Source organism: Bacillus sp. AG4(2022) (assembly GCF_031844465.1).
In the GTDB taxonomy this organism is placed as follows: domain Bacteria; phylum Bacillota; class Bacilli; order Bacillales; family Cytobacillaceae; genus Bacillus_AB; species Bacillus_AB infantis.
Genome location: NZ_JAUZVH010000002.1, coordinates 55,858 through 112,971, shown reverse-complemented (window position 1 = coordinate 112,971; position 57,114 = coordinate 55,858). Strand labels below are relative to the sequence as shown.

Annotated in this window: 57 protein-coding genes and 1 other RNA gene (2 of these 58 cut by a window edge); 9 read left to right on the top strand and 49 right to left on the bottom strand. The window is 47.2% G+C overall.

Annotation, left to right across the window (positions count from 1 at the left end):
- Positions 1-11, bottom strand: partial view of a methylmalonyl-CoA epimerase gene (gene mce / locus Q9R36_RS06015; RefSeq protein WP_022544170.1) — the start only. The gene continues 406 nt to the left of window position 1, outside the view; the window shows 11 of its 417 coding nt (coding positions 1-11); its start codon is at positions 9-11; its stop codon lies off the left edge, out of view.
- Positions 12-156: 145 nt separating this feature from the next.
- Between mce and prli42 the strand changes: the two genes are divergently transcribed.
- The gene (prli42, locus tag Q9R36_RS06010) at positions 157-252 is read left to right on the top strand and encodes a stressosome-associated protein Prli42 (RefSeq protein ID WP_022544171.1); all 96 of its coding nucleotides are present in this window, start codon (positions 157-159) and stop codon (positions 250-252) included.
- Between the two features lie 360 nt (positions 253-612).
- On the opposite strand, the gene Q9R36_RS06005 is transcribed toward prli42, so the two are convergent.
- From Q9R36_RS06005 to Q9R36_RS05925, 17 genes are all read right to left on the bottom strand, one after another.
- Positions 613-1,155 carry a L,D-transpeptidase gene (locus tag Q9R36_RS06005; RefSeq protein WP_224951477.1) on the bottom strand — a complete coding sequence of 181 codons (543 nt, stop codon included), beginning with the start codon at positions 1,153-1,155 and terminating at the stop codon, positions 613-615.
- A 53-nt stretch (positions 1,156-1,208) separates the two neighbouring features.
- Positions 1,209-2,177: an aromatic acid exporter family protein gene (locus Q9R36_RS06000; RefSeq protein ID WP_009794990.1), complete on the bottom strand. Its 969-nt coding sequence runs from the start codon at positions 2,175-2,177 to the stop codon at positions 1,209-1,211.
- Between the two features lie 155 nt (positions 2,178-2,332).
- A complete protein-coding gene (locus Q9R36_RS05995) occupies positions 2,333-3,055 on the bottom strand; it encodes an amino acid ABC transporter ATP-binding protein (protein WP_009794988.1) in 723 nt (240 codons plus the stop codon).
- Positions 3,048-3,707 carry an amino acid ABC transporter permease gene (locus Q9R36_RS05990; RefSeq protein WP_094767253.1) on the bottom strand — a complete coding sequence of 220 codons (660 nt, stop codon included), beginning with the start codon at positions 3,705-3,707 and terminating at the stop codon, positions 3,048-3,050. The genes Q9R36_RS05995 and Q9R36_RS05990 overlap by 8 nt, the downstream gene beginning before the upstream one ends.
- A 158-nt stretch (positions 3,708-3,865) precedes the next feature.
- Positions 3,866-4,669, bottom strand: a complete 804-nt coding sequence (locus tag Q9R36_RS05985; protein ID WP_022544173.1) for a transporter substrate-binding domain-containing protein — start codon at positions 4,667-4,669, stop codon at positions 3,866-3,868.
- 297 nt (positions 4,670-4,966) lie between these two features.
- Positions 4,967-5,404, bottom strand: a complete 438-nt coding sequence (locus Q9R36_RS05980; RefSeq protein ID WP_009794984.1) for a BrxA/BrxB family bacilliredoxin — start codon at positions 5,402-5,404, stop codon at positions 4,967-4,969.
- Positions 5,405-5,661: 257 nt separating this feature from the next.
- Entirely contained in the window at positions 5,662-6,783 is a 1,122-nt protein-coding gene (gene meaB / locus Q9R36_RS05975) for a methylmalonyl Co-A mutase-associated GTPase MeaB (protein ID WP_311224655.1), read from the bottom strand.
- Positions 6,783-8,978 carry a methylmalonyl-CoA mutase gene (gene scpA / locus Q9R36_RS05970; protein ID WP_009794982.1) on the bottom strand — a complete coding sequence of 732 codons (2,196 nt, stop codon included), beginning with the start codon at positions 8,976-8,978 and terminating at the stop codon, positions 6,783-6,785. Before scpA ends, meaB begins: the two co-directional genes overlap by 1 nt.
- Positions 8,971-10,830 (bottom strand): methylmalonyl-CoA mutase subunit beta, encoded by a 1,860-nt coding sequence (locus tag Q9R36_RS05965; protein WP_311224654.1) that lies wholly within the window; start codon positions 10,828-10,830, stop codon positions 8,971-8,973. Before Q9R36_RS05965 ends, scpA begins: the two co-directional genes overlap by 8 nt.
- A 191-nt stretch (positions 10,831-11,021) precedes the next feature.
- Positions 11,022-12,326 carry a dihydrolipoamide acetyltransferase family protein gene (locus Q9R36_RS05960; RefSeq protein ID WP_311224653.1) on the bottom strand — a complete coding sequence of 435 codons (1,305 nt, stop codon included), beginning with the start codon at positions 12,324-12,326 and terminating at the stop codon, positions 11,022-11,024.
- 378 nt (positions 12,327-12,704) lie between these two features.
- Entirely contained in the window at positions 12,705-13,688 is a 984-nt protein-coding gene (locus Q9R36_RS05955; RefSeq protein WP_009794978.1) for an alpha-ketoacid dehydrogenase subunit beta, read from the bottom strand.
- Between the two features lie 12 nt (positions 13,689-13,700).
- Positions 13,701-14,696: a thiamine pyrophosphate-dependent dehydrogenase E1 component subunit alpha gene (locus Q9R36_RS05950; RefSeq protein ID WP_094767094.1), complete on the bottom strand. Its 996-nt coding sequence runs from the start codon at positions 14,694-14,696 to the stop codon at positions 13,701-13,703.
- 417 nt (positions 14,697-15,113) lie between these two features.
- A complete protein-coding gene (gene lpdA / locus Q9R36_RS05945) occupies positions 15,114-16,535 on the bottom strand; it encodes a dihydrolipoyl dehydrogenase (RefSeq protein ID WP_311224652.1) in 1,422 nt (473 codons plus the stop codon).
- 11 nt (positions 16,536-16,546) lie between these two features.
- Entirely contained in the window at positions 16,547-17,668 is a 1,122-nt protein-coding gene (gene buk / locus Q9R36_RS05940) for a butyrate kinase (protein ID WP_083783123.1), read from the bottom strand.
- Between the two features lie 115 nt (positions 17,669-17,783).
- Positions 17,784-18,878 carry a branched-chain amino acid dehydrogenase gene (bcd, locus tag Q9R36_RS05935; RefSeq protein WP_022544175.1) on the bottom strand — a complete coding sequence of 365 codons (1,095 nt, stop codon included), beginning with the start codon at positions 18,876-18,878 and terminating at the stop codon, positions 17,784-17,786.
- 31 nt (positions 18,879-18,909) lie between these two features.
- Positions 18,910-19,812: a phosphate butyryltransferase gene (gene yqiS / locus Q9R36_RS05930; protein WP_311224651.1), complete on the bottom strand. Its 903-nt coding sequence runs from the start codon at positions 19,810-19,812 to the stop codon at positions 18,910-18,912.
- Positions 19,813-19,946: 134 nt separating this feature from the next.
- A complete protein-coding gene (locus Q9R36_RS05925; RefSeq protein ID WP_311224650.1) occupies positions 19,947-22,025 on the bottom strand; it encodes a sigma-54-dependent Fis family transcriptional regulator in 2,079 nt (692 codons plus the stop codon).
- Between the two features lie 147 nt (positions 22,026-22,172).
- On the opposite strand from Q9R36_RS05925, the gene Q9R36_RS05920 reads away from it, so the two are divergent.
- On the top strand, positions 22,173-22,433 hold the full coding sequence (locus Q9R36_RS05920; RefSeq protein ID WP_009794971.1) for a DUF2627 domain-containing protein: 261 nt from the start codon (positions 22,173-22,175) through the stop codon (positions 22,431-22,433).
- 154 nt (positions 22,434-22,587) lie between these two features.
- Positions 22,588-22,722, top strand: a complete 135-nt coding sequence (locus tag Q9R36_RS05915) for a YycC family protein (protein ID WP_094767251.1) — start codon at positions 22,588-22,590, stop codon at positions 22,720-22,722.
- Positions 22,723-22,729: 7 nt separating this feature from the next.
- Here the strand turns inward: Q9R36_RS05915 and Q9R36_RS05910 are convergent, their stop codons facing one another.
- The 14 genes from Q9R36_RS05910 to accB all read right to left on the bottom strand — a co-directional run bounded on the left by Q9R36_RS05910 (position 22,730) and on the right by accB (position 38,009).
- On the bottom strand, positions 22,730-24,304 hold the full coding sequence (locus Q9R36_RS05910; RefSeq protein WP_311224649.1) for a flagellar assembly protein A: 1,575 nt from the start codon (positions 24,302-24,304) through the stop codon (positions 22,730-22,732).
- 234 nt (positions 24,305-24,538) lie between these two features.
- On the bottom strand, positions 24,539-25,327 hold the full coding sequence (gene spo0A / locus Q9R36_RS05905; protein WP_009794968.1) for a sporulation transcription factor Spo0A: 789 nt from the start codon (positions 25,325-25,327) through the stop codon (positions 24,539-24,541).
- Between the two features lie 267 nt (positions 25,328-25,594).
- Entirely contained in the window at positions 25,595-26,890 is a 1,296-nt protein-coding gene (gene spoIVB, locus Q9R36_RS05900) for a SpoIVB peptidase (protein WP_396137103.1), read from the bottom strand.
- Between the two features lie 112 nt (positions 26,891-27,002).
- A complete protein-coding gene (gene recN / locus Q9R36_RS05895) occupies positions 27,003-28,694 on the bottom strand; it encodes a DNA repair protein RecN (protein ID WP_009794965.1) in 1,692 nt (563 codons plus the stop codon).
- Between the two features lie 16 nt (positions 28,695-28,710).
- Entirely contained in the window at positions 28,711-29,160 is a 450-nt protein-coding gene (ahrC, locus tag Q9R36_RS05890; RefSeq protein WP_009794964.1) for a transcriptional regulator AhrC/ArgR, read from the bottom strand.
- A 157-nt stretch (positions 29,161-29,317) separates the two neighbouring features.
- A complete protein-coding gene (locus Q9R36_RS05885) occupies positions 29,318-30,163 on the bottom strand; it encodes a TlyA family RNA methyltransferase (RefSeq protein ID WP_009794963.1) in 846 nt (281 codons plus the stop codon).
- A 3-nt stretch (positions 30,164-30,166) separates the two neighbouring features.
- Complete coding sequence (gene dxs / locus Q9R36_RS05880; protein ID WP_253617967.1) at positions 30,167-32,059, bottom strand: 1-deoxy-D-xylulose-5-phosphate synthase; 1,893 nt, start codon at positions 32,057-32,059, stop codon at positions 30,167-30,169.
- Positions 32,060-32,422: 363 nt separating this feature from the next.
- Complete coding sequence (locus tag Q9R36_RS05875) at positions 32,423-33,319, bottom strand: polyprenyl synthetase family protein (protein ID WP_009794960.1); 897 nt, start codon at positions 33,317-33,319, stop codon at positions 32,423-32,425.
- A complete protein-coding gene (locus tag Q9R36_RS05870) occupies positions 33,319-33,552 on the bottom strand; it encodes an exodeoxyribonuclease VII small subunit (RefSeq protein ID WP_009794959.1) in 234 nt (77 codons plus the stop codon). The genes Q9R36_RS05875 and Q9R36_RS05870 overlap by 1 nt, the downstream gene beginning before the upstream one ends.
- A gap of 5 nt (positions 33,553-33,557) precedes the next feature.
- On the bottom strand, positions 33,558-34,898 hold the full coding sequence (xseA, locus tag Q9R36_RS05865; protein WP_129612045.1) for an exodeoxyribonuclease VII large subunit: 1,341 nt from the start codon (positions 34,896-34,898) through the stop codon (positions 33,558-33,560).
- Positions 34,899-35,109: 211 nt separating this feature from the next.
- Positions 35,110-35,502, bottom strand: a complete 393-nt coding sequence (gene nusB, locus Q9R36_RS05860; RefSeq protein WP_311224647.1) for a transcription antitermination factor NusB — start codon at positions 35,500-35,502, stop codon at positions 35,110-35,112.
- A gap of 216 nt (positions 35,503-35,718) precedes the next feature.
- Positions 35,719-36,123 (bottom strand): Asp23/Gls24 family envelope stress response protein, encoded by a 405-nt coding sequence (locus Q9R36_RS05855; RefSeq protein WP_009794956.1) that lies wholly within the window; start codon positions 36,121-36,123, stop codon positions 35,719-35,721.
- A gap of 14 nt (positions 36,124-36,137) precedes the next feature.
- Positions 36,138-37,496, bottom strand: a complete 1,359-nt coding sequence (accC, locus tag Q9R36_RS05850) for an acetyl-CoA carboxylase biotin carboxylase subunit (RefSeq protein ID WP_129612047.1) — start codon at positions 37,494-37,496, stop codon at positions 36,138-36,140.
- A 12-nt stretch (positions 37,497-37,508) separates the two neighbouring features.
- Positions 37,509-38,009, bottom strand: a complete 501-nt coding sequence (gene accB / locus Q9R36_RS05845; protein WP_129612048.1) for an acetyl-CoA carboxylase biotin carboxyl carrier protein — start codon at positions 38,007-38,009, stop codon at positions 37,509-37,511.
- Positions 38,010-38,235: 226 nt separating this feature from the next.
- Between accB and Q9R36_RS05840 the strand changes: the two genes are divergently transcribed.
- A complete protein-coding gene (locus Q9R36_RS05840; protein WP_129612049.1) occupies positions 38,236-39,717 on the top strand; it encodes a methyl-accepting chemotaxis protein in 1,482 nt (493 codons plus the stop codon).
- Positions 39,718-40,152: 435 nt separating this feature from the next.
- On the opposite strand, the gene Q9R36_RS05835 is transcribed toward Q9R36_RS05840, so the two are convergent.
- The 8 genes from Q9R36_RS05835 to spoIIIAA are packed head-to-tail and all read right to left on the bottom strand — an operon-like array spanning position 40,153 to position 45,360.
- On the bottom strand, positions 40,153-40,716 hold the full coding sequence (locus Q9R36_RS05835; RefSeq protein WP_009794951.1) for a SpoIIIAH-like family protein: 564 nt from the start codon (positions 40,714-40,716) through the stop codon (positions 40,153-40,155).
- A gap of 1 nt (position 40,717) precedes the next feature.
- The gene (gene spoIIIAG / locus Q9R36_RS05830; RefSeq protein WP_094767083.1) at positions 40,718-41,383 is read right to left on the bottom strand and encodes a stage III sporulation protein AG; all 666 of its coding nucleotides are present in this window, start codon (positions 41,381-41,383) and stop codon (positions 40,718-40,720) included.
- Positions 41,383-42,003 (bottom strand): stage III sporulation protein AF, encoded by a 621-nt coding sequence (spoIIIAF, locus tag Q9R36_RS05825; RefSeq protein ID WP_094767082.1) that lies wholly within the window; start codon positions 42,001-42,003, stop codon positions 41,383-41,385. Before spoIIIAF ends, spoIIIAG begins: the two co-directional genes overlap by 1 nt.
- Before the next feature lie 11 nt (positions 42,004-42,014).
- Complete coding sequence (gene spoIIIAE / locus Q9R36_RS05820; protein ID WP_101550267.1) at positions 42,015-43,214, bottom strand: stage III sporulation protein AE; 1,200 nt, start codon at positions 43,212-43,214, stop codon at positions 42,015-42,017.
- Positions 43,215-43,251: 37 nt separating this feature from the next.
- Positions 43,252-43,641, bottom strand: coding sequence for a stage III sporulation protein AD (spoIIIAD, locus tag Q9R36_RS05815; RefSeq protein WP_087944257.1), 390 nt, complete (start codon positions 43,639-43,641; stop codon positions 43,252-43,254).
- A 14-nt stretch (positions 43,642-43,655) separates the two neighbouring features.
- A complete protein-coding gene (gene spoIIIAC, locus Q9R36_RS05810; RefSeq protein WP_009794945.1) occupies positions 43,656-43,862 on the bottom strand; it encodes a stage III sporulation protein AC in 207 nt (68 codons plus the stop codon).
- Positions 43,863-43,918: 56 nt separating this feature from the next.
- Positions 43,919-44,434, bottom strand: a complete 516-nt coding sequence (spoIIIAB, locus tag Q9R36_RS05805) for a stage III sporulation protein SpoIIIAB (RefSeq protein ID WP_009794944.1) — start codon at positions 44,432-44,434, stop codon at positions 43,919-43,921.
- Positions 44,431-45,360 (bottom strand): stage III sporulation protein AA, encoded by a 930-nt coding sequence (gene spoIIIAA, locus Q9R36_RS05800; RefSeq protein ID WP_022544178.1) that lies wholly within the window; start codon positions 45,358-45,360, stop codon positions 44,431-44,433. Before spoIIIAA ends, spoIIIAB begins: the two co-directional genes overlap by 4 nt.
- A gap of 188 nt (positions 45,361-45,548) precedes the next feature.
- Between spoIIIAA and Q9R36_RS05795 the strand changes: the two genes are divergently transcribed.
- Positions 45,549-46,274, top strand: a complete 726-nt coding sequence (locus Q9R36_RS05795; RefSeq protein ID WP_306009030.1) for a uracil-DNA glycosylase family protein — start codon at positions 45,549-45,551, stop codon at positions 46,272-46,274.
- Between the two features lie 68 nt (positions 46,275-46,342).
- Entirely contained in the window at positions 46,343-47,008 is a 666-nt protein-coding gene (locus Q9R36_RS05790) for an SIMPL domain-containing protein (RefSeq protein ID WP_311224646.1), read from the top strand.
- A 41-nt stretch (positions 47,009-47,049) separates the two neighbouring features.
- Here Q9R36_RS05790 and ssrS read toward each other — a convergent pair.
- Positions 47,050-47,232, bottom strand: a non-coding RNA gene (gene ssrS / locus Q9R36_RS05785) — 6S RNA.
- Between the two features lie 125 nt (positions 47,233-47,357).
- Between ssrS and Q9R36_RS05780 the strand changes: the two genes are divergently transcribed.
- Entirely contained in the window at positions 47,358-47,519 is a 162-nt protein-coding gene (locus Q9R36_RS05780; protein ID WP_165352522.1) for a hypothetical protein, read from the top strand.
- Between the two features lie 63 nt (positions 47,520-47,582).
- Here Q9R36_RS05780 and efp read toward each other — a convergent pair whose 3' ends face one another.
- The 4 genes from efp to Q9R36_RS05760 all read right to left on the bottom strand — a co-directional run bounded on the left by efp (position 47,583) and on the right by Q9R36_RS05760 (position 50,262).
- Positions 47,583-48,140 carry an elongation factor P gene (gene efp / locus Q9R36_RS05775; RefSeq protein WP_009794939.1) on the bottom strand — a complete coding sequence of 186 codons (558 nt, stop codon included), beginning with the start codon at positions 48,138-48,140 and terminating at the stop codon, positions 47,583-47,585.
- A 24-nt stretch (positions 48,141-48,164) separates the two neighbouring features.
- Entirely contained in the window at positions 48,165-49,226 is a 1,062-nt protein-coding gene (locus Q9R36_RS05770; protein WP_101550273.1) for a M24 family metallopeptidase, read from the bottom strand.
- A 1-nt stretch (position 49,227) separates the two neighbouring features.
- Positions 49,228-49,668 (bottom strand): type II 3-dehydroquinate dehydratase, encoded by a 441-nt coding sequence (aroQ, locus tag Q9R36_RS05765; protein ID WP_009794937.1) that lies wholly within the window; start codon positions 49,666-49,668, stop codon positions 49,228-49,230.
- Between the two features lie 78 nt (positions 49,669-49,746).
- A complete protein-coding gene (locus Q9R36_RS05760; protein WP_009794936.1) occupies positions 49,747-50,262 on the bottom strand; it encodes a YqhR family membrane protein in 516 nt (171 codons plus the stop codon).
- A 247-nt stretch (positions 50,263-50,509) separates the two neighbouring features.
- Between Q9R36_RS05760 and Q9R36_RS05755 the strand changes: the two genes are divergently transcribed.
- Both Q9R36_RS05755 and Q9R36_RS05750 read left to right on the top strand, forming a co-directional pair.
- A complete protein-coding gene (locus Q9R36_RS05755; RefSeq protein WP_094767077.1) occupies positions 50,510-51,454 on the top strand; it encodes a DUF1385 domain-containing protein in 945 nt (314 codons plus the stop codon).
- Positions 51,455-51,501: 47 nt separating this feature from the next.
- A complete protein-coding gene (locus Q9R36_RS05750) occupies positions 51,502-51,882 on the top strand; it encodes an SA1362 family protein (RefSeq protein ID WP_009794934.1) in 381 nt (126 codons plus the stop codon).
- An 89-nt stretch (positions 51,883-51,971) separates the two neighbouring features.
- Here Q9R36_RS05750 and Q9R36_RS05745 read toward each other — a convergent pair whose 3' ends face one another.
- The 4 genes from Q9R36_RS05745 to Q9R36_RS05730 all read right to left on the bottom strand — a co-directional run.
- Positions 51,972-52,859: a patatin-like phospholipase family protein gene (locus Q9R36_RS05745; protein ID WP_009794933.1), complete on the bottom strand. Its 888-nt coding sequence runs from the start codon at positions 52,857-52,859 to the stop codon at positions 51,972-51,974.
- Between the two features lie 102 nt (positions 52,860-52,961).
- Entirely contained in the window at positions 52,962-53,987 is a 1,026-nt protein-coding gene (splB, locus tag Q9R36_RS05740; RefSeq protein WP_009794932.1) for a spore photoproduct lyase, read from the bottom strand.
- Positions 53,988-54,126: 139 nt separating this feature from the next.
- On the bottom strand, positions 54,127-56,676 hold the full coding sequence (locus tag Q9R36_RS05735; RefSeq protein WP_148949103.1) for a vitamin B12-dependent ribonucleotide reductase: 2,550 nt from the start codon (positions 56,674-56,676) through the stop codon (positions 54,127-54,129).
- Between the two features lie 356 nt (positions 56,677-57,032).
- On the bottom strand, positions 57,033-57,114 hold the final stretch of the coding sequence (locus Q9R36_RS05730; protein ID WP_009794929.1) for a lipoate--protein ligase family protein. 755 nt of this gene lie beyond the right edge of the window; only the last 82 of its 837 coding nucleotides appear in the window; its start codon lies off the right edge, out of view; its stop codon occupies positions 57,033-57,035.

The window sequence follows — 57,114 nt, the reverse complement described above, 5'->3', positions numbered from 1 at the left end:
TTGTTAATCATTTATGAACCCCCCCGCTTGCATAATACTCTTAATATTCGATAAAAATGTCGAAATTCCTTCAAATATTGAGCGGTTGTTCATTTTGAATTTTCTTAGTAGAATAGAGTAATAATAGATTAGAATGTCAGAAGGAGGGGCTCCTGCTTGTCTAATAAAAAATTCCGCAAGATCATCGTATATTTAATGATTTTTGCCATGCTCGCATCCACCCTTGCTGTTGGAGCAGCCATGTTTTTATAGAAACGAAAAAAAGGATCGCCTTATGGCGGTCCTTTCTAACTATAGATAGATTCAATGAAATTTGAGCTTTACCATGATTTCTTTTGGTAATGAGAATGTTGATTTCCATTCCAGGCACTTCGCTTTCCGCGGGGCGGCGCTGCAATCACGCAGGAGTCTACGTGCCTTCCACTCCAATCGACAGATTTACAAATTTTTATGGCATTATGTGGCCTATTTAAGGGCATCCGATCCTTTAATACAACAACGAATTCAAAGAGGCCGTCTTAGGAAGCGGATCAGAAAGGTTTCTATTGGGCCCGCTTTTAAGCACGATTTTTTTTATTTGGAGATTTGCCTGCTGCTCTTATTTTAAGTATTTTACTGCTTATAAGGCCATACTTTATTTAGTTCACTGATAGCACCGTACTCTTTACCCAGCTCTTCAAAGCTTTGGCCGGTTGATACAACCAGCACTTTGGTCCCGATGGGGATGAGTTCGAACAGGGACTCGATTGCTTCATTCTGCATGCGGACACAGCCGGAGGAGACATATTTGCCGATGGATCCGGGCTCATTTGTCCCGTGTATCCCATATATCCGCCCGTCCGTCTCCTCAGCATCAAAGCCGATCCATCTCGTTCCGAGAGGATTTTCCGGAGAACCGCCAGGAATGTTTTTTCTTCTGTAATAAGGCTCCTTCGCCTTGACTGTGACAGTAAAAAGCCCCTCCGGCGTCAAATCAGCCGTCTTGCCGGTGGCAGCGCTTATGACCGTCTGGACCCTGTTTTCGTCAACAAGCGCAAGCTCATTTGTCTGTTTATTGATGATGACGAAAGGGTCTCCAGGCAGCGGATTGGGCCCGATCGGCCAGATAGGAGAAAATGAAAAAGAAAGCGCAAGGATTGAAAGCATTTTAAGCATCCATTTCACCAGCCTGTATCATTTTTGAATAGCTTCTGCCTGCATGCCCCCGATTATGCGCTTTTCTCTTTTTTCAATCCTTTAAAAGAGCTTTTAATGACCAAATATTGTTCCATTTCTTTAACAAAATGCAGGAGGGCCGCACGCGCTTCAAACTCCTCCCTTGTTCGTGGGAGGTCGCTCTCTTCGAAAGAAAGCTTCATCCGCAGCAGCTTTTCCAGATACACAATCGCTGTATTGCCGGGATGAATATTGTTTGACAGCTCTTCGATGAAATCAGCGACAATCTCTCCCTGCTCCACAGTAAGGCCGATCGATGTAACGGTCGGCAGCACCCTTTCAATGATTTCAAATTGCTTTTCCCTCATTTTAAAATAATGGTAGTAGGAGTTTTCATTGCGCAGGAAGTGATTTTCAACATCCCTGAAGGCAAGGGTCTTGGCTTCCGAGATCAGCCTCTCTGTACCGGTGATCTCCCTGCCGTCCCAGTCGCTTTCATTGGTTCGGAGATAGGTGATGATTTCATCAAATATCCTTTTGAAGTTATCTTCAATCTGAAGCTGATATTTTTCAAGCTTTCTGTCAAGGCTTGGCATATACAGATTCGCCAGCAGCGCCACTCCTATCCCGACAGTTATGATTCCAAGTTCATTCAAAAGCAGGCTGCCAGTAACCTCGCCCGCAGAATAAATATGCAGGGTGATTACACTGCTGGACACCACCCCTTCACTTGCCTTCAGCATCACAGCCGTGGGGATGAAGAATAACAGCAGCAGCCCGATCACAGCCGGATGATATGCAATGCCTTCAAAGAATACGGTGGAAAAGACCATAGAAAGCAGACAGGCCAGGAATCTGGCCCAGGAAGCTGTAAGCGACCTTTTTTTTGTCACTTGGATGCATAAAATCGTCAATATGCCTGCAGATACAAAGTTATTAAGCCCAAGCATTTGTGCAATGATAATGGAAACAGCTGTCCCGGCAGCAGTTTTAATCGTTCGGTATCCTATTCTGAATTTCATATCATGCACTCCTATACATAGCAGCCATTCAGCGGAAATGAATACCCCTGAAGGCTGTAATAAACTTATGTAAAGCCTCCCCGATATGCCGTGGGAAAAGCCGGCCAATTGAAAAAGAAGATGATCTGGGACCATCTTCTTCCTAATTATACGTTTTAAAGCACTTTTTGCAAGAAGTCTCTTGCCCTTGGACTTTTAGGACTCGAGAAAAATTCTTCCGGAGGAGAATCCTCTACAAGAACCCCTCCATCCAGAAAGAGGACCCGGTCTGCCACTTCCTTGGCAAAGCCCATTTCATGGGTCACGATCACCATGGTCATACCGCTGTGGGCAAGGGACTTCATGACGTCCAGCACTTCCTTGACCATTTCGGGATCCAGGGCAGATGTCGGCTCGTCAAACAGCATCATGTCCGGCTGCATAGCCAAAGCCCTGGCAATGGCCACCCTCTGCTTTTGTCCCCCTGACAGGCGGTTCGGGTATTCATTCGCCTTCTCTGAAAGGCCAACCTTCTGCAAAAGCCCGGTGCCGATTTTTTCAGCTTCCTGCTTGGAAACTCCTTTTACTTTCATCGGGGCATATGTGAGATTCTCCAGCGCTGTCATATGCGGGAACAGGTGGAAGTGCTGAAAAACCATGCCTACTTCCTGCCTCACCTTCATAATATCCGTTTTCCGGCCGGTTACTTCCTCTTTGCCGATGAATATCCTGCCATCCGTTGGCTGCTCAAGCAGATTCAGGCACCGCAGAAATGTTGATTTCCCGGAGCCGGAAGGGCCGATGACCGCCACCACTTCACCGTCCTGGACCGTTGTGCTGATCCCTTTCAGCACCTCCAGGCTGCCGAAATTTTTGTGCAGATTCTCTACCTTAATCACTTCGCCTCATCCTCCTTTCAACCGCTTTGCCGATGATCGTCAATGTGATGACCATTACATAATAAATCAGGCCCGCAATCAGAAGAGGCTCAAAGAAGGAATATTTCTCGGCGCCCACCTGATAGGAACGGCGCATAATATCCATGACTCCTATTGTTGTAACGATCGCTGATTCCTTCGTAAGTGTGATAAATTCATTCATGAGGGCTGGAAGGATGTTTTTCAGTGCTTGCGGGAGGATGATATCCCACATCATCCTTTTATAAGGAATCCCAAGGGCCATTGAAGCTTCCCGCTGCCCTTTGTCCACCGCCAGTATCCCGGCTCTGATCACCTCAGATATATAGGCTGCGGAATTGAGCCCGAAAGACAGCACTGCCGCTGCATACGGCTCTATCTGGAAGCCGATGATCTGGGGAGAACCATAATAAATGAGCATCAATTGAAGCACCAGCGGCGTTCCTCTAAAGATGGAAGTATACGCATCCGCCAGCCAGCCAAGATACTTTAAAGAGCTTATCTTAAATAATGCAAGAATAATTCCGAGTGCAAAGCCAAGAAGACCTGCAAGCAGCACAATTTGCAGGGTGACGCCAATCCCTTTTAATATATATGGCATTGACGGGATAAACTGAGCAAAATCCAAATTCATAATCTGTCTCATTCCTCTCTTTCTGAGGCGCATTCAATGGCAGCCTGCTTATCTTCGGCAGCTTGTCCATTCGGTTCGCTAGCCCGGACTGAAAGGCTGTCCATTCCAGCGGATGCAAAATGTCCAGCAGGAATTCCTGCTGAACATCAGCCACAAAATTACTCTTCTCCGCCAAACCATTTCAGTACTAATTCTTCAAGCTCGCCGCTGTCCTTCATTTCCTGAAGGGCTTTGTTGAAATCGTCTGTCAGCTCGCTGTCCTTCGGAAGGGCAATAGCAGATCCAAGCTCCTCTTCATCTTCAATGACAAATCCATTGAGATCTTCATTTGATTCAAAATAGCCTGTTGCTACTGTATCTTCAATGATGGCAGCATCAAAGCGGCCGGTCATCAGCTCCTGAACAATCTCAGGGATACGGTTGCGGTTTTCAACTTTGATATCGATCTCTTCAGCAATGTCGTTTGCTTTCCCTTCCTGGATGGATCCCAGCTGGACGCCGACTGTCTTGCCTTTTAGATCCTCAAGCTTTTCGATCCCGCTGTCCTTCTTTGTCACAATCATATGTCTCGCAGTGTAGTAGATATCTGTAAAGTCAATATTCTTTTTGCGTTCTTCAGTCGGAGACATTCCCGCCAATACAATATCTACCTGGCCGGATTTCAGCGCTTGAACGAGCCCGCTGAATTCAATATCCTCAACCTGAACTTTATAGCCAAGCTTTTCTGCCAATGCATTTGCAAGATCAACATCGAAACCGATAATATCATCGCCTTTTGCAGTATCGATGTACTCGAATGGCGGATAATCAGCCGAAGTACCCATAATCAGCACCTTTTCATCATCTGATCCTGAATCTCCCGCTTCACCGCCGCTTGAAGCCGGCTGTTCACTCGCCCCGCAGGCTGCCAGGATTCCAGCTGCCAATATACTTACCAAAAACAGCAACATACTCTTTTTCATTTTACTTTCCTCCTATAGTTTTTAGAAAATTAATTATTTTCATAATTAGTAGTATTTTATAGTGTTAGATCCTGTTATTTCAAGTAAAAACACTAAGTTAATACTTATTCACTACAATGAATTTTAACACATATTAATATTTATGCAATAATATAATTAAATATAAATATATATTTTAATTATATTATTACTATTTAATAAAAGTTTTATAGCTTTTATCCGGAGAAATCAGGGTTTGCCGGTTTACTGAACGAAAAAAAAACCCCTGCGTTCAGCAGGGGTTTTCTTGTATGATACTTAAACTTCTTCGCAATATTTATCAAAAGCATCCTGAAGCTTTTGGACTACTGCCATTGGTTCGTGCCCTTCAATTTCATGACGCTCCACCATTGTAATAATTTCTCCGTCTTTCATAAGTGCGAAAGATGGTGATGATGGAGGGAATCCGGTAAAATAAGACCGCGCCTTTTCTGTCGCTTCCTTGTCCTGCCCCGCAAAGACCGTCACAAGCTGGTCAGGGCGCTTATCATAATGCAGAGAGTGAGCTGCAGCAGGGCGTGCAATCCCGCCGGCACAGCCGCAGACAGAATTGACCATTACAAGCGTCGTGCCTTTCTGGGACAGCGCATGATCAACATCCTCCGGAGTGGTAAGCTCTGTATATCCGGCTGCCACAATTTCCTGCCGGGCCTGGCGAACGACATCGTTCATAAACAAATTAAAATCCATATTCATTCTTTATCGCCCCTCATATAAATAGTTAGACTTATATCTCTTCTAATAATAGCAATTTCATGCTGCTTTTTTCAATGCATTCAACTCAAAGAAGCCTGCTTAGGCCAAGTAACAATAAAATCCGCCCACTAAAATCCAATAAAATTCTAAAATAAAGTTTATTAGCCAGATATTGGGGAATGATAACAGTACAGCTAGATCCATACCCCTAAACTCCCTAGATATGGCCGGTGTTCCGTTGAACACCGGCCGCTTTTTTATTCTCTCGCCTCTTTAAAAAGAGCAAATAAATGCTCAACCGCAGAAGCAACCGTCCTTCCGCCGGAGATCACTTCATTTTCCATTTGCGGCAGCTCTTTTCTGACCTCTGGATGCTGGAAGAAGCTATATTGAAGCTGATCCATGATCATGCTGTTTATCCATTCCTTCGACTGCTCCCGCCTTCTCTGGCTGAACACGCCGGAATGGGAGGCAGAGTCCTTAAAGCTTTTAATCTCTTCCCAAATTTCCAGGATGCCTTTGCCGGTCAGGGCAGAGCAGGAATGAGCTTTCGTTTCCCAGCCCTTTGTAGCCGGCTGAAGAAAATGGACAATGCGTGAATATTCTTCTCTTGTCTTCAATGCCTGGGGTTCATTAGCACCGTCTGCTTTATTGACGATGATGGCATCTGCAATTTCCATAATGCCTTTTTTCATCCCCTGGAGTTCATCCCCGGCCCCGGTCAGGACCAGCAGCATAAAGAAATCGACCATTTCCCTGACAATGATTTCGCTTTGGCCAACCCCGACTGTTTCAACAATAATCACATCATAGCCTGCCGCCTCGCACAAAAGCATGGTCTCCCGGGTTTTCCGGTGCACGCCGCCAAGCTTGCCACCTGCAGCTGATGGCCTGATAAAGGCATTTGGATTTCTCGAGAGATTTTCCATCCGCGTTTTATCGCCAAGAATGCTTCCGCCGCTGATGCTTGAGCTCGGATCGACAGCCAGCACTGCCACTAAATGCCCCTGCCCGCAAAGAAGGCTCCCAAACGCCTCGATAAAGGTGCTCTTTCCTGCCCCGGGCACACCAGTAATGCCGATTCTGATCGAATTGCCGGTGTGGGGAAGAACCTCCTGCAGCAATTCCTGAGCAGTTCTGAAATGGCGCTCTGCATTGCTCTCAACCAGCGTGATTGCTTTTGCCAGCAGGCTCCTGTTTCCTGAAAGGATCCCCTTCTTCAGCTCATCCGCCGACAGAGGGTCCGACTTCTTTTTTTGGAATTTCGGGCCTTTCTGTACAAAAGGCTGGGGAGCAGCCATCTCCTTCCCCTCACGAAGGGAAGTGGAGAAAAGGTCTGGCGGCCTGCCATCATGCCAGCTCGGCTTCTTGTCCTTCATTATTCAGCCACTTCCTCATAGCCAAGCTTTCTGTAAATCTCCTGCACGACTTTCTGGGCAGCGGCAGGAATGACCGTCCCAGGCCCAAAAATGGCGGATGCCCCGTTATCGTATAAATATTGATAATCCTGAGCTGGTATCACTCCCCCGATAATGACGAGTATATCCTCCCTGCCCAGCTTTTTTAGCTCTTCAACCAGCTGTGGAAGAAGTGTTTTATGGCCGGCTGCAAGCGAGCTCATGCCAATCACATGAACATCATTCTCCACTGCCTGAAGAGCTGTTTCAGCCGGAGTCTGGAAAAGCGGTCCGATATCCACATCAAAGCCCAAGTCTGCAAATGCCGTGGCAATTACCTTCGCTCCCCTGTCATGGCCATCCTGGCCCATCTTGGCAATAAGGATTCTCGGGCGCCTTCCTTCATTTTCAAGAAACCCGTCCGTAAGGCTCTTCACCTCGGCAATTTCTTCTTCATTGGTAAAAGCAGAACTGTACACGCCGCTGATAGAACGAATGACTGCTTTATGGCGCCTCGCTGACTTTTCGATAGCAAAAGAGATCTCCCCAAGAGTCGCTCTGGCCCTGGCAGCCTTCACGGCAAGATCTAAAAGGTTCCCTTCTCCTGTATCTGCAGCTTTCGCCAGGGCTTCAAGCGCCGCGGCAGCTTTTTCACTGTCCCTTGTGTTCTTCAGCTTTTCAAGCTTATCCAATTGCTTAAGCCTTACGGCTGTATTATCAATATCAAGTATGTCGATCGGGTCTTCTTTTTCAAGCCTGTATTTATTCACTCCGACAATGGTTTCTTTCCTGCTGTCAATCTGGGCCTGCCTCCTGGCAGCCGCTTCTTCAATCCTCATTTTCGGAAGACCGGTTTCAATAGCTTTGGCCATGCCTCCAAGGCTCTCAATCTCTTCAATATGCTGCCACGCCTTTTGGATCAGCTCATTGGTCAAAGATTCTACATAATAAGATCCTCCCCATGGGTCGATCACATCCGTGATGCCTGTCTCTTCCTGCAGGTAGAGCTGGGTATTGCGGGCAATCCTTGCGGAAAAATCAGTCGGGAGCGCGATGGCTTCATCCAGTGCGTTCGTATGAAGCGACTGGGTATGCCCCATCGCCGCAGCATGGGCTTCTATCAGCGTCCTTGTTACGTTATTGAATGGATCCTGCTCTGTGAGGCTCCACCCCGATGTTTGGGAATGCGTCCGCAAAGCCATGGATTTCGGATTTTGCGGATCGAAGGATTTCATCATTTTCGCCCAGATATACCTTGCCGCCCGCATTTTTGCCACTTCCATAAAATAGTTCATCCCAATTGCCCAAAAGAAGGAGAGCCGAGGGGCAAAAGAGTCAATGCCGATTCCGGCCTTTAGCCCTGTCCTGACATATTCAAGCCCGTCTGCAAGCGTATAGGCGAGCTCAATGTCTGCAGGTGCTCCCGCCTCCTGCATATGGTAGCCTGATATACTGATAGAGTTGAACTTTGGCATATACTGGGATGTATATTCAAAGATATCCGCAATGATCTTCATCGACATGTCAGGCGGATAGATATATGTATTGCGGACCATATATTCCTTAAGAATATCGTTCTGGATCGTGCCTGACAGTTTTTCCTGGCTCACACCCTGCTCCTCGGCCGTTACAATAAAGAATGCCATAACAGGCAGGACAGCACCGTTCATCGTCATCGACACAGACATCTGGTCAAGCGGAATCCCGTCAAACAGGGTCTTCATGTCAATGATTGAATCAATGGCCACCCCCGCTTTTCCTACATCCCCCACCACCCGCGGATGATCAGAATCATAGCCGCGGTGTGTAGCCAGGTCAAAAGCAACCGATAGTCCTTTTTGCCCCATGGCCAGGTTTCTGCGGTAAAACTGATTGCTTTCTTCTGCTGTTGAAAAGCCGGCATACTGGCGGACTGTCCATGGCCTGTTGACATACATGGTCGCATAGGGACCCCTTGTGTACGGAGGAAGGCCGGGCTTATCATCCAGATGGTCCAGTCCTTTAATATCCGATTCCGTATACAGCGGCTTGATCCCAATATGTTCATTGGTCTCGAACCGCAGGCTGCCGGCATCCCCTCCAGCCAGCCTGCCGGCCTCCTGCTTCCACTCATATTCCGCTTCCTTTTGGCTTGCGCCGAACAAACTGATGCTCTTGAAATCCGGTTTGTTAGCCATTCATTTTCACCTCTGTTTCTTCTAGCAGCTTTCCAAGAATTGAACAGACATTGCTCTTGGCAGTTATGAAGTCATGAATGCCAAGCTCCCTCCATTCTTCCGCCGGTGAATCGGGATGCCCCGCAAGGTAAACAACCGAATCCGGATACCTCTCCTTTAATTCTCTTAGCAGCTGTTTACCAGCCGTCTCATACTGCTGATTGGTTCCGCAAATACAATAGCAGGTATAATCCCTTTCCAGGAGCGCTTCTGCATCAGGGAATCCACTGACACCCGGGCTGTGTTCAGCAGCAATTCCCCCGGCAGCGAAAAAGCCGGCAGCAAAGTCGGTTCTTGTTTTATGCTCCTTTAATTCCCCGAGTGAAATCAGCCCCGCCTGCAATTGCCCGCCGCCGCGTCTCAATTCCTGGGCCTTTGTCCTGATATTCTCAAATGTGGCTGATAGCCTCTCCTGGTGAAGCGGCCTGATTGTCCAGCCGGAGTTAGCCCCCTCTTTAAGCCTGCCTCCCCTGTCAGGCAGCTTATCCTCAAGATTCGCATAAACATTTGTGCCAATTATACTTTTCTTCCTCGTCTCGGCATCATGCTTCTTTTTCTCCAGGATTTCTCTTGTCTGCTCCTGGATCCATCCTTTCTCCAGCGCATCAGCCATGCCGCCGAAGGATTCAATCTGAAGGAAGAGATCCCACGCTTTTTCCGCCAGTTCATTTGTCAGGCTTTCAATATACCAGGATCCCCCTGAAGGGTCTGCCACCTTTAGAAGATGCGCCTCTTCTCTGAGAAGCAGCTGTATATTGCGGGCAAGCCGCTGCGAAAAAGATCCTGAACTCCCCAAAACTTCATCAAATGCTCTCACCTGCAGGTACTGGACTCCTCCAATCACCGCGGCAAAAGCTTCATTTCCTGAGCGAAGCAGATTGACATAAGGATCAGCCATCGTTTTTGTGAAATACGATGTTTCTGCCGCAATGACCATTTTTTGCATGTCTTTTGGTGCTCCGAAGGCAGCTGCGATTTTCCCCCATATAATTCTGGCGGCCCTCAGCTTGGCAATCTCCATAAAGAAGTTTCCGCCTGACGCGAAGCTGAAAACCAATTTTGAAAGTATATCCTCCACGGAAAGATGGCGGTCCAAAAGTCTGCTCACATGCTCTGTCGCTGCAGCGGCTGCAGCTGCCACTTCAAGCGCAGCATGGGCTCCCCCATTATGATAAGGGACAGCATCGGCAAGAATCGTCCTAAGCTTCGGCATCTCAGCCCCCGCTTTCTCCAATGTAACCGCCCAATCATCATAAAGCCCTTCCACCATTTGATCTCCTGGAAGACCCTCTGATGCAGCTTCAGCCAGCGGGTCCCTTCCTATATAACCGTGTATCTCCTTAGATTGCGGCAGGTTTTCCAGAACAGCAAGCATGCTGGATTGGCTGCCCGCAGCATTGATGGCAAAAGGGTATTCTCTATGTGCTCCATCCAGTATTCCCGGAAAGCTTTCAAGGAAATGCTCTTCAACAGGAAGAACAATAGCATTCTGGCCATTCTCCAGCGCCCGCTTTAACTCCTGCTTCAGGTCTTCTGCAGTTTCTCCGGAAATCCTTTGGGCAATTTTCCAATCAGCTTTGCTGTAGCCGAGAGGTTCAATGCCCCGCCGGAAATCCTCCTGCCCCGGATATTGCGATTTTGGAGTAAGGGCTGATGTTTCTGCAGAATAAAGCGGTTTCAATTTTATGTTTTCATATGTAAGCCGGTCTAATGACTCTGCCGCCCTTCCTTTTAAAGCGGATTCTGCTGCCCGCTTCCAATCTTCCATCGTTTTTTCGGGAAATGATATTTTCTCCATCTCTTGATAACTCATAGAACGCTGCTTGTGACAGCAGCTTCCCTCCTCCCAGGAACTGAAATTCATCAATATTCTAAATTATTTTTCTGATATTATTGTAGTATACAAGAGCTAAACTGGCAACGAAGGACAAAGGACGTTCTCCCTTTTCAAATAAAGCCAAAAAACGCTGCAGCTTGATTAAACTGCAGCGCCTTTCGTTCTTCTTAATACACAGATGTATTTTCTTTTGATGTGTTCTCAAGTATCTCTTTAACCCTCTGCAGAAACCGTCCGCACACAAGGCCATCAAGGACACGGTGGTCCAGCGACATACAAAGGTTGACCATATCCCGGACTGCGATCATGCCATTATTCATGACGACCGGGCGCTTAACAATCGATTCAACCTGCAGGATTGCAGCCTGAGGATAGTTGATGATGCCCATTGACTGGACAGACCCAAATGAGCCGGTATTATTGACTGTGAATGTGCCGCCCTGCATTTCTGCTGAAGTCAGCTTGCCGCTCCGCACTTTGCCGGCAAGCTCTGCGATTTCACGGCCGATGCCTTTGATCGTTTTTTCATCAGCATGCTTGATTACTGGCACAAAAAGCGCATCGTCTGTTGCGACTGCAATGGAGATATTAATATCTTTTTTCTGGATGATCTTGTCCCCTGCCCACATTGAATTAATCTGCGGATATTCCTTAAGGGCCTGGGCTACTGCTTTGACAAAGAATGCAAAGAAAGTCAGGTTGAATCCTTCCTTTGTTTTGAATTCATTTTTGATGGAGTTGCGGTAGTCGACAAGATTCGTAACATCCACTTCCATCATTGTCCACGCATGCGGTGCTTCATGCTTGCTTCGGAGCATATTTGCGGCAATTGCCTTACGGACACCTGTTACCGGAATTTCTATATCACCAGGCATGACTGGAACATTCGGCGCAGCAGCTGGCTGCTTTGCTGCCGGCTCAGCTTGAACCTGAGTCTGTGCAGCAGGCTCTTGTGCCTTCTGTGAGGCTGCCGGCTCTTCCTGCCTTGCCTCAGCCTGAGGAATATCCCCTGAATCAATCAGCTTCTGGAGATCCTTCCTTGTAATGCGGCCTCCTGCACCTGTTCCGTTCACCAGGTTCAGGTCGATGCCGTGCTCTTGGGAGAGCTTTAGCACTGCAGGCGAATATCTTGCCTTGGATGGACTGCTTTCTTCCAGCTTTGTTTCTGAAGATGCCGCTTTTTCTTCTATCTTGAAATTCTCTTTTCCAGCTGCCTCGTCAGTATTCCCGCCTTCAACCTCAATAGTCAGGATCACTTCACCCACTGCAAGTGTGTCTCCCTCCCCGGCAATCAGTTCTTTTATTACACCGGTAAAAGAAGATGGGACTTCTGCATTCACTTTATCTGTCATGACCTCAGCTAAAGGGTCGTATTTATTTACTGTATCGCCGACAGAAACAAGCCACTTGGAGATGGTGCCCTCTGTCACACTCTCACCAAGCTGCGGCATTTTTATTTGTTCAATAGCCAATTGGCATACCCTCCATTGCTATAGATATTTTATGGGCGGCGCTGCTAAGGCAGCGCCCTCCGCTTTTCTCACTGTCCAGCTCCGGCTCCTAGGTGCTCGAGTCATAACCCAATCAGGCCAGAAGGTTAAAGAACAACCTTCCGTCCTGCTCGTCTTATGCTGGGCCCGCAGGACGCGGGTCATGCAGGCGTTGCCACAGGACGTGGCGTTTTTAGCCTGCGTTCCTTAATTCTGAACAGTCGCCTCCGCTTTTCTTACTGTCCAGCTCCGGCTCCTAGGTGCTCGAGTCATAAGCCATTCAGGCCAGAAGGTTAAAGAACAACCTTCCGTCCTGCTCGTCTTATGCTTGTCGCACCTGAACAGTCGCCTCCGCTTTTCTTAGTACTCAGCGAGTTCTCTCATGGCTTTTTCTACTTTGTCAGGGTTGACCATGAAGTATTTTTCCATCGTTGGCGCATATGGCATTGCCGGGATATCAGGCCCTGCAAGGCGCTTGATTGGCGCGTCAAGTTCAAACAGGCAGTTTTCGGCGATAATGGCAGACACTTCGCTCATAATGCTTCCTTCTAAATTATCTTCTGTAAGGAGAAGCACTTTTCCTGTTTTGGAAGCAGCTTCAATGATTGCTTCCTTATCAAGCGGATAAACAGTCCTCAAATCAAGGATATGTGCAGAAATGCCATCCTTCGCAAGTCTCTCTGCAGCCTGGAGGGCAAAGTGAACACAAAGGCCATAAGTGATGACTGTGATGTCTTCGCCTTCCCTCTTCACATCTGCCTTGCCGATTGGAAGCACATAATCATCATCTGGGACTTCGCCCTTGATCAGGCGGTATGCCCGCTTATGCTCGAAGAACAGGACCGGATCTTCATCCCGGATAGCTGCCTTCAGCAGCCCTTTTACATCATAAGGAGTAGAAGGCATGACAATCTTCAGTCCTGGCTGATTGGCAAATACGGCTTCAACTGACTGGGAATGGTAAAGGGCACCATGGACTCCCCCGCCGTATGGGGCACGGATGACCATCGGGCAGTTCCAGTCATTGTTTGAACGGTAGCGGATCTTGGCAGCTTCCGAAATGATCTGGTTAACGGCAGGCATGATGAAATCAGCAAATTGCATTTCTGCAATCGGGCGCATTCCGTACATCGCTGCACCAATTCCAACACCCGCGATGGCAGATTCAGCAAGCGGGGTATCGATTACGCGTTCCTCGCCAAATTTTTCATACAGGCCTTGAGTCGCTTTAAATACTCCGCCTTTTTTCCCAACGTCTTCCCCTAGAACAAATACTTTTGAATCTCTTTCCATTTCTTCGCGGATTGCCATAGTTACGGCATCAATATAAGAAATTACAGCCATTTTCTTTCCCCCTTACTTCTCAGCATAGACATATTTCATCGCATGTTCCGGATCAGCATACGGTGCGTTTTCTGCATATTCAGTTGCTTCATTAACCAGTTTCATCACCCGGTCATTGATTTCTTTTTCCAGCTCATCATTCATGAGGCCTGTTTCCTTCAGATAAGCGCCAAAAGTGATGATCGGATCCTTTGTCTTTGCTTCAGCCACTTCATCCGGTGCACGGTAGCTGCGGTCATCATCGTCTGATGAGTGCGGTGTCAGCCTGTATGATACTGTTTCAACAAGTGTAGGACCTTCTCCGCGGCGGCCGCGGTCGGCAGCTTCCTTCACAGCCTTGTATACTTCAAGCGGGTCATTGCCGTCAACAGTCACGCCAGGCATCCCATAGCCGACAGCACGGTCGGCAACATTTTCGCATGCCAGCTGTTTTTCAATCGGGACGGAAATGGCATATTTGTTATTTTCACACATGAAAATGACAGGGAGCTTATGGACCCCTGCAAAGTTTGCACCTTCATGGAAGTCACCCTGATTGGAGGATCCTTCTCCAAAGGTAGTGAAGGTTACAAGATCCTTTCCTTCCATCTTTCCTGCAAGGGCAATTCCTACAGCATGAGGAACCTGTGTTGTAACTGGGGATGAGCCCGTTACGATTCTGTTTCTCTTCTGCCCAAAGTGGCCCGGCATCTGACGGCCTCCCGAGTTCGGATCTTCAGCCTTTGCAAAACCTGACAGCATCAGCTCTGTTGCCGTCATCCCGAATGTAAGCACTACGCCCATATCGCGATAGTATGGCAGTACATAATCCTTATCAGTGTCAAGGGCGAAAGCAGCGCCTACCTGTGCTGCCTCCTGCCCCTGGCAGGATATAACGAAGGGGATTTTGCCTGCACGATTTAAAAGCCACATCCGCTCATCAATCCGGCGGGCAAGCAGCATGGTCTCATACATTTCCAATACCTTATCATCGCTTAGCCCTAAATCTTTATGACGATTTTCAGCCATTTGTTTGCCTCCTCAAAATTCAATATGTAGCAGGAGCGCGAGACTCCTTTTTGCTGTTAATGATCTGATAAAATCAGATATAAGCGGGCAAACATCCTCCGCTTTTCTTTCTGTCCAGCTCCGGCGGCTAGAGCCTCGAGTCATAAGCCACCCAAGAATTGAAGGCAAAGAACGCCTTTTATCCTTGGGCGTCTTATGCTTGCCGGCTCTGTGCAAGCCGCCTCCGCTTTTCTCTCTGTCCAGCTCCGGCTCCTAGGCGCTCGAGTCATAAGCCAATCAGGCCAAAAGGTTAAAGAACAACCTTCCGTCCTGCTCGTCTTATGCTTGAGGCCCACAGGATGTGGGTCATGCAGACGTTGCCACAGGACGTGGCGCTCTTAGTCTGCGTTCCTTTATTGAACAGTCGCCTCCGCATTTCTAGCCATGTATAGCTTTGCCGTCTACTGCGAGGGCTGCTTCTCCGATGGCTTCGGAAAGGGTTGGGTGCGGATGGATGGTGTGAGCTACTTCCCATGGTGTAGCATCCAGCACCTTTGCCAGTCCGGCCTCGGAAATCATATCTGTGACATGAGGGCCGATCATATGGACCCCAAGGATATCATCTGTTTCTTTATCAGCGACAATTTTGACAAAACCGTCCGATTCCCCGAACACAAGGGCTTTGCCGATAGCACGGAAGGAGAATTTGCCTGTCTTTACATCATGGCCCTTTTCCTTTGCTTCATCCTCTGTCAGCCCCACACTCGCAGCTTCAGGTGAGCTGTATATGCATTTGGATATCAGGCTGTAATCCAGCGGTGAAGGATTTTCATTTGCGATATGCTCCACTGCAGTGATTCCTTCATGGGAAGCCACATGGGCGAGCTGCAGTCCGCCGATGACATCGCCAATTGCGTAGATATGCGATTCTTTTGTCTGAAAATATTCATTGACCGAAATAAACCCTTTTTCAATCTGTATGTCGGTGTTTTCAAGACCGATGCCTTCCGTATTAGCCTGGCGGCCCACAGAAACGAGGAGCTTTTCAGCAGAGAATTCCTTCTTCTCGCCTTTAATTTCAGCAGAAATTTTCACTTTTTCACCTTTTTGGAGCGTTTCTGGAAGAACCTTGGCCCCAACAGCAAACTTAACGCCTTTTTTCTTCATCAGCCGCTGCATTTCCTTGGAGATCTCCCTATCTTCTGTTGGAATGATGCGGTCTGCATACTCGATGACTGTAACTTCTGATCCGAAATCGGAAAGCATGGAAGCCCACTCAATGCCAATTACTCCGCCGCCTACAATAATAATAGACTTTGGAATCTCGGTCATCTCGAGTGCTTCGTCAGATGTCATCACCTGGGTTCCATCTATTTCGAGTCCAGGGAGCGTCCGCGGGCGGGACCCCGTTGATACGATGACGTTTTTGGGGATCAGCATTTCATTCTCGCTGCCATTGTTCATTTCAACTGAAATGGTTCCCGGCATAGGAGAAAAAATGGAAGGGCCCAGGATTCTGCCAAGACCTTCGAAGACATCGATTTTCCCTTGCTTCATCAGATGCTGGACACCTTTATGGAGCTGGTCAATAATCTTGTTTTTCCTTTCCTGCACCTTGCCGAAGTTGACCGAAACATCTCCTGTTAAAACGCCGAACTCTTCAGCATGGCGGGCTGTGGCATATACTTCTGCACTTCTAAGGAGCGCCTTGCTCGGGATGCATCCGTTATGGAGGCAAGTGCCCCCCAGTTTCCCTTTTTCGACAACTGCCGTCTTTAGGCCCAGCTGTGAAGCGCGGATGGCGGCTACATAGCCCCCTGTGCCTCCGCCTAGTATGACTAAGTCGTATTCTTGTGCCAATTCTATTCCTCCTAAACCGTTGCTTTATTTTTTTCCGAGCCGGGATAATTCTTTTCTGCTTCCTCGCCGCGCAGCACCCTCAGGGCTCCTTCTGCCAGTGCCTGAAGCTCGTTCTCACCAGGCTGCACAATGACATCCGCTATCCAATTGATCCGGCTGCTTATATCCTTGATGAATTCTTTCCCGTAGGCTAGTCCGCCTGTCAAAATAATGGCATCCACCCTGCCGGATAGGGCTGCACCTGCCGATCCAATCTCCTTGGCGACCTGATAGGCCATCGCGGAGTAGACCAGCTTAGCTTCTTCACTGCCCTTTTCAATCATTTTTTCGACCTCGACCGCATCGTTCGTCCCCAAATAACCGACAAGGCCGCCCTGGCCAACAAGCTTTTTCATGATTTCATCGCGATAGAAGTCCCCTGAAAAACAAAGGTCCACCAGATCTCCTGCCGGGACGGTGCCTGCCCTTTCCGGGCTGAATGGGCCATCTCCATGAAGCCCGTTGTTCACATCAGCGACTTTTCCCATCTTATGGACGCCCACAGTGATCCCGCCGCCCATATGGGCAACGATCAGATTTAAATCTTCATATTTCCTGCCCAGCTTTTTAGCGACCCGTCTGGCTACCGCTTTCTGATTAAGGGCATGGAAGATGCTCTTTCTTTCGATCAGGGCAAATCCTGAAATCCTCGCAATATCTTCAAGCTCGTCCACTACGACAGGATCTACTATATAAGAAGGAATGTTAAGGCCTGACGCTATTTCGAAGGCAATGATCCCGCCGAGATTGGATGCGTGCTGGCCTGAATAGCCTTCCCTCAGATCGCGGAGCATCTCTTCATTTACCCCGTATGTGCCCCCCTCGATCGGCCGCAGAAGACCGCCGCGCCCGCAGACGGCATCAAGCTTGGAAATATTCATGCCTTCTTGGTCCAGTGCTTCGAGGATTGTCCTTTTCCTGAAGGCATATTGATCGATGATTTTTTCAAATGAATTGATTTCCCCGGAATCATGGCGGATCGTCTTTTCAAAAATGGATATATCATTATCGAATACTCCGATTTTCGTGGAAGTTGAACCTGGGTTGATTACGAGAATTCGATGGTTGTGTACCTGCAAGATTAAACCTCCCATTCAGATTGTCTCTTTCTATCATTATAGCCGCTGGATATGCTGCTATATCATTAAAATCAAAGAGGCTGAATAAATTATTCAGCGCTCTTGTTGTCCTTTTTCAGCAGTCCCCGGGTTAGCGCCTGCTAAGGATGTGGTGCCCGTTCTGAAGAAATTGGCTCCGTGAATTACGCATTCTTTCAATTCTTTCCTCAGCCATACGGTCAGCGGCCTTATAAGTAGGAATAGCGTCTCTTTTGGCGATTTCAATTACTTTTTCAATATTGTTGTAAATGGTCTCAACTTTTTTCATAGCCCTGTCGCGGTTATACCCGTACAGCTCGTCAGCTACATTGATGACCCCGCCGGCATTGATGACATAATCAGGGGCATAGACGATTCCCATTTCATGGATCAGATCACCGTGAGCAGTATCTTTCAGCTGGTTGTTGGCTGCACCGGCAATTACCTTGGCCTTCAGCTGAGGTATGGTTGAATCATTGATGACAGCTCCCAGGGCACATGGTGCATAGATGTCACATTCTACTCCGTAAATCTCATCCGGATTCACTGCCTTTGCACCGAACTCATCGACTGCGCGCTGAACTGCCTCTTTGTTGATATCCGTCACAATCAGACTTGCGCCTTCTTCATGCAGATGGCGGCAAAGATTGAATGCCACATTTCCTACTCCCTGCACGGCAATGACTTTCCCTTCCAGTGAATCGCTGCCGAAAGCTTCTTTTGCAGCTGCCTTCATTCCGCGATATACGCCGTATGCCGTGACCGGTGAAGGATTTCCGGAAGAACCGAAAGCCGGTGAAATGCCCGTGACATAATCTGTTTCCTCATGGATCATATCCATATCTGCTACCGTTGTGCCTACATCCTCGGCAGTAATATAACGGCCGTTCAGCCCTTGGATATAGCGGCCGAACGCACGGAACAGCTCCTCATTCTTATCCTTGCGGGGATCTCCGATGATGACCGTTTTGCCTCCGCCCAGATTCAGGCCGGCTGCTGCATTCTTATAAGTCATCCCCCTGGCCAGGCGCAGAGCATCTTCAATTGCCGCCTCTTCAGACTCATACGTCCACATGCGCGTACCGCCGAGAGCCGGTCCAAGAGTTGTATCATGGATGGCGATGATTGCCTTCAGTCCTGATTGTTTATCCTGACAGAATACAAGCTGCTCATAATCATAAGTCTCCATATATTTGAATAGTTCCATTTTAATATTCCTCCCCTGTTTTTCAAAAAAATTAAGATGATGCAGAGCAAAGGGCCAAAGCGAGTGAGTTCAGCTTGCTATCTGCCGAATCAGCCCGTGATGTCAGGACAATCGGCGCTTTGGCGCCTGCAATGACTGCCCCGACCTTTGCACCTGCGAAATACATAAGCGATTTATATAAAGCATTGCCTGTCTCAATAGCAGGGACAAGCAGTATATCTGCATTTCCTGCAACTTCGCTGCTGATTCCTTTATGCTCGGCTGCCGCTGGAGAGATTGCATTATCCAGTGCAAGCGGGCCGTCAACAATGCAGTTTCTGATCTGGCCCCTTTTATTCATCATGGCCAGAGCGGCAGCATCCAAAGTTGCCTGCATAGAAGGATTGACCGTTTCAACGGCAGCAATCGGAGCCACCTTTGGATGGTCGATGCCTATGCTTCTCGCAATCTTGACTGTATTATTAATGATTTGCTCTTTCTGCTTCAAATCCGGCGCAATATTCATGGCAGCATCCGTAATGATGATGAGCCTGTCGTAGCCAGGCACTTCAAAAACAGCTGCATGGGAAAGGACACTGCCCGTTCTAAGCCCATAATCTTTATTAAGCACTGCTTTTAATATGATCGAAGTTGAAAGATTGCCTTTCATCAGCACACTGGCTTCTTTTTGGCTTACTGCCCTTACAGCCATTTCAGCTGCTGCTTCTGCTGTTCGTGTATGGATAACTTCTATCCTTCCACCCGCAGCCGCAAGATTTCTATTATAGATCAGTTCTTCAATTGCTTCTCCGTCGCCGAATAATTTAAAATGAGCCAAATTGCGCTTGGCCGCTTCCGCTACTGCGTCCATTACTTCATGGTCTTCTGCTGCGGCAACTGCGACTGTCTGTTTTCTGTTTCCTGCTGCTTTTTCTATGAGCGAGCTCAACCTCAATTTGTTTTCAACCCCTTTAATCAAATGCTGCGACACCAATATTATATTATGCAAGAAATGTGCCAGCCCACATTTACTGAAAACGCTTTATTCATCCCACTAAAGAACCTGCAGAATTTTTCACGCTATGAAAATTATTGCACGCCATTATTTGCAAGGTTATATTTTTCAAGCTTATAATACAAATTCCGGACAGACAATCCCAGGCTTTTGGCAGCTGCCGTTTTATTGCCATTATGCTTATCCAGGGCCCTTTTAATCATGGAGGCTTCAAAGTTTTCGACAAGCTCGGCAAGCGGGGCGTCATTCCCGCCATATTCTTCCGGAACTGAACTGGCTGGCGTTTCACTCTTATGCTGCTTCAAAATCATTTCAGGAAGATGCCTTACTTCAATTTCCGTTTCATGATAGCCCATAAAAATAATGGCGCGCCCCAGAATATTATCCAGTTCCCTTACATTGCCCGGCCAGTCATAGGACATAAGTGCTGATATAGCCTCTTCCGAAGCCTTATCGACATTGCGCCCATATTCCTGATTGATCTTCTGGATCAGCCTGCTGCAGAGCTGTGGAATATCCTGCTTTCTATTCCTTAAAGGAGGAATATGTATCGGCATCCTGTTTATCCGGTAATATAAATCCTCACGGAAAGTGCCGGCAGCAATCCCCTTTTCCAGATTTACATTGGTCGCAGCAATGATCCTTACATTTATCGGAATCGGCTTAGTGCCGCCAACTCTTGTGATCTCATTCTCCTGCAGCACCCTTAGCAGCTTGGCCTGTGTATTGGCTGTCATTTCGCCAATTTCATCGAGGAAAATGCTGCCGTTATGGGCCTCTTCAAACAGGCCGCGCTTCCCTCCCCGTTTGGCGCCGGAAAAGGCGCCCTCCTCGTAGCCAAAAAGCTCGCTTTCCAGCAGGGTTTCCGACAAGGCCGCACAATTGACCCTTATAAATTTATTGTATTTTCTCCCGCTAGCATTGTGGATGGCATGGGCAAACAATTCCTTGCCCGTTCCGGACTCTCCCCTGAGAAGAATGGTTGCCGGCGTTTTAGCCCCCAGCTTTGCCTGCTCAATCGCCAATGTCATTTCTTCGGATGTGCCGATAATATCCTCAAAAGAATATTTTGCTTCAAGCGTACGGATAATTTGCCGTGCCCTAGTAAGTTCCCTGTTCAGGCTTTTGATTTCTGACATATCATGGATGACACCTACGCTGCCCTTCAGCTTGCCGTCCACAATTACCGGAGCGACATTGACAACCACTTCCTTTTTGCCGGGGCCGACTCTCATCGCCGCCCCCCTTACTGCCCTTCTCGACTGAAGGACCTTCATATGTACACTTTCTCCTTCAGAAATATCTGCCGTTGCCGGCTGTCCGATTACCTGCTCCTCTGTCAGTCCAGTGATCCTTGTATAAGCCGGATTGATCAGCAGCCCCTTTCCATTTTCATCCACCACCGAAATCGCTTCATCGCTTGATTGGATGATAGCCTGGAGCATGGTTTGTATTTCTTTCAGGTTTGTGATTTCTTCGGCGAGATTGACTACTTCGGTAATATCCTTAAAAACAGAGAACGCACCGATCAGCTCTCCCTTTTCCCCAATCATCGGTATTCTGGTCGTTATGATTTCCAGTCCATTCGCAAGCACAAGCTCCTGATTCAGCTCTGTCCTTTTCGTTTCCAGTACCCTCGGAAGGCAGCTGCCTGGTATCACATCAAGTACGTGTTTTCCGATTGCCTTTCCGGCTGGGATGCCTGTCATCCTTTCGGCGCTTCGATTAAAGAGGATGATCCGGCCTTCTCCATTGACAACGACCATTCCATCGTCCGTAGAATTGAAAATCAGGTCATGCTTATATGTTTCATTTTTGAATTCCTCAATAAGCTCTTCTTTTTCCTCAAGCAGCTTGCTGATAAGAAAGGCTACACTTCCGGGAATAAGCACTGTATTTTTCGACCGTGCTTCCCTGAGATCGATAAAAACCTTCTCTTCACCCGTCACTTCAATGATGATATCTGGATCTTCTTTTATGTATTCTCTCCAATCGGGACCGGTCCGAATCCCTTCCAGGCGTGCAAGCTGGATTCCCGGAGCATTGTCATTGATATCGACAACTGCCGATACATCAAGGACCGCCGTTTCTCTCAGGAGCCGCAAAATGGCCGTTCCGCCTTTTCCGGCACCGACTATCATAACTGTCTGCATGGCTATCCCTCTCTTGTACGAAGATTTTTTCACTGATAGTCTGCAAGATCTTTCAATACTATTGTAATTATTTTCTCCATGCTTGACAAATTTCTTCTATAATTTATCATTACCGATGAAGAGACTTTTTTAAATAAGGGGCAAAATATGATAAGAATCGCTGCATTAGTTGTTTTATTGATACCCGGCTTTATTGCTGCCATTGGTGTTAAACTGATGAGGGATATGGTATTTGGCATTCTCCAAAGCCCTTTCCCCTATTTATGGCTTCAATTCCTGGCCGGCCTGCTTTTCTTTTTGCTGGGGCTGGGGTTTGTCGCCGGCTTCATACTGTACCGCGACCGAAAAAGGAATAAGGTGCAGGACCGTTTTAGAAGAGAGAGGATCCAGGCTAAAAAGGCTGATTGATTATTTACGCAGGCAACCCGGGAGCACTGAATATTTCATTCCCGTTATATAAAGAACAGCACCCCGTTCGCTGCCGGGGTGCTGTTCTTTGCAGATAAGTATTATTGTTGGAATTTTATCATTTGCAGCTGATATTCAGAAAGGAGGGACGGAGATGAAGCCATTGCAGATTTCCCCCGGAACGGCAATCAAGCTTGCCGAGAAGCTCAATGTTCCACTAGAGCAAATCATGCACATGCCCCAGCATATTTTAATACAGAAGATGATGGAACTTGAAAAAAAGAATTGATGAAGGACTATTCGAAATGCATGCTGTTCCTGACAGCATAGAAGGTGCCCCTGACTGAAGTATCCAGCTTTCTTGATTGGCTTTTAATCTGGAGCTGCGTTTCCGGATATGCGACCTGCAGGATGGATACTTCCCCTTCACCCTTCGTCTCAAGCAGGCCCGTCAATATCTTCCTTTGATGGTCAAGTACGACGATTTCCTCCATCTGCCTCTCAAACAGGCTTAATGTCTGTTCATACTGCTTCTGCTGCTTGTCGCTCAGCTGATTTATGTATTGTTCGAAGATTTCAAGCTGCTTTTTGCCTTTTTCCATTTCAGCGGCCCTTTTTCGGTATGCAAGAAGGAGTGTCTCAAGCTCTTCGTTGACTGTATTTCTGTCAAATCCTTCAATCTGTATAATCGTTTTCCTTTCCAGCCTGTTGCCGATGATGCCGGCCTGCACCCTTCCTTTAGCCTCTATCAGGCCTCCTATCAGCTTTCCTTTTCTTTCATCCGCAAAGATGTTTCTTCCTTTCAGGATTCCGCCGATCGAATAATAGCCGATATGAATATCACCGCCTGCTGTCAGGCTGCATTCATTAGAGTGCTTTATATAAATATTCTTTCCCGCCTTTATCATGCCGGATCCCTGGCCGAACGCGCCTCCTTTAATGAAAATATCCCCTTTTTCCGAAACGATTGCTTTAAACCCGCTGATGCCGAGTTCTCCTAAAATAGAAATGTCAAGAGAAGCATTGACGCTGTAGCCCGGCTTGACAATACCCCTGACTGTAATGCTTCCATCAAATTCGATATTGCCTGTTTCAGGGCCTGCATCGCCTTCTATGACTAGATGGCGGCCTACAGATACCTTGCCGCCCCGGAATGTGACAACACCGTCGCATAACGCCCTCAGCACCATTTTACCGTCCTCTTCACAAGCTTTTACCGTTTTTTTGTCATAAAGCAGTTTTTTATCTTTTCCTTTTAACGGAGGAACCGGATCTCCTGTCAGCGTTTCACCAAAAACCCCTTCTTCTGCAGGAATTTTCTCGCCGAGCCAATCCCCTTCCTGAACCTCATCAATGAAGTTCATATCATAATAATTCGCGGTGCCGTCTTCCCTTATGGCGGGCTTCCTTTCACTCTGCTCAAAATAGCAGATGACAGCATCGCTTCCATGCCGGGGAGGAAGGCCCTTTGCAATGACAGCTTCCTTTTGCACAGGGACGCTTCTCAGCACATCCTCCTCAATCGCATGTTCCACCCCGAGTTCCTGGAGCTGTAAGGCTATTTGATCGGCTATAGTCTTAAATTCTGCATTGAAATAAGCTTCCGTGCAGTTCAGCCGGAGCTTTGCTTCCATCATGTCCCTGCTAAGGCTTACAGCTGCCAGGGGTTTCAGTTCGCCAATAAGCTTCCTTCCTGAATCGGCCAGTTCAAGCGCCTCTTTCAGTACCATAAATTTTGTAATTGAAATTCTCGGAAAATTTAACAGTTCTTTTTCCAGACTTTTTAAAGAATAGCCTTTTCTGAGAACAGTTATATAAACTTCATCTTCTTCACATTCAATTCTTAGCGACTCATCAGAAAATATCTCCATAGGACTTTTCCCTTTCCAGCAGGCATTTGTATTCATTATAGCGGAAAAATAGGCATTTTGGCAGGTTCCTTCATAAACTAACAGAATATTTGCCATTATCCTGTCCTTTTAGCCAAAATAAAAAGCACCCCAGAATGGAATGCTCTCCTTTAAAAGTATATGATTTCATTTTTAAGGCCTTCTTTCAGGCAGTCGCGGCATAAATTAAAAAAACCTTAAAAATGCCTAGCCCTTTCAAGAAGCTTTATGCTCCAGGCGCAGTTTATCAGCAACCATCGCGATGAATTCCGAGTTAGTGGGCTTGGCTTTTGTCATGCTTACAGTGTAGCCGAAAAGAGAAGAGATGGAATCGATATTCCCCCTGCTCCATGCTACCTCGATCGCATGGCGGATTGCCCTTTCCACCCTGCTGGCAGTGGTATTATACTTTTTGGCGATATCCGGGTAAAGAACCTTTGTAATGGATCCGAGCAGTTCAATATCGTTATAGACCATGGATATTGCTTCGCGCAAGTATAAATAACCTTTAATGTGGGCAGGCACACCAATTTCATGAATGATGCTTGTGATGCTTGCATCAAGATTTTTAGGCTTGGATTCTTGGCTTCTGTAGGCGGATGACTGGGACTTGCGGATGACCGGGTTGGACTTGCCGCTTACCTGGCGGATATGGCCGGCGAGATTCTCCATATCAAATGGTTTGAGGATGAAATAGGAAGCCCCAAGATCCACCGCTTTTTTCGTAACATCCTCCTGGCCGAAAGCTGTAAGCATGATGACATTCGGCATCGATGATCTCCGTGATTCACGCAGCTTTTCAAGCACTCCAAGCCCATCCAGATGCGGCATGATTATATCAAGGACTAGAACGTCCGGTTCAGTTTCTTCCAGTACCTCCAGGCATTCCTGGCCATTATGGGCCACCCCGCTCACTTCCATATCATCCTGGGATGCGATATATTCCTCCAGAAGCCCGACAAGCTCGCGATTGTCATCCACGATACATACTTTTATTTTTCTCACGTATTGTTTCCTCCTCAAATCCATTTGTGGTCTCTTTTTCTATCTAGTTCTATTCTAAATGACAAATTCGACAATGCAAACGAAATTCCTTTTGTTTTTTGAATTTTTCTTAAAAACCTGATAAAACCTTTATTTTTCTTCTGTTTTCTTCCTCATTCGACTTTATTCGCATATACATTGATCATTTGGCTGGTTTTTGTCGATTTTTCTTTAGAGCTCACAAAAGAAAAAAGAAGGCCCCGTGCACGCCTTCTTCCTCCACACATTTCAGCTTGCTTTTTCTTCGCTTTTTTCATAAATATCTATTCCTGCTTCATTGAGCATCCACTCGATATGGACTCCGTACCCGCTGGTAGGATCATTCACGAATACGTGCGTGACTGCCCCGACAACCTTTTCGTTCTGAATGATCGGGCTCCCGCTCATCCCCTGAACAATACCGCCTGTTTTATCCAGCAGTTCAGGATCTGTCACTTTGATGACCATCCCTTTTGTTGCAGGGAACTTCTGTGGTATAGTGCTGACAATTTCAATATCAAACAGGTCTACCTCGTCATCATCTACAACTGTAAGAATCTGGGCCGGCCCCTCTTTCACCTGATGCGAAAGCGCTATAGGCATCGGCTTGTCAAGCACGCCGTTTTTCATGCCCCTGTTCAGTTCGCCAAAAATGCCAAAGGGACTGTTTCTTTTAATATTCCCAATAACCTTTTTATCTGAAGAAAATCTTGCGAGCTTTTCGCCCGGATTCCCGTTGCTTCCTTTTTCAATGGATGTAACAGTCGAACGGACAATTTGTCCATCATCGACCACGATCGGTTTTTTTGTATCCATATCACTTATAACATGGCCGAGGGCCCCGTACTTCATAGAACCTGGATGATAAAAGGTCATGGTGCCGATTCCGGCTGCAGAATCCCTAATATACAGGCCCAGTTTAAAATTATTTTCCGCCTTATCTTTAAGGGGTGTCAGTTCGGTGCTGATTTTGCCATTTTCCCTTGTAAGTGTGATCTTCATTGCCTTGCCCGTCTGTCCGGCTTCCTGGACAAAGGGTGCCACATCGGACATCTTCTCAATATTTTGTCCGTTTATCTGCGTGATGATATCTCCTACTTTAATCCCTGCGGTTTCGCCGGGGGAAGCTTTGCCGTCTTTTGCATCCACAAGGTGATGGCCGACTACCAGCACCCCGACCGTATTCAGTTTAACCCCGATTGACTGGCCTCCGGGAATGACCTTAAAATCCCTCAATACATTCACATCAACTTTTTTAACTGGAAATCCTGCCAGTTCAAGCAGCATTTCGTCTTTTCCAATTTTCTTTCCCTTTACGGCAACCTCGCTTCCCTCCTGCTTGAGAGCTGCCGCCGCTTCTGTTTTCATTGTTGCAGACACAGGTGCCGCCTTGCTGAAATTGTATGTTTCACCTTCAAATAGGGTAATCTCTTTGGGAATGCTGATATAATCTTGAAAGGGTTTGGAAAACCCTGCTGCAATTAATGAAACAAGGAGAATTCCACCAATTATTCTTCTTAGTAGCTCTAAATTCAAAACCTTCACTCTCCTCGCTTCTAGTCCACACGTCAAATGGCTACATCTTTAATTTTGCCTCCTTAGTGAGAACTTATAACCTTTGGCCATATAAAAAAAGCTACCCTCTTTGGATAGCTTTTCAAGTTATTTTTATTTGCTGGGCAAGCTGGAGCAATTCCTTAGCATGCTCTTTCGTCAAATCAGTGATTTCCACCCCGGATATCATCCGGCCGATTTCCTTGATTTTATCCTCGGAATTGAGCGGTTTCACTGTTGTTTTAGTTCTTCCATCACGCGTAGACTTTGCGATGAACAGATGTGTATCTGCCATTGCAGCAACCTGTGGAAGGTGGGAAATACAGAGAACCTGTGAATCCCTTGAAACATGGTGAATCTTCTCAGCGATTGCCTGTGCGACGCGTCCGCTGACCCCTGTGTCAACCTCATCAAAGATAATCGATGTGACCCCCTGATGCTTCGAGAAGATGCTTTTCAAAGCCAGCATGATTCTGGACAGCTCACCGCCCGAGGCGACTTTGGAAAGGGGCTTGAGCGGTTCGCCCGGATTGGTGGATATATAAAATTCTATCTTGTCAGCACCGTTGCGATGGTAGCCCCGGCTGGACAATTCCTCAAATTTCACTTCGAACACCGTTTTCGACATATACAGCTCTTTCAGTTCCTTATGGATGAGAGAGGTCAGCTTTTTGGCGCTCTTTCTCCGAAGCCTGCTTAATTGCTCGGCTTCAAGGCTTAAATCCTTCTGAAGGGAAGAAAGCTCCTTTTGAAGCTGATCAATATGTGTTTCCTTATTCTGCAATGTCTCAATTTCTTCTTCTATCCCTGATGCATATTCAAGGATTTCCTCGATTGTCTTGCCGTATTTCCTTTTGAGCTGATTGATTTCTGTCAGCCTTTCTTCAATCTCATTCAGCCTGGCAGGATCATATTCAAGAAAATCAAGCTTGCTCCTCAGACTGCTTGAAACATCCTCAAGCATATAAAAACTGTTGGATACAGCATCTGCCATTTCCTTATATTCAGGATCCAGTTCAGCTGCTTCCTGCAGATGGCCCATAACAAGGCCGATCCAGTCCAGCCCCTTTTGCTCCCCTTGAAGAGCAGTATAGCCAGCCTGCATGCTGTCATAAATCCTTTCGAAGTTCCCCAGCTTCGTTTTTTCTTCATAAAGCTCTTCGTCTTCGTTGATTTTCAGCCCGGCTCCCTCAATTTCCTCCAGCTGAAATTGAATCAGATCAAGCCTGTGGGCCATCTGCTGTTCGTTCTCACTCAAATTCTTGAGCTTTTTGGCTGTTTGTTCATAAGATTGGAATACTTCCCGGTATTCATGCAGGGCCGGCATGATTTCCTCAGAGCCAAACTGGTCAAGCAAAGATAAATGCAGGGTTTCATCCATCAATTCCTGGTGCTCATGCTGTCCATGGATGTCGATGATCGTAGATCCGATTTCCCGGAGTGCAGAAATGGTCACCAGCTTTCCATTGACCCGGCATACACTCTTGCCTGTCCGTGAGATATCCCGGCGAAGGACCACCATCCCGTCCTCGATGTCAATCCCAAATTCCCTTGATTTTTTATAACAGGGATGATCCTGGCCGTCTATTTGGAAAAGACCCTCGATCTCAGCTTTCTGCTCGCCGTGCCGGACAAACTCCGAAGACCCCCGTCCGCCCACTAAAAGGTGGATGGCATCGATGATGATTGATTTGCCTGCGCCCGTTTCCCCAGTCAATACAGTTAAGCCCTTTTCAAATGAAACAGAAAGGGCTTCTATAATAGCGAAATTTTTAATGGATAATTCACTTAGCAAAGATTTTCACCCCAATTTAAAGCATATCGATGAAGCGGTTGGATATCACTTCAGTATCTTCAGGTGTTTTGCAGATGATCAGGCAGGTATCGTCGCCGCAAATCGTACCGAGAATTTCTTCCCAGTCAAGATTGTCTATCAGTGCGCCGATTGCCATCGCATTCCCGGGCAGCGTTTTCATAACAAGCAAATGGCCGGCAGTATCAATCCGGACAAAAGCATCCATTAAATTGCGTTTTAGTTTCTGCAGCGGATTGAACCTTTGATCCGCCGGCAGGCTGTATTTATATCTTCCATCCATTAAAGGAACTTTTACAAGATGAAGCTCTTTTATATCTCTTGACACAGTTGCCTGGGTCACATTAAAACCGGCATTTTTCAGCTCGTCCACAAGATCATCCTGTGTTTCAATATCATTATTGGCTATGATGTCTCTTATTTTGATATGTCGTTGTCCTTTATTCACTTTATCACCTCTATAGGCAGTCGAAACCTGATTTCTATCCATATGTTAGCCGATTTTCTGCTGAATGTACAATTTTTTCTGCAATAGACAGCACGAATAGCCAAGAACCGCCATAATTCGATGGTCCAGCGCCGAAAAAAAGGAATAAGCATGATGCTTATTCCTCTTCTTTCTGCTGCTTTGATTTCAGCTCGGCATGAGCTTCCTTGACTATTTCATCCACGGAAGCAGAAAGTCCGTTTATGCCTGTTTCCTTTTCCCCTTCCCACCTCAGGTGAAGAAGGAACTCAATATTGCCGTCCCCTCCTGTTATCGGGGAATAGGAAAGGTTTCTGACATCATATCCCTGTTCCAGGGAAAAGCGGATCATGCGGTCAATGACGTCGGCATGGACCTTGGGATCGCGGACAATCCCTTTTTTTCCGACCTGCTCACGTCCTGCTTCAAACTGCGGCTTTACAAGCGCAATAACATCACTCCCGGGAACCAGCAGGGTTTTTAGAACAGGCAGAATAAGCTTCAAACTAATAAACGATACATCAATCGACGCAAAATCTGGCATCTCCCCTGCCAGATCGGCAGGAGTCACATAGCGGAAGTTGGTCCTTTCCATTACCTCCACCCGCTCGTCCTGCCTCAGCTTCCAGGCAAGCTGATTATAGCCTACATCCAATGCATATGACATTTTCGCCCCATTCTGCAGCGCACAGTCAGTGAAGCCGCCGGTTGATGCTCCTATATCAAGAAGCACCTTGCCTGAAATGTCGACATCGAACTCTTTGATCGCCTTTTCAAGCTTCAGTCCGCCGCGGCTGACATAGGGGATCAGCTTGCCTTTTACTGTGAGCGGAATATCGGCGCCTACCTTTTCACCAGGCTTATCGAGGCGGCTCTCGTTCGTATAGACAAGTCCGGCCATGATGGCGCGCTTTGCCTTTTCCCTTGTCTCGATAAGCCCTCTTTCTACGAGCAATACATCTAAACGTTCTTTCTTACTTTTCATCTGTTAAGCCCTTTTTTGTTTTTTTCTCGCCAATTTTGCGAGCTTTTGTACGGCCATCTCAGAGGTCAGGCCGATTTCTTCGAGCAGTTCCTTTACGCTTCCATGTTCAATATACTCATCAGGGATTCCCATGCGTTCGACAGCTGCCTGATGGAACCCGTTTTCATGGGCAAACTCAAGGACGGCGCTTCCGAATCCGCCCTGCAGGATAGCTTCTTCTATAGTTAGTATCGGCATATTCAAACTTAATATTTCTGACAGCATCTTCTTGTCAAGCGGCTTGATGAACCTGGCATTGACGACTTTTATTGAGTAGCCCTGCCTTTCCAGCTGATCTGCTGCTTCCATCGCCATCGGGATCGTTGTACCAAAGGTAAGGATTGCAGCATCGTCCCCTTCCTTCAGCACTTCCCAAGTGCCGATAGGAATTTTGATCAGCGTCTCATCCATCGGCACACCGATTCCGTTGCCCCTCGGGAAACGCATCGCAATCGGGCCGTCATCATAAGCAAGAGCAGTGTTGACCATATGCTGGCCTTCATTTTCATCTTTCGGCATCATCATCACCAGATTTGGCACATGCCTCATGAAGGCGATGTCAAATACACCCTGGTGGGTTTCACCGTCAGCGCCCACAAGGCCTGCGCGGTCGATTCCGATGAAGACATTCAGGTTCTGGCGGCATATGTCATGCACCACCTGGTCATAGGCACGCTGCAGGAAGGTCGAATAGATAGCCAGGAACGGCTTCATATTTTGTGTGGCAAGCCCTGCTGCGACAGTTGTTGCATGCTGCTCCGCTATACCCACATCAAACATGCGGTCCGGGAACTCGCTGGCAAAGCCTTCAAGCTTTGATCCTACAGGCATGGCAGGAGTGATTGCAACAATCCTGCTGTCCTTCCTCGCCAGCTTCCTTACGGTTTCACTGACAAGCTTGCTCCAGGCAGGCGGCGGGTTGATCGGTTTAACAAAGTCGCCTGTATCAATTTTGTATGGGCCTGTCCCGTGCCAGGTCCCGACTGTATCCTTTTCAGCAGGGGAATAGCCTTTCCCCTTCTTAGTGATCACATGCAGAAGGACAGGACCTTCTGTTTTCTTTGCATAGCTGAGCGTTTCAAACAGCTCTTCAAAATTATGGCCATCGATCGGGCCTAAGTAGGTAAAGCCCATTTCCTCAAAAAACATGCCCGAAACCAGAAGATATTTCAAGCTGTCTTTTACTCTTTCAGCAGTTGAAGCAAGCTTTCCGCCGACAGCAGGGATTTTTTTGAGGAGAAGCTCGAGCTCATCCTTCACCCACTGATACTTGCCGGCTGTCCGGAGTTTCCCGAGAACATTGTGCAGGGCCCCGACATTTGGTGCAATCGACATTTCATTATCATTGAGGATGACAATCATATTCTTTTGCTCGTGTCCGATATGATTGAGCGCTTCAAGCGCCATCCCGCCTGTCAGTGCGCCATCCCCGATGATCGGGACGATATGGGAATCCTCTTTTTTCAAATCCCTCGCAATGACCATGCCCATGGCCGCTGATAAAGAAGTCGAGCTGTGGCCGGTCTCCCAAACATCATGTTCGCTTTCAATCCGCTTCGGAAAACCGCACAGTCCTTTATACTGCCTGAGGGTATCAAATTCACAGGCTCTGCCTGTAAGGATCTTATGGACATAAGACTGGTGGCCCACATCCCAGAGAAACTTGTCCTTTGGGCTTTCAAAGCATTTGTGGAGGGCGATCGTCAGTTCAACGACTCCTAGGTTGGGTCCGATATGGCCGCCTGTCACTGAAAGTTTTTCTATAAGAAAATTCCTGATATCCTGGCTGAGATCTTCCAGTTCTTTATTGGAGAGCCCTTTTAAAAATGAAGGGTCCTTAATCGATAATAGATCCATGTCTTGGATCACTCACTTTCATTTCTTTTTAAATCACTGTTATTATTAATTCTCTTTTATTATAACGATATGACAATTTTCCACAACAAAATATAGCATATTCCCTGCATTGTACCATAAGAGTAACGCATTGCAGGCGATTTTCCAACTGATTTCCCTTATGGGACATCCAGATCTGCTGGAGGGCAGGAACCGTTTCACTAAAGAAAAGCATAGCTGCTGAATGCAAAAAGGGAATTCTGTCCTGTCTATAAGCTGAAAATCAATCACTTCCTGACCAAAGAAAAAGCCGTTGGCCCGATGCGGCAAACGGCTTCCTTCTCATATCCGGCAGCTGCAGGATCAGCAGAAACTGCCAATTAATCAGTGATCCCTGTTCGCCACCAGATTGGTTATCTCTTCCAGCAGCTGGATTTCAAGGCCTGTTTCCTGCAGCCGGGCCTTTGCCATCCCTATATGATGTTCAAGCGCCTTGTTTGCTCCTTCCATAGTGAGAATGGATGGGTAGGTGCTTTTATTGTTGGTTTCATCACTGCCAACCGGCTTTCCAAGGACCTCTTCATTTCCTTCCAGGTCGAGGATATCATCCCTGATTTGGAAAGCAAGGCCCAGATGGTGGGCAAATTCATTCAGGCTTTTCAGCCTGCTTTCCTCTGCACGCGAGAGGAGAGCCCCTGCTGCTACACTGAATGCAAGAAGCTTCCCGGTTTTGTGCACATGTATGTATTCAAGCTCTTCAAGATCAAGGTCTTTGTCCTCTCCCTCAATATCTGCCGTCTGGCCGCCTACCATGCCTTCAGCACCCGAAGCCCTTGCAAGCTCATTGATCAAAGCAAGCTTCACTTCCGCATCAGCATCCTCAGGAGCCATCTGTGCAAGAAGCTGGAAGCTGTATGTCAGCAGTGCGTCTCCAGCAAGGATGGCATTTGCCTCGCCAAACACTTTATGGCTGGTCGGCTTCCCCCGCCTGAGATCATCATCGTCCATGCTAGGGAGGTCATCATGGATAAGGGAGTAGGTATGGATCATCTCCACAGCAGCTGCAGCCTGCAGGCCTTTTTTTGTATCTTCCCCAAAAGCCTTGAGAGTAGCGAATACGAGGAGCGGCCTGATCCTTTTGCCCCCGGCCTGCAGAGAATAATGCATGGCCTTTTTCAGAACCTCCGGGGCGGCCAGTCTGCTGACACTTTCCTCCAGCTCACGTTCAAGCATCTTTATATGGACCTCTGAAAAAGAATCAAGCTGTACATTCGGCACCATTACTCCTCCTCCTCGATGACAAACGGTTCTTTCCTGCCTTCTTCTGTCAGAACCTCCGTCAGCTGTTCTTCCACTCTTTGCAGCTTATCATGGCACAGCTTGGACAGCTCCATGCCCTGCTTATAGATGGCAATGGCCTCTTCGAGCGGCACATCGCCTTCTTCCAGCTTTTCTACAATTCCTTCAAGCTTTTTCATCGCTTCTTCGAATGTGAGTTTTTCTTCTGCAGCCATTTCTATCACTCCTCTTTGCCTGTCACCTTGCAATTAAAAGTTCCATCAGCCAATTTCACCTGGACATCATCGCCCTTTTCAACCTGGGAGACACTCTTCAGGAGCTCGCCTTCCCCGCTATAGGCCAAGCTGTAGCCTCTGTCCATAATCTTAAGCGGGCTCAGCGCCTCAAGGGTTGAAACCATGCCGCTGAATTCCTTCTGCTTCTTGGTCAAAACTTCTTTCATGGCCCTGCCGAGTGCACGGCTGCCGCGTAAATGGGTTTCCTTCGCTTCCTTGTACAAATCATTTGGATGATTCCTCAAGAGCCTTTGCAGCAGCCTGTCCCGCTCCTCGCGTTTCAGCTCTGCAAGCCTGCCTGCGCTCTTTTTCAGCTGTTCTGTCATCTTGTCTGCCTGTTCTAGCTTCTGTTCGTACAGCCGCTGCGGATAGCGGAAGGCATATGATTTCTGCAGTCTGCCCAATCGTTCCCGCTGCAGGACTGCTCTTTCCCTCATCGCTCTGATAAGCCTGGACTGGCGGTTTAAAATCCTTTCAGCCAATTCATCGATATGCGGAACCGCCATTTCTGCCGCCCCGGTTGGTGTGGGGGCGCGATGGTCGGCTGCAAAATCGGCAATTGTAAAGTCGGTTTCATGCCCGACAGCCGAAATGACCGGAATGTCCGATCCAACGATCGCCCTTGCCACCTGCTCTTCATTGAAGGCCCATAGCTCTTCGATCGACCCTCCGCCGCGCCCGACGATCAGGACATCAGCCTCGGCCTGCCGGTTTGCAAGTTCAATGGCGCCAGCAACAGAAGGAGCTGCCTGGGCACCCTGTACAAGTGCCGGATAAATCAATATATTGGCGATCGGAAAGCGCCTTTTGATTGTTGTGATGATATCTCTTACTGCAGCTCCTGTCGGGGACGTTATCACTCCAACAGTTTTCGGGAATTTCGGGATGGGCCTTTTGCGTTCTGAAGCAAACAGCCCCTCTTTCTGGAGCCTTTCCTTCAGCTGCTCAAAGGCCAGGAAAAGATCCCCTACTCCATCCGGCTGCATCTGCTTGACATAAATCTGATATTGTCCGCTCGGCTCGTAGACAGAGATCTCACCGCTGATCAGCACCTTCATCCCGTTCTCAGGCTCAAACTTCACTGAACGTGCAGAACGGGAAAACATGACTGCCAGGATCCGGGATTTCTCATCCTTCAGCGTGAAATACATATGTCCGCTCGAATGCCTCTTAAAATTAGAGATTTCGCCTTTGACAAATATCTCCTGCAAATGCGGGTCATGGTCAAATTTTCTTTTTATGTATAGAGTTAGAGCGCCTACGGTCAGATAACGCTGTTCCTTCATAGCATACTCCTTTTAAAGGGCTGGGTATCCACATGCCATTTGCTGTTTGTTCTGTACAATAATCTAAACAGCGTAAAAAGCCCTTCCCTATTATAAGTTTAAATAAGGCCATCCGTCACGCCAAAACGGCTAAAACAGGCATATCGCACATTTAAACTGGATAGAGACAGGGCAATGAATGCTTTTGGTCCGGCCGGGACAGGCAGGACGCTTAAGAGTCCAGGCTATCCTTCACTTTCGAGAGGACACCGTTGATGAAACGGCTGGAATTGTCATCGCCAAATATCTTCGCAATTTCAATCGCCTCATCAATGACAACATTGGCCGGGACCTCTTTGCTGTATTTCAGCTCATAGACTCCTTGGCGGAGAAGATTTCGATCCACTGTTGCAAGGCGTTCCAGCTTCCATTTTTCAAGATACTGCTTGATCAGACTGTCAATTTCCTCTTTATTTTCAAGTACACCGGTTACCAGAAGTGTCAGATATTCGTCCCCTTCTTCTCCCTCAAGCACATGGTCGATTGCTTCCGAAGGGTCTGCCTGGCTCACATCAATCTGAAACAGGGCCTGTAATGCTTTTTCTCTCGCTGTTCTTCTTTTCATTATATTCTTTAACTCCTTTTAGGCATCTTTGTCCAAATAACATAAGAAGATAATAGCATAACTAAAGCGGGTTCGCACTGTGTTCATCAATATTTTTGCCATTATGCCTTATATTCATAGGTGTTTTTTAATACTATCTGCAAGAAAGTTCCATATCCTTCTGCAGGTCCAGTAATGGAAAGAGCCAAAGACATTAGCTGTCTTTGGCTCTTCTGATCAGATTTCCTGTTCAATTTCAGGCTCAAGCTTCTGGTTTTCAAATAAGATGCCCACCACATGAATATTGATTTCCTGTGCTTCAAGAGCAGTCATGTTCAACAGGGCCTGGCGGATATTATCCTGGATTTCCTGGGCGACGGCGGGGATTGAGATGCCAAATTTCATCAGGCAGTACACCTCTACCTTGATGCCTTCCTCAGTCAATTCAACCTTGACGCCTTTACCATGATTTTTCTTGCCTAAACGCTCGACGACTCCTGAGGCGAAATTGCCGCGCATCTGTGCAACCCCTTCTACCTCAGAGGCAGCGATCCCTGCAATCACTTCAATGACTTCAGGAGCTATTTCTACTTTTCCATGCCCAGTATTCCCCTGGCTCATTTCCAAAATGTTCTCGCTCATTACAGCACCTCCGGTTAATCTTCAGACTTCATCACTTCGTACAACTCAAGGAACTTGGTATTGAACTGTCCTTCCACAAATTTCTCGTGGCTGAGCAGCTTAAGATGGAATGGAATGGTCGTGTGTACACCTTCGACCACAAATTCGCTTAAAGCCCTCTTCATGCGGGAAATGGCTTCTTCCCGGCTGCTGCCATAGGTAATGACCTTTGCAATCATGCTGTCATAATAAGGCGGAATCATATAGCCCGGATAAGCTGCAGAATCGACACGGACGCCAAGGCCTCCTGGAGGAAGGTACATACTGATCCTCCCGGCTGAAGGCATGAAGTTCTTCTCCGGGTTTTCCGCATTGATCCTGCATTCTATCGCCCAGCCATTAAAAGTAACTTCATCCTGGCGAAGGGCAAGCTTTTCTCCGGATGCAACCTTGACCTGTTCTTTGATCAGATCGACCCCCGTCACCATTTCTGTGACAGGATGCTCTACCTGTATCCTTGTGTTCATTTCCATGAAATAGAACTTTCGGTTCTGATAGTCATATATAAATTCTACAGTGCCGGCGCCTGTATAATCAACCGCTTTTGCAGCTTTAACAGCGGCAGCCCCCATTTCTTCGCGGATTTCTCCGTCAAGTGCGGGAGATGGCGTCTCTTCAAGGAGTTTTTGAAGCCTTCTTTGAATCGAACAGTCCCTCTCGCCCAAATGAAGTGTATTGCCATAGTTATCAGCAAGCACCTGAATTTCCACATGGCGGAAATCTTCAATATATTTTTCAATGTAAACGCCAGGATTTCCAAAAGCAGTAAGGGCCTCCTGCTGGGTGATATTGATTCCCTTTACCAGTTCTTCCTCGGTGCGGGCTACACGGATGCCTTTACCCCCTCCGCCGGCCGTCGCCTTTATGATGACGGGATAATCAATCTTTTCGGCCAGTGCCTTGGCGTCATCCACGTCCTTTACGACACCCTGTGAACCAGGGACAATCGGCACTCCCGCTTCCCTCATTGTTTCACGGGCAATATCCTTCGTGCCCATTTTATTGATGGCTTCGGGAGTCGGGCCTACAAAGATGATGTTGCATTCGCGGCACAGTTCTGCAAAAGCAGCATTTTCCGCCAGGAATCCATAGCCGGGATGGATGGCATCACACCCTGTCAGTTTAGCAACACTAATGATATTCGTAAAGTTAAGATAGCTGTCTTTGGAGGCTGTCGGGCCGATGCAGTATGCTTCATCCGCCAATTGTACATGCAATGCTTCTTTATCAGCTTCCGAATAGACAGCAACAGATTCTATTTCCATTTCCTTGCAGGCACGGATGATCCGTACCGCAATTTCCCCTCTGTTTGCAATTAATAATTTTTTTATCATCGAAAGCTCTCCTTACTCAGGCTTCACCAAAAATAATGGCTGTCCGTATTCGACCAGCTGGCCGTCTTTCACCAGTATTTCCACAATTTCCCCATTCACTTCTGCTTCGATTTCGTTGAACAGCTTCATGGCTTCAACGATGCAGACGACAGAATCCTTTGATACCTTTGAACCTGATTTAACATATACATCGGCATCAGGCGATGGTGAAGCATAGAAAGTCCCTACCATAGGTGAGGTGATTTTATGTAAGTCTGCATCCTGTACAGTTTCCTTTGGAGCTTCCTGGACGGCAGCCGGAGCTGTTTCCTGAATAGAAGCCGCAGGAACTGCAGGCTGCTGGACAGGCACCTCAATGGGCCTTTGCACTGCCGCAGGCTGGACAACAGCAGCCTCTGCAGCCGCGCTTTTCTTCATTTTAATTTTAGATCCTTCGTGCTCATATTCAAATTCATCGATAGTAGACTGATCAACAAGCTTAATCAGCTCGCGTATTTCTTGTACTTTTAACATACCATTCGGCACCCCTTGTCCTAAATAAAATTATGACTAGATACTAATATCATACGATAAGACCACACCAAAGTTCAACCGGCTTCTTTCAAGCAGCAGGACCTTTTTGCATCCTGCCCTTCTATTTTAATGTTTTTTTCAATTTTTGTGAAATTCCTCAAAGGAAATATGCCTGTGCACAGCGAAACCTTACAGCATTAGACTTATTTCGACGGAGGACACCATAATGGACAAGCTTGAGAGCATAAAAAGGGAAGATTTGGCCCGAAAAAATTCACTGATTGTTAAATCGGCTTTTGTAAGCGTTATCTTAGCGGCTGCTGTAGATATTATAATGAAAAAGGAACTGGCTGTCATCCTTGCCATTCTGATTGCCGGGGGCATTGGCCTCTGCATTGTTTGGTTGCTCCACCGCATTCCATCTGCCATTCATATTGTACCGTATACAAGCATGATCCTGATTACCGCCGTCATGTTCATCATCATGGAAAACAGTGTCTCGCCAACAGCTTTTTTCCTCGCATACTTCATCATTGCCGCAGCAGCCATCTATATGGATACAGTCTTGCTCTGGCTGGCATTTTTTCTTGGAAACACACTCATTACAGCTTTTACAGCACTTCATCATGGCACCCTTCCATTGGAAATGAAAAATTATGTGACAATTTATCTGCTTTACCTTTTAGTAACGGTACTCCTTTCATTTCAATTTTCCATATCGCGCAAGCTTGCCGAGAACATAGTTCTTTCTCAGGAAAAGACAGCACAGCTCCTGAAAACCGATCAGGAAATCAGGAGGGCCATAGACAAGGGCACAGCTGATATTTCTGAAATGATTGAACAGGTGAAAGAGAGAAGCGGCAAAAATTTTGAAGCTGCATACAGCATGTCCCGATCTATTGCCGAGGTTTCCGCCGGAATGCAGACCCAGGCTGAGGCAATCATGGGAATTAACCAATCTCTGTCAGTCGCAAACAAACAGGCAGAAGACACCACCCTGCTGTCAGAAAAGCTCCATCAGGATGCGGCTTCAGCCGAGCTGATCACCCGGACAGGCGATGCCCTGGTCGGCAGATTGGCGGAAGAAATGGGCGTATCTTATAAGGAAATGCAGAACGCGATAGAGAAGATGAGCAGCCTCTCACTGCGGATACAGGATACCTCTGCGTTTACCGATTCAATTCAGGAGATAGCATCTCAAACAAATATGCTTGCATTGAATGCATCTATTGAGGCCGCCAGAGCAGGAGAACGCGGGAAGGGATTCGCAGTAGTGGCAGATGAAGTCAGAAAGCTCGCCGACCTGACAAGGAAAACGGCCATGATGATTTCTGAAAATCTGCAGGAGGTTATTTCGGAGACAGAGGCAGCAAAAGAAGACCTGGGAGCTGCAGGAAAAACCATTACCGGCAACCTGACGCTCACTTCGGACACCCAGCAGGCGTTTGAGGAAATCTTCACAGCCTTCATCAGGCTGAAAGAGGATATTGCCAGATACAGCTCCATGACAAGGCAAATCAAGGAATCCTCCCATTCAATCGGGAATGCAGTCACAGAATTCAGCTCTGTGATCGAGCAGGCAAGCGCTTCACTCGAGGAGCTTTCTGCTTCTGTCGGAGAGCAGGCAAAACAAAACGAAGACATCTTCTCGTCGATAAAAAAGGCTCATCATTCACTGGAGGATCTGGTGGAGTTTCAGAAAAAGTAAGTGAAACCCGGCAGATTTATTATCCTAGTGTGCATCAAACATTAAAGAGGCAGTGCATTCAGTGATGCACTGCCTCTTTTCAGCATATCTGCAAGAGTGGTGCTGAACGAGCGCCCTCCGCTTTTCTATTTGTCCAGCTCCGGGAGCTAGCCCCTCGAGTCTTAAGCCAATCAGATCAGAAGGTTAAAGAACAACCTTCCGCTCTGCTCGTCTTAAGCTTGTCGGGGCTGAACGAGCGCCCTCCGCTTTTCTATTTGTCCAGCTCCGGCTCCTAGGTGCTCGAGTCATAAGTCACTTCGGAACTGAAGGCAAAGAACGACTTCAATTCCAAAGCGCCTTATGCTTGAGGCCCGCAGGATGCGGGTCATGCAGCGTTGCCACAGGACGTGGCGCATTTAGCCTGCGTTCCTTGTTGGAACAGTCGCCTCTGCTTTTCTATTTCCCAGGTTCAAATTCTACTGATGCTACCTGCAGCTGCGGGATTTCGCCTTTTACCATTTGGATGATTTCGTTGGCAGCTGTTGGCGAGTGTTCTTTTGATTTGATGGTGATGCGGACTTTTTCTCCGTCTGCCCTTACAAGGACGTCTTCATAGTCCATGGCTTTAATGACTGTTTCAAGAAGGATTTCTTTCTGTGCAACATCTCTAAGCTGGTCGATTTTTTCCTTCGCTTCGTTTCGTTCTTCAGCGGAAAGATCTGTGGAGGCCATGACATTGGTGAGTTCCTCTTCCATCCGGCTGCGCTCATCTTCCATCTGCATGCGGAGCGTTTCGAACATTTCATCGCTGGAAACACCGGAGATGACTGTTTCGCCATCTTCAGAAGCAGTTTCTTCAGCAGATGACTCTTCTGCACCTGCGGTTTCTTCATTTGCCTTTTCCTCGACTGCGGCCAGATCATTGCTTTTTTGTTCAGGAGTAGTAATGTAGTAGACAGAGAGCACGACGACTAAACTTAGCATTGTTAAAAGCCAGACTGTTTGTTTTTTCAATAGCATTTCAGGATTCCCCCTTAGATTTTTTTGGCATTACAGCTACACGGTGGCTTGGCACATCCAGCGACCGCGTTACAGCCTCAATGATCCACTTTTTTACTTGTATGTTATCGGCCCCTTTAGCGACAACGAGTACTCCCCGTATAACAGGTTTCTTCGTTTCCACCACTATCGGAACCTCTTTTTCTCCATCTCTGATAATCACCAGCTGGTCTTCCTTGGACAAATCCTCCACTTTCCTTTTACCTCCCTCCCGATCGGTTTCATCGGTCGTTTGGGACTTGGTTGTGGAGTTCTTTTCCAATACCTTCTTCTCAGTTGCATCCACATTGACAACAACCGTGACATCATCGACACCAATAATGGAATCGAGCGCTTCCTTCAACTGGGCTTCATACGCTTTTTCATAATCAGTGATAGACCCGTTCCCGCCTGTCTTCTTTTGGCCAAAGGCCGGGACATCTTCAGCTTCCTTCCCTTCCTGGCTGCTGAAAGCAGGAAGCACCCCGCCAGCTTCTTCCTCCTTGAAAAAGGAGCTGCTGATGAGCATGATCGCTGCCCCGAATAATAGGGCGATCAGCAAATATTGATATTTTCCCTGCTTCTTATTTTCACCGCTTCCCATCAGGTGTTTCTTTATCCAAGCCAGCGGCCCCTTTTCATTGTCCATTAATCCTTGTTCCCCCCTTCTATCATGACTTCGATAGATTCTTCCTTGATATTCCATTTTTGAGCAAGAAGTGAAGCGATATCGTTTGATTCATCTGTTTCTGCGCTTGATGGAAAGGGTTGGTTCGTATTGATTTCTACCATGGAGACCACTTCGACTGCTTTTTCTTCAGGAACCTGCTGCTTTAGCTGGATGCTGACCTTCTCCAGATTCTCAGGGAAGGCACTCTGATTATTTTCATCCACGATTAGACTTACATCACTAATTTCCAATCCGTACTGTTCCATCAGCTCCTTTTCTGCGTCCGTTTTCAATTGGACAGCCATTTCTTCTAAAATATATGCACTGGTTGAAGCTTGTATTTCTTTTTTCTTCATTTCTATTAAATTTTCCATATTATGATCTTCCGCTGTTTCAGTGATATTTATTTTTCCAATGGCTTCTTCAAAATCCTGGGTGAACAGCTTGAGGACCGGGGACAGGATGATGGTGATCAGAAGCAGACCGGTCACCATCTTCGTATACTTCTGCAGGCTTGAATTCGGCAGGAGCATGTCCACAACAGTCGCCAGAAGAACAAATAATATGATGTTTGTAACCCACTCTTTTATGAACTCCATATCGGTCACCCCTATCTCATCATCATGGTCAGATTTCCTGCAGCGATTATGACGGTTATGCTTAAGAAAAACATAAGAGACACAAGGGCGAGTGCCGCAAATACGTAGATGACGCTCTTGCTGATGATGTCGAGGCAGGCGATGACCGGGCCCCCGCCGAGCGGCTGGAGGACAGCTGCTGCAAATTTATATATAAAAGCAATCATAAGAATCTTGATTGCCGGAAACGCTGCGATAATCAGCAGAATCGCGACTCCCGCGATCCCCACTGTATTTTTCAAGAGCACTGATGCACTGATGACTGTATCTGTGGCATCCGTGAACATCCTTCCGATGACGGGGATGAAATTTCCTGTGATGAATTTCGCGGTCCTCAAGGTCACGCCGTCCGTAATTGCGGCAGAAGCTCCCTGGACTGAGATGACCCCAAGGAAAATGGTCACGAACAATCCCAGAAGGCCTATGCTCCAGTTCCGCAGAAGATTGGCAAGCTGCGTCACCTTGTAATTTTCTGAAAGGACACTCACGATGCTGAGTACCGCTGAAAGAAATAGAAGGGGCAGCACCGCATATTGGATGAACAATCCGCTGATATTCATCAAAAACAGTATGACAGGATGGAAAAATGCAGCCGACACCAGCCCGCCAGACGAAGCGATCAGAGCCAAAAGGAGCGGTACGAGCGCCAGGATGAAAGAGGTCATTGTGCTGATGGCTTCGATGCTGTAATCAACCGCAACCCGGAAGCTGTTCAGTGCGATGATCACCAGAACCATAAAGATGATGGAATAAGCGGCTTTGCTGACAGAGCTCTTTTCAAAAGAATTCTGAAGGGACTGCAAAAACATGCTGAAGACCGTCAGGATGATGAGAGAGCCAAGAAGCTTTCCATTTACGAGAAACTCATGAAAGAGAAACTTCAGCCCCCCGAGCATCCATTCCTTCAGGGAGAATTCTTTATCTCCCTTAATAAATTCATATAAACTGCCTTTCTGGCTTTCCGGCAAAAAGCCGCCATATTCATTTGAAACTTTTTCCCAGAAACCTTTCAGCTCATCAAGCTCAAGGGTTTCAAGCTGGGCTTCAACCAGCGCCTCAGCTCCCTTTGGCCCGTTCTCTCCTTCGTTTTCCCCGGAGGCTTGTACATCTGGCATCACACAGAAGGTGGCGAGAAATAATACTAGAAAAATAAACGGCAGCCGCTGCTTCATCTATTCACCTCATTTAGAAAAACTGATTGCTGTGACTTTAACTTGGTATCAGCTGAATGATCGATTCAATCAGGACAGTCAGGATCGGGATGGCCATCGCCAGAATCAGTATTTTGCCGCCGAGCTCAATTTTCGAGGCAATTGCACCCTGTCCTGCATCCTTCGTAATCTGGGCCGCAAATTCCGCTATATAAGCGATCCCGATGATTTTGAGGATCGTTTCTACATAGACAAGATTCACTTTGGCATTTACCGCAATCTTTTCAAGCATATGGATGATGGCATAAATCTGGTCAACGAGAAACAGGAAAATGCTGCATCCGGTAAAGACAACGAGCAGAAAAGCAAAGTTGGGCTTCTGCTCTTTTACGACGAGTGCAAGGAAGGTTGCAACCAGCGAGATGCCTGCTATTTGAAAGATCTCAATCGCTGAGCCCTCCCTTATCCTTGAAATAAAAATACCGACTTAATTTTTTGAAAGAGGTCGTCCACAATCGAGGCAACCATAAACAAGATATAGATAAAGCCGAATAAAGTGACCCACTGTGCGTACTCTTTCTTTCCGACCTGGTCCAAAATGGTGTGCAAAAAGGCGACTACGATCCCTACTCCGGCAATTTTAAAAATAATATCAACCTCTAATCCCATCATTTCTCCTCCTATACGCTGCTTAAATATTCCTTGCATCGTGTGCGAGCCCTGGTTTAAATCAATAGAATGATCAACAGGAGACCTGACAGGAAGCCAAGGCTTTTTACCATTCGTTCGTATTTTGCCTGTTTTTCATAAGCATCGGCTTCTTCCCTTTCCAGATGAGAGAGTGCCAGCATGATTTGTTTCTGCTGGGAAAACCGGTCATGGCGGCCGAGGGTCTCCCCGAACTGCTTCATGATCTCAAATTCTCCCTGCTTGAAGGCCGTCAGCTTCCACACCTCTTTCAGGCTTTCTTCCCAGGCTGCCCTGACGGTTGTTTCCGAATCTGTAAGCTTCTTTGAAAAAGATTCAAAAAACCAGGACAGCGGCTTTGAAAGCTGGGCAGCCAGCCTTCTTGCCGCTTCGTGGAGCGGTGTATGCCCGTACATGATTTCCGCTTCCAGCGATTGAAGCGCTGACTTAAGCTGCCGCAGCTGGCGCGGTCTCTCATTCAAATGTTTTGATGCCTCAAATCCTGCCCATGTAGTGGCTAAGATGATGAAACAGGCGCCGATGATCTTCATCATGCCAGGTTCACCGCCGCTTCCCGATGGATTTCCCTGCCTGACTTGTCCAGAATTGATGCAATATTTCCGGGGCCGCCTGTCCGGTCCAAAATCACATATCTTTCAAAAATTCCGCTTTCAAGAATCTGCTTTAATGTCGGTCTGTTCTTTATTTCCTCCCATGAACGTCCATGGGTTGTCATCATCAGCTTGATTCCCGCATGGACAGCCTCCATGATGGCCTCCCCATCCTCCTGCCTGCCGATTTCATCAACGAGCAGGACATCCGGGCTCATGGAACGGATCATCATCATCATCCCTTCCGCCTTCGGGCAGGCATCAAGGACATCCACTCTTGGCCCAAAGGTCATCTGGGGAATGCCGCTGACACTTCCGGCAATCTCAGACCGCTCGTCCACTATGCCGGCCTTCTGTGCCGCAATAGCTGGATTCGCTGCACCAGAGGAGACAATCCGGGCAATATCCCTCAGCAGTGTGGTCTTGCCTGTCTGGGGCGGGCCGACTACCATAGTGTGGAGCCAGCCGCTGCTATATAAATAGGGTATCAGCCTGTCTGCTGTCCCGATCTTCTCTCTTGCCACCCTGATATTGAAGGAAGAGATATCACGGATGGCCTTGACTTTCCCTCCATCCAGAATAACTTTCCCGGCAAGCCCCACCCGGTGTCCGCCTTCTATTGTGATATAGCCCCTCTTAAGTTCCTCTTCCAAAGTGTAGATTGAAAAATGGCTGATTTTATTCATTAAGTGGACGGCATCTTCGGCTCCGACTGTATAGGGCAGGAAGCAGGGAATGCCTTTGGCTGTCACTTCAAGCGGCCTGCCGATCCTGATCCTGATTTCCTCAAGATGCTCCATCATTTCAGGAGGGACATTTTTCAGCTTGTCTGATAAATTTTTTGGCAAAAAGGCTGCAACTGTTTCCACAAAAATCCTCCTTATAGCTTTACTGTCTTTTATTTTCGCTACTAAGAAATGTATGTCGTTCCAGGAGCAATATGACAATATTTGTCCCTTTTCCATAAATGGTTTTTCGGATAGAAACAAAGGAAAAAGATTCTTTATCATGCAGAGAATATGGGTATCATGAATAATGACAGGGAAAGGAGAGGGATATGCTGTTTACCAGGTATAAAGAGGAAATTAAGAAGCTTCCTTTAAAAGAAACATATACAAAAGAAGACCTGCTGCATCCGGGATTGCTGATTGAAAAATATGGTGCTCTCCAGATCTATTACTCGCCCCATAATGAATATGTGAATAGCAGAGCTCAAGTGTTGATACTTGGCATTACGCCTGGATGGGCGCAAATGAACAAAAGCATCACACTCGCAAGGCATTTGATTGGAAAGGTTCCTGACTCAGAGATGCTGAAGAGGGTGAAAGCAGAAGGACGCTTTTCAGGACCCATGAGAAAAAATCTGGCGGAAATGCTGGACAGCATTGGCCTGGCCGAGTGCCTTGGCATCGATTACTCCATGAAACTCTTTCATGATGATGATTCTATCCTTCATACATCCTCACTTGTAAAATATCCTGTTTTCAATAAAGGAAAGAACTACACAGGCCATGACCCGGAATTAAGCCGGAGCCCGTTTCTGCTGAGCTATGCAGAAGAAACATTCAGAACGGATATACAGCCGCTGGATTCTCCCTTGATCATCCCCCTCGGCAAGGCGGCTGACAGCATATTGGAAGGATGGATAAACAGCGGGCTGATCAAACCTGAACTCTGTTTATCTGGATTTCCCCATCCCTCCGGGGCAAATGGACATCGTTTCAGACACCTTGAGGAAAAGAAGGAGGAGCTGGCAGGCAAAATCAGAAAGTATTTTAGCTGATGATTTTGTTCTGCTGCCGGCCGGAAACCAATAAATTAAAGCAAGAAGGATTAGGGGGAGGACAGTATATGTATAAAAATCAAGGCATTTCAGGGCAGCCCCTCCAGAAGCAGGGCCGGAACACCATCAGGGTCACAGGAAAGGGAACCGTCGAAGTAAAGCCAAGTAAAGCGGAGACCATCTTTGGCGTTTCGGCCGAGAGCAGTTCCCTGGCTGAGGCACAGGCGGAAGCGGCCCAGACGATCTCCAGGATTCAGGACGCTTTAATCAGGATTGGACTGCCGGAAGAAAGTATACAGACAAGCAACTATTCCGTTTTTCCGCAATACGATTTTCAGGATGGGAAACAGATTTTCAGAGGGTATAAGGCAGAGCATTTATTAAGGGTGATTGTTTCACCTGTGGAAGCTGCCGGCCGAGTATTGGATACCGCTGCAGAAAACGGAGCGAATATCATTTCTTCCGTCAGGCTTTTAGCCGATGAATCAAAGCCTCAGAAGCAGGCTCTGTCACTCGCGGTCATAGATGCCTATGAAAAGGCTTCTGTTATTGCAAAGACCCTTCATGTACAGCTGGTTAAAACACCAGCAGCAGTCACTGAAGGAATCATTGCCCCCGGCCAGCCAATACAAGGGGAAGCCGGCATGTTTGTAAAAAGCGCGGCCGCTGGTACTTCAATAGAACCTGGCACTATGGAAGTTACTGCCTATGTTACAGCAGACTTTGTATATTAAAAAAAGCAACAGCCGATTGGCCATTGCTTTGGGATAACATATTAAGGGCCGCAGTTGCCGCCGATTTATATGGAGTTTCAAACCTGCTCCAACAGGTGGGTGTCCGCAGGAATTCTTTCCGGGTGTCCTCTGTATAGAGGCATGCCGTCCTGATTCCGATTTAGGGCTCCCTATTACTACATAAAGGTTGAAACTTCATATACAAACGAACAACGCAGCTTGTATTAATTATATTACAATAACATTTCTATAAAGGCAATAGCTTTAAGCCATTTTTTCATAAGCATGATTTTAAAAGCGCATACTAAAAAGAGTGCGGCAAAAAGAGTACCGAAGGGGTGGCTACCGAATGGTAAATGAAAATCACGAAAAATTTTTAAAAGAGCAGCAGGATCCCGACCAATATCTTGGCGGAACAAAAAGCAACAGCAAACCGGCATCCTCTGACCCGGAATATAATAATCCCGGAAATACCGATCAATCTCCGGGAACGACCGGAAGGAAGCTTTAACAGTTTAAATCAAAAAAATACCCGCTGGCATAATGCCACGCGGGTATTCCTTTTTTTCACCGATTAGGCTCTGGACACATAAGAGCTTTCAGTTGTGTTGATGATCAGGACATCTCCCTGGTTGATGAAGAAAGGAACCTGAACAATCAGGCCGGTTTCAAGTGTAGCAGGCTTGGTTCCGCCTGAAGCAGTATCACCTTTGATTCCAGGCTCAGTTTCTGTCACTTCAAGCTCAACAGTGTTTGGAAGTTCAACACCAAGCGTTTCTCCCTGATACATCATGATCTGGACTTCCATATTTTCTTTAAGGAACTTCAGCTCATACTCAATAGAGTTTTCAGGCAGTTCAATTTGCTCGTAAGACTCGTTGTCCATGAATACGTGCTGATCGCCGCTTGCGTATAAGTATTGCATTCTGCGGTTATCAATCTGCGCCTTGCCTACCTTCTCGCCGGCACGGAAGGTTTTTTCCTGGATAGCGCCGGTGCGCAGGTTGCGGAGCTTTGAACGAACAAACGCTGCGCCTTTTCCTGGCTTAACATGCTGAAAATCCATTACTCTCCAAATGCCGTTATCTACTTCGATTGTCAATCCTGTACGAAAATCATTTACAGAAATCATGTGTTATGTCCTCCTAATATGCAATTACAGAATGATTAGTTCTTTAGTTGAATGAGTGAGCTTTTCGTTATGGTCCTTTGTAATGATTGTATCATCTTCAATGCGCACACCGCCAAGGCCAGGGATGTAGATGCCAGGTTCGACCGTGACGACCATCCCCTCTTCAAGGATGACATCAGATCTGGATGCAAGCCCAGGACCCTCGTGGACCTCAAGACCGATTCCATGTCCTGTCGAATGCCCGAAATACTCTCCATAGCCTTTGCTGCTGATGTGGTCGCGGGTCAGGGCGTCTGCTTCTTTTCCGGAAATGCCCGGTTTGATGCCTTCAAGACCCTTAAGCTGAGCTTCAAGGACTATATGATAGATATCCTTCAGCTTGCTGTCCGGCTCACCCACAGCAAGGGTGCGGGTAATGTCGGATACATAGCCATTATAATAGGCGCCGAAATCAAGTGTAACCATATCCCCTTTTTCAATTACCTTATCGCTTGCCACTCCGTGCGGAAGGGCAGATCTATATCCGGATGCAACAATGATGTCAAAAGAAGAAGAGGCTGCACCTGCTTTTCTCATAAAGAATTCCAGTTCATTCGAAACCTCCAGCTCTGTCCTGCCGGGGCGTATATAGTCCAGAATATGAGTATATGCCTTATCGGCAATGCTCGCAGCTTCCTTTAATATCTTAATCTCTGACTCCGTCTTAATCAAGCGTAACTTTTCAATTGCCCCGCTTACCGGAACAAGCTCTGCTTCTGCTGCTGCTTCATAGGCTTTGAAGGAAGCAAATGATACATGATCCTGCTCAAAGCCAAGCTTCTGGATCCCCAGATTCCTCGCCTGCCTGGCCGCCTCTTCGACGATATTGCCTGAATGCTGAACGATTTCAAAGCCTTCACACTGCTTCCCGGCCTGTTCGACATAGCGGAAATCTGTGATGAACTGTGCTTTTTCCCCGCTGATCAGCACCACTCCAGCAGAACCGGTGAAACCGGTTAAATATCTTCTGTTATAATTGCTTGTAACCAGCATCCCATCGATTGAATGCTGTCCAAATGCAGCGCGAAGCTTCTCTAATTTCTCCATCCTAATTTCTCCCCTTTTCCAGTAGTGCGGATAATGCCAGCTCATATCCCTTGAGCCCCAGGCCGACGACCTGCCCCGCCGTAACCGCTGCGGTGACAGATACATGGCGGAAGGGCTCCCGGGCGTGGATATTCGATATATGTACTTCAATGACAGGCACGCTTATGCCTGCTATGCAGTCCCGAAGGCTGTAGCTGTAATGTGTGAAGGCTCCGGGATTAAAGATCACGCCATCGAACTCAGCCTCATTCGCTTCATAAAGCTTATCGATGAGCGCCCCTTCATGATTGGACTGGCAGGCTTCCAGTTCTGCCCCGTATTCGCGGGCCAGCTCTGCAATCCGCTCTTCCAGCTGCTTCAGTGTGGTCTCCCCATAAATACCGGGCTCCCGCTTGCCCAGCATATTCAGGTTCGGCCCGTTTAATAGTAGTATTTTTTTCATAAATAGGCTCCCGTGAAAAAAAGAATGTCCATAAGAACATTCTATCACAATTGAAATCGGCAGCACACCGAAACCATATTATGTTGCAGTTTCTTTTTCCTTATCTTCCCTGAACCTGATTTCATTTTCTTCATAAGAAATAGAGAAGCCGACGAATACTCCATAAAGAATATAAAAACAGACAGAGGCAATGATTGTATTTTTATCCAGATCCCTCAGCGGGCTGATGCCTGGAAAAATGGGATTCAGTACAAAAAAGACCAGCAGGAAAAGCGCAATTCCGTAGGCTGCCCCCGCAAAGATGCTTTTGATCTTTCTAAGCAGGGCATAATAGATGATGGCTGCCCCGATGGAGACAATCCCTATGAATACAAGCGAAATGACCGTCCCAAGCCACGTCTTCTTCCATCCGCCTATAGCCCATGGCTCCAGGATAACCCTTGGATGGATTTCAGTCAGGTTAAAGACGTAAGCCAGATAAGCCAGCCCGCTCCAAAGCACTCCCCCGACAAATCCAGTGATGATGACCATAGCCATGAAGGACATCGGCTTTTCCCTCTGATTTTGTTCAAGCTTTGCATGTTCTTCCTTCATTTTTCCACCTCCATTGCTTTAGTATGCCCATGGTTATTTTTTCAATTACATCAAAACCAAAAATTGAAGGTTCATCGGCTGCGAGGCTGAAATAATCTTACTTTCGCTCCGCTCTAGAGGTTTTATCCGTTTTTTAGTAGAATAAATATAGGTACATTCAGCTTATGCAAAAAGTGCCTTTCAGGCACGATCCACTTTTTTCAATATGCTGTTTCGGCCCAGTACACAATAGGTTGGTGTTACATATATGTCTAAAGACCAAAAGCCCGTTTATGGCGGCCAGGCGGTAGTTGAAGGCGTCATGTTCGGCGGCAAGCATCATTATGTCACAGCAGTCAGAAGGAAGGATGAATCTATTGAATACTTCCATCTGCCGAGAAAGTCCAATCCGTCTCTCCGGACGATCAAGAAAATCCCTTTCCTTAGAGGGATAGCAGCCATTATTGAAGCAAGTGCGAACGGTTCGAAGCACTTGAATTTCTCAACAGAGAGATTTGATCTTGATCCAAGCGAGGATCATACCTTAAAAGAACAGGAGCCATCCAAGCTGACCATGTGGCTCGGCGTGGCAGCCATAGGGGTCATTTCATTCCTGTTCGGGAAATTTATCTTCACCCTTGTTCCGGTATTCCTGGCGGCCTTGACAAAGCCGATTTTTTCGAGTGATTTTTCCCAGGTATTGGTAGAAGGATTTTTCAAGCTCATCCTTCTGCTTGGCTATATTTATTTCGTTTCATTGACCCCGATCATCAGGCGGGTGTTTCAGTACCATGGTGCAGAGCATAAAGTAATAAATGCTTTTGAAAACGGCAAGGAGCTGACGGTCGAAAATGTGCAGGCGCAGTCCAGGCTCCATTATCGCTGCGGCAGCAGCTTTATCCTCTTCACCGTCATTGTCGGCGTCTTCATTTATATGTTTGTGCCGACCGATCCGCTTTGGGTCAGGATTTTAAACCGCCTTGCCCTGATTCCAGTCGTTCTCGGAATCTCCTTTGAGGTCCTGCAGCTGACGAATAAGGTCAGGCATGTGCCTGTTCTGAAATGGCTCGGCCTTCCCGGACTCTGGCTTCAGCTCCTGACGACCAAAGAACCGGATGATAAACAGACAGAAGTTGCCATTCTTTCGTTTAACGAACTGCTAAAAAAGGAAAAGGAAACCGAGGACGCTAATAAAACAGAAGAAATTGTATAAAATATAGTTTAAAAGCAAGTGAAAATGCTCATCATGCTCATAGGGAGGTGGCTTTTTTGAATAACCGGACTTCATTGTACATTGTTGCCGGCCTCATCGGCCTCGCAATAATCGGAATAACAGGCAGATTGGTAAACGACCCTGCCGGTTTTTTGCAGAGTATAGCCGTAATGGCCCTCATTGGTGCTGCCGTATACTTTCTGTTTCGCCGTTTCTACAAAGCTGGCCCTATGAAAAAAGAGCAGCAGGCATTTGTTAAAGCAGCTAAGAAATCTAAAAGGAAATATCAGAAAGAACCTGCCAGCACCAGGAAGGCAAGTGTCGGTTCGCTCACATCCTTAAGGAAAACAAAAGCCCGCAAGTCTCCATCTCATTTAACCGTCATTGACGGAAAAAAAGGCAAAAAAAAGAACCGGGCCTCCCTTTGATGCCCGGGCAGATTAGTATTACTCCTGCTGGCTGTAAATGGCCGGCCAGCGGAAGCACTGCCAATATGGGGCAGTGCTTTTTAATTCCCTCAATAGGTCCATTGAGAAAAAAACTTCCTCGCTGACCGCCTCCCGAGCTCCAGCAGCTCTTCTTTTCTTTCAGCGGTAAGGCCAAATTCTGTAGAAACGATGCCCTCTGTCGGAACAAAAATGATATTCTTTGCATGCTTCCGGGAAATATAGCGTGCATCATGGGCATCCTTCATTGTCTCAAAGAGCGCCTCATAGAGCTGGATCGCATTATTGATTTTATTTTTCTCCCTGTTCAAGACATCATGGCTCAGCTTGATCCCAAGTACTGGCCGGAGCTTTTTGACATTTTCCTTGTCAAAGAGCCACATCGGAAAATTGCTCAGCACTCCCCCATCGACTAAGAGACTTGTTTCTCCTTCATAAGACTTCAGTTTGACCGGTTCAAAAAAATAAGGCAGGCTGCAGCTCATCCGGATAGCCTTCGCTACGGAGAATCGGCCAGGGTCGACCCCGTAGCTCATTAAATCATCCGGTAAGACGACAAGCCGGCCGTTGGTCAGATCTGATGCAATGACTCTAAGCTTCTGTGGTGCGAGGTCGCCAAATGTACGGATCCCCCTTGCAGCGAGCTTTTCTGCAATCCACCTTTCCAGCTCGTTTCCCTTGTACAATCCAAGTCGCCAATACAAGAGCAGCCACTTAGCTGCCGAAAATGGAAGCAGCGTCCTCCTGGCATCCAGCAGCTTTTTCAAGTCAAGTTCATTCATCAGATCGAACATTTCGCTGCTTGTGTATCCTGCAGCAGAAAGTCCGGCAACAATCGAGCCCGCGCTCGTGCCGGCCACCCTTTCAAAGCGGAATCCTTTCTGCTCAATGACCTCCAAAGCACCGATCAGCGCAAAGCCTTTAATGCCGCCGCCTGAAAAAACGCCGTCTATATACATGCAAGCCACCCCCGTCGATGATACCTGCTTGATACATCTTTAATCGGGCAGCTGCAAAAATAGTACGGCGGACAAATTAATTATTCAGGATAAAATATCAGGTTACGTAAAATACTGGACTTCTGCTTCCGGAAAAAAGGAATGGACATAACTTCGGATGGTTTCTTCCATTTCCTTTGCTTCATCGTTCTGGTATACATATTTTCCTATTCCGTAGCGGCCCCACTTATATTTCCGCTTTTCTTCATCCATTTCAAGCTTTGTTTTCGGATAGCGTTTTTCTATGACCTTCTTGGCAGGCTTAGTGAAACGGTGCTGAATAAGTTCAAAAGTAAGATCTTTAAGCTCTATGCCATCCAGCGACTGCTTCAGCCTTTCAAAAAGCTCATAATATCCTTCTTTCCAGTTTTCATGAAGATAGATTGGCGCCACGATAAAACCTAAAGGATATCCCGCCCCTGCAACCTTCCTGGCCGCTTCGAGCCGTTCATCGAAAGTGGAGGTGCCCGGTTCAAAATTCTTGATTACATATCGTGAATTGACGCTGAAGCGGAACCTTGTCTTGCCATTATGCTTGGCATCAAGCAGATGGTCGACATGGTGGTACTTAGTCACAAAGCGGAGTCTTCCATACTCTGTCCCCCCGATGAATTCAATCGTCTTTTTCAATGAGTGCGTCAAATGGTCAAGCCCTACAATATCCGAGGTACAGGCAGCTTCAAATCGGGTGACTTCAGGCGCCCGCTCCTCCATATATTTTTCAGCCTGAGCAAAGATATCCTCAAGGTTTACATATGTGCGGATATACGGCTTGCTTCCAAGGGTTGTCTGCAGATAGCAGTAATGGCAATGCCCCATGCATCCTGTTGCAAGCGGGATGGCATACTCGGCTGACGGTTTGGACGTATCGAATTTGAGCGTCCTCCTGATGCCTACTACAAGTGTCGATTTTGCATTCCGGTACTGCTGAAGCTCATTATTCCCCGGGATGCCGCGCACCTGGTTGTGGGAAGTGGTTTCGCGGATTTCGATGCCTAGCTCCTCAAATTTCTCCTTCAGCTCCTTTCCCAAAGGATATTCAAGCGCTTTCGGTTCTATATACACAAGCTGCGGCATGAATGGTTTCATCTTTATAACCCCGTTTCTATGTTTGCTTGGCTCAGGCATGTCGCCGGCACTTTTTTGTAGTATGAGCATTATTGGGGCAAAACCAAAAAAAAGAGGACGGAAAAATTTTTCCATCCTCTTTTTACTGTTTATGAAAATTTTACAAGCCGCATTTCAATTGGGCATTACAGTTTGTGCAGGTATTGCAGCCGCCGATTTCTTTTACCTTGCCTTGGCGGCATACCGGGCAGGTGTTGCCTACTTCAGAGCCGATGGTTACATCTGTCGATCTGAGGTCACTGATTGTGTCAACCAGCACAACACGCTGCTTCGGCTTTTCCTCTTTCGTTTCTTCCTCATCGAAGGTGTTTTCTTCCGCTTTCAGCGTAAGGACCTGCGAGTCGCGGGAACCGTCGACATATACTGTTCCGCCTTTCGCCCCGCCGCGGTACAGGCGTTCATACACACCTTCCACCTGTTCAACGCTATAGCCCTTCGGTGCATTGACCGTCTTGCTTATAGAACTGTCAATCCAGCGCTGGATGACACATTGAACATCAGCATGCGCTTCAGGGGAAAGCTCCATAGCGGAAATAAACCATTCCGGCAGGTTCTCAGGATCTGCGTCAGGGTTGCGGTCCAGATACTCTTGTACGATATCTGCCTTCACCTCAATGAACTTCCCTAATCGGCCGCTCCTGAAATAAGAGAAGGAGAAGTATGGCTCAAGCCCTGTAGACACCCCGACCATTGTACCTGTGGATCCTGTCGGTGCTACAGTCAGCAGGTGGGAATTGCGGATTCCTTTTTCAAGGATGGACTGTCTCACATCTTCTGGCATTTTCTGCATAAATCCAGTCTCTGTGAAGTTCTGGCGGAGCCTGCTTGTTTCTTCATCCGTTGCCCCTGTAAGGAACGGGAAGCTGCCTTTTTCACCTGCCAGCTCAACTGAAGCTTTATATGCGGTTACAGCAATCGTTTCAAATACTTTGTCGATCAGTTCGTTGCCTTTTTCTGAACCGTATTCTGTTTCACAGTAAATCAGCAGATCATGCAGCCCCATTACACCAAGTCCGACACGGCGCTCTCCCAGAGCCTGCTTTTTGTTTTCTTCAAGGAAGTATGGTGTCGCGTCAATGACGTTATCCTGCATGCGGACGCCAACTTCAACAGTGCGGGCCAGCTTTTCAAAGTCGACCGTTTTGTTTTCCTTGTCAGCCATTTCAGCAAGATTGACAGCGGCGAGATTGCAGACAGAGTAAGGCGCCAGCGGCTGCTCTCCGCAAGGGTTTGTCGCTACTACCTTCTGTCCGTAGGCTTGTGCATTTGTCATATCATTCGCATTGTCGATGAAGAAAATGCCTGGCTCCGCTGAATAAGTTGCGCAGATATTGATCAGGTTCCAAAGCTCTTTTGCCTTGATTTTGCGGTAGGTGCGCACTTTGTGGCCCAGCTTTTCCCATTCGCGGACATCACCGATTTTATGCCATTCTTCATTGTAGATCTTCATCGTTTCAGCATCATATGACTCCACATCAGGGAAGCGCAGCTCATACTCTGCATCTTTTTCAACGGCATCCATGAAATCCTTTGTCAGGCACACGGAAATATTGGCGCCAGTCAGGAACTCAGGATTATGGACAGTATAATTGCCTCCGGCAGCAAGCTTATTTTCCGCATCCTTGATGATTTTCTCGCTGAAGCCGCCAAGACCGGGGATTTGCTTATAGTTGATGATTCCCTGATACATATTGGTCTCCTGCTCAGTCAGCGGAGTGAACTTCAGCTTTTCACTGGCATAGCGCTTGATTGTTTCATCCTGTGTGTTTTCCAGCAGGAAACGGAGGATGCGCGGGTTTTGCATTTTTGAGATGATGAATTCGATGATATCAGGATGCCAGTCGGTGAGCATGATCATTTGCGCACCTCTCCTTGATCCGCCCTGTTCAACCAAATGAGTCAGTTTCGCAATATCATCAAGCCATGAAACCGAACCGGAAGATTTGCCGTTCACTCCGCGGGCCAGCGTGTTGCGCGGCCTTAAGGTCGATCCGTTTGTTCCGACGCCGCCGCCCCTGCTCATGATTTCCATTACCTGCTTGCGATGCTCTGAAATCCCTTCCCGGGAATCCTGTACAAACGGCATGACATAGCAGTTAAAGTAAGTAACATCCGTATCCGCGCCAGCACCGTAAAGCACCCTTCCGGCAGGGATGAAGTTCAGGCTCACAAGCTCGTGGTAGAATTTCTCAAACCATTCTTTGCGCTTCTCTTCTGTTGCCTCTGCAGCTGCCAGGCCTGTCGCATTGCGCTTTGCAATCTGCTCATAATAGATTTCAAGCGGCTTCTCAATCACATCCAGCGATTTCGTAATCACCGGTTCGTCCGGATTATCCAGTACTCCGCGGAATTCTTCCTCCACCAATACTTTGGCTGTCTTGTTCTCCCAGTCAATCTCCTGGATGAAGCCGAGGCCGCGGGCAGGGAATTTTGGATCTTCTTTGACCGTCAGGACAACGAAGTCCCCGTTCGCCAGAGTAATCTTTTCTGTATCCTTGAAAGTATAGCGGTCCAGCATGACCAGACGGGAAACCCCTTTATGGGTGATTTTCATATCAGGGGTGATCGGATGCACCTGGGGAAATAGGCGGATATCCTTGTTTAATTGTTCGATGTTCACTTTTGCTTTTTGTCCTAGAACGACAGACATACACACAGCTCCTTCAATGTATCTTTCTATTAATAATAGAAAGCCAAGCTTCTATTTGTTTTTTTGAATACCCTTAAGTTATCATATCTAAAACCTCAAAATCAATATATAGTATATAAAATATTTTCGACACCACTATATATTGTATTGGAGGTCAAATCAATTTGATTTTGTCAAACGCAGAAAAAACTAGATTTCAGAGATAAGAAGAGATATTGTCCGATTAATGACAGTAAACGATTATTTTCGGCAAATTTCGGGGCTTGCGTTTTATATGCGGACCCCTTGGAAAAATATTCATATTCTGGGTGTGCCAATTTCTGTATCAAACAGAAAAAAAGCGACAGGGCCGCTTTTTATCTTTTAAAGTTCCATTCATCGTTTTCATATCGGTCTTTTGCAATTTTGTTCACATATTCCATTTCTTCGGCGGAAAGC

What these genes read in the sequence shown, in the direction of transcription:
- spoIIIAB (WP_009794944.1), bottom strand. Translation starts at nt 44,434, where the DNA reads ATGATGAAGATCATCGGCGCCTGTTTCATCATCTTAGCCACTACATGG.
- Q9R36_RS05920 (WP_009794971.1), top strand. Translation starts at nt 22,173, where the DNA reads ATGATAAGAATCGCTGCATTAGTTGTTTTATTGATACCCGGCTTTATT.
- Q9R36_RS05950 (WP_094767094.1), bottom strand. Translation starts at nt 14,696, where the DNA reads ATGGCTGAAAATCGTCATAAAGATTTAGGGCTAAGCGATGATAAGGTA.
- buk (WP_083783123.1), bottom strand. Translation starts at nt 17,668, where the DNA reads ATGGGAGGTTTAATCTTGCAGGTACACAACCATCGAATTCTCGTAATC.
- Q9R36_RS05760 (WP_009794936.1), bottom strand. Translation starts at nt 50,262, where the DNA reads ATGAAGGAAGAACATGCAAAGCTTGAACAAAATCAGAGGGAAAAGCCG.
- efp (WP_009794939.1), bottom strand. Translation starts at nt 48,140, where the DNA reads ATGATTTCTGTAAATGATTTTCGTACAGGATTGACAATCGAAGTAGAT.
- meaB (WP_311224655.1), bottom strand. Translation starts at nt 6,783, where the DNA reads ATGAAGGACAAGAAGCCGAGCTGGCATGATGGCAGGCCGCCAGACCTT.
- accB (WP_129612048.1), bottom strand. Translation starts at nt 38,009, where the DNA reads ATGTTAAAAGTACAAGAAATACGCGAGCTGATTAAGCTTGTTGATCAG.
- accC (WP_129612047.1), bottom strand. Translation starts at nt 37,496, where the DNA reads ATGATAAAAAAATTATTAATTGCAAACAGAGGGGAAATTGCGGTACGG.
- dxs (WP_253617967.1), bottom strand. Translation starts at nt 32,059, where the DNA reads ATGGATCTATTATCGATTAAGGACCCTTCATTTTTAAAAGGGCTCTCC.
- Q9R36_RS05795 (WP_306009030.1), top strand. Translation starts at nt 45,549, where the DNA reads ATGCTGTTTACCAGGTATAAAGAGGAAATTAAGAAGCTTCCTTTAAAA.
- Q9R36_RS05985 (WP_022544173.1), bottom strand. Translation starts at nt 4,669, where the DNA reads ATGAAAAAGAGTATGTTGCTGTTTTTGGTAAGTATATTGGCAGCTGGA.
- Q9R36_RS05745 (WP_009794933.1), bottom strand. Translation starts at nt 52,859, where the DNA reads ATGTATATAGACGGCGTTTTTTCAGGCGGCGGCATTAAAGGCTTTGCG.
- Q9R36_RS06000 (WP_009794990.1), bottom strand. Translation starts at nt 2,177, where the DNA reads ATGAAATTCAGAATAGGATACCGAACGATTAAAACTGCTGCCGGGACA.
- Q9R36_RS05770 (WP_101550273.1), bottom strand. Translation starts at nt 49,226, where the DNA reads ATGGAGAAATTAGAGAAGCTTCGCGCTGCATTTGGACAGCATTCAATC.
- Q9R36_RS05790 (WP_311224646.1), top strand. Translation starts at nt 46,343, where the DNA reads ATGTATAAAAATCAAGGCATTTCAGGGCAGCCCCTCCAGAAGCAGGGC.
- spoIIIAG (WP_094767083.1), bottom strand. Translation starts at nt 41,383, where the DNA reads ATGGACAATGAAAAGGGGCCGCTGGCTTGGATAAAGAAACACCTGATG.
- nusB (WP_311224647.1), bottom strand. Translation starts at nt 35,502, where the DNA reads ATGAAAAGAAGAACAGCGAGAGAAAAAGCATTACAGGCCCTGTTTCAG.
- Q9R36_RS05735 (WP_148949103.1), bottom strand. Translation starts at nt 56,676, where the DNA reads ATGTCTGTCGTTCTAGGACAAAAAGCAAAAGTGAACATCGAACAATTA.
- xseA (WP_129612045.1), bottom strand. Translation starts at nt 34,898, where the DNA reads ATGAAGGAACAGCGTTATCTGACCGTAGGCGCTCTAACTCTATACATA.
- Q9R36_RS05980 (WP_009794984.1), bottom strand. Translation starts at nt 5,404, where the DNA reads ATGAATATGGATTTTAATTTGTTTATGAACGATGTCGTTCGCCAGGCC.
- Q9R36_RS05875 (WP_009794960.1), bottom strand. Translation starts at nt 33,319, where the DNA reads ATGGTGCCGAATGTACAGCTTGATTCTTTTTCAGAGGTCCATATAAAG.
- splB (WP_009794932.1), bottom strand. Translation starts at nt 53,987, where the DNA reads ATGAAACCATTCATGCCGCAGCTTGTGTATATAGAACCGAAAGCGCTT.
- Q9R36_RS05885 (WP_009794963.1), bottom strand. Translation starts at nt 30,163, where the DNA reads ATGAAAAGTAAGAAAGAACGTTTAGATGTATTGCTCGTAGAAAGAGGG.
- spoIIIAE (WP_101550267.1), bottom strand. Translation starts at nt 43,214, where the DNA reads ATGAAGCAGCGGCTGCCGTTTATTTTTCTAGTATTATTTCTCGCCACC.
- Q9R36_RS05915 (WP_094767251.1), top strand. Translation starts at nt 22,588, where the DNA reads ATGAAGCCATTGCAGATTTCCCCCGGAACGGCAATCAAGCTTGCCGAG.
- Q9R36_RS05840 (WP_129612049.1), top strand. Translation starts at nt 38,236, where the DNA reads ATGGACAAGCTTGAGAGCATAAAAAGGGAAGATTTGGCCCGAAAAAAT.
- Q9R36_RS05870 (WP_009794959.1), bottom strand. Translation starts at nt 33,552, where the DNA reads ATGGCTGCAGAAGAAAAACTCACATTCGAAGAAGCGATGAAAAAGCTT.
- Q9R36_RS05755 (WP_094767077.1), top strand. Translation starts at nt 50,510, where the DNA reads ATGTCTAAAGACCAAAAGCCCGTTTATGGCGGCCAGGCGGTAGTTGAA.
- Q9R36_RS05835 (WP_009794951.1), bottom strand. Translation starts at nt 40,716, where the DNA reads ATGCTATTGAAAAAACAAACAGTCTGGCTTTTAACAATGCTAAGTTTA.
- spoIIIAC (WP_009794945.1), bottom strand. Translation starts at nt 43,862, where the DNA reads ATGGGATTAGAGGTTGATATTATTTTTAAAATTGCCGGAGTAGGGATC.
- Q9R36_RS05910 (WP_311224649.1), bottom strand. Translation starts at nt 24,304, where the DNA reads ATGGAGATATTTTCTGATGAGTCGCTAAGAATTGAATGTGAAGAAGAT.
- Q9R36_RS05925 (WP_311224650.1), bottom strand. Translation starts at nt 22,025, where the DNA reads ATGCAGACAGTTATGATAGTCGGTGCCGGAAAAGGCGGAACGGCCATT.
- Q9R36_RS05965 (WP_311224654.1), bottom strand. Translation starts at nt 10,830, where the DNA reads ATGAGTTATCAAGAGATGGAGAAAATATCATTTCCCGAAAAAACGATG.
- Q9R36_RS06005 (WP_224951477.1), bottom strand. Translation starts at nt 1,155, where the DNA reads ATGCTTAAAATGCTTTCAATCCTTGCGCTTTCTTTTTCATTTTCTCCT.
- aroQ (WP_009794937.1), bottom strand. Translation starts at nt 49,668, where the DNA reads ATGAAAAAAATACTACTATTAAACGGGCCGAACCTGAATATGCTGGGC.
- Q9R36_RS05855 (WP_009794956.1), bottom strand. Translation starts at nt 36,123, where the DNA reads ATGAGCGAGAACATTTTGGAAATGAGCCAGGGGAATACTGGGCATGGA.
- bcd (WP_022544175.1), bottom strand. Translation starts at nt 18,878, where the DNA reads ATGGAACTATTCAAATATATGGAGACTTATGATTATGAGCAGCTTGTA.
- Q9R36_RS05955 (WP_009794978.1), bottom strand. Translation starts at nt 13,688, where the DNA reads ATGGCTGTAATTTCTTATATTGATGCCGTAACTATGGCAATCCGCGAA.
- scpA (WP_009794982.1), bottom strand. Translation starts at nt 8,978, where the DNA reads ATGGCTAACAAACCGGATTTCAAGAGCATCAGTTTGTTCGGCGCAAGC.
- spoIIIAF (WP_094767082.1), bottom strand. Translation starts at nt 42,003, where the DNA reads ATGGAGTTCATAAAAGAGTGGGTTACAAACATCATATTATTTGTTCTT.
- Q9R36_RS05990 (WP_094767253.1), bottom strand. Translation starts at nt 3,707, where the DNA reads ATGAATTTGGATTTTGCTCAGTTTATCCCGTCAATGCCATATATATTA.
- Q9R36_RS05780 (WP_165352522.1), top strand. Translation starts at nt 47,358, where the DNA reads ATGGTAAATGAAAATCACGAAAAATTTTTAAAAGAGCAGCAGGATCCC.